49 protein-coding genes (1 of these 49 only partly in view) are annotated in these 56904 nt (G+C 71.3%); 25 read left to right on the top strand and 24 right to left on the bottom strand.

Features of this window, described 5'->3' with window-relative positions; translation table 11 throughout:
• Positions 1 to 1657 carry the 3' portion of a SpoIIE family protein phosphatase gene (locus tag AB0I18_RS11835; RefSeq protein ID WP_363105274.1) on the top strand. It extends 1337 nt beyond the left edge of the window, so only the last 1657 of its 2994 coding nucleotides appear in the window; its start codon lies beyond the left edge, outside the window; the stop codon is at positions 1655 to 1657.
• A 36-nt stretch (positions 1658 to 1693) separates the two neighbouring features.
• Here the strand turns inward: AB0I18_RS11835 and AB0I18_RS11830 are convergent, their stop codons facing one another.
• A complete protein-coding gene (locus AB0I18_RS11830) occupies positions 1694 to 2596 on the bottom strand; it encodes a hypothetical protein (protein ID WP_363105273.1) in 903 nt (300 codons plus the stop codon).
• 198 nt (positions 2597 to 2794) lie between these two features.
• On the opposite strand from AB0I18_RS11830, the gene lon reads away from it, so the two are divergent.
• Positions 2795 to 5221: an endopeptidase La gene (gene lon / locus AB0I18_RS11825; protein WP_363105272.1), complete on the top strand. Its 2427-nt coding sequence runs from the start codon at positions 2795 to 2797 to the stop codon at positions 5219 to 5221.
• Positions 5222 to 5385: 164 nt separating this feature from the next.
• Positions 5386 to 5934, top strand: a complete 549-nt coding sequence (locus tag AB0I18_RS11820; RefSeq protein ID WP_363105271.1) for a MarR family transcriptional regulator — start codon at positions 5386 to 5388, stop codon at positions 5932 to 5934.
• A 111-nt stretch (positions 5935 to 6045) separates the two neighbouring features.
• On the opposite strand, the gene AB0I18_RS11815 is transcribed toward AB0I18_RS11820, so the two are convergent.
• Positions 6046 to 6831, bottom strand: a complete 786-nt coding sequence (locus AB0I18_RS11815) for a hypothetical protein (RefSeq protein ID WP_363105270.1) — start codon at positions 6829 to 6831, stop codon at positions 6046 to 6048.
• A gap of 356 nt (positions 6832 to 7187) precedes the next feature.
• Between AB0I18_RS11815 and AB0I18_RS11810 the strand changes: the two genes are divergently transcribed.
• From AB0I18_RS11810 to AB0I18_RS11790, 5 genes are all read left to right on the top strand, one after another.
• A complete protein-coding gene (locus AB0I18_RS11810; RefSeq protein ID WP_363105269.1) occupies positions 7188 to 10937 on the top strand; it encodes a nitrate- and nitrite sensing domain-containing protein in 3750 nt (1249 codons plus the stop codon).
• The gene (locus tag AB0I18_RS11805; RefSeq protein WP_363105267.1) at positions 10934 to 11437 is read left to right on the top strand and encodes a roadblock/LC7 domain-containing protein; all 504 of its coding nucleotides are present in this window, start codon (positions 10934 to 10936) and stop codon (positions 11435 to 11437) included. Before AB0I18_RS11810 ends, AB0I18_RS11805 begins: the two co-directional genes overlap by 4 nt.
• A complete protein-coding gene (locus AB0I18_RS11800; protein ID WP_363105266.1) occupies positions 11434 to 11844 on the top strand; it encodes a DUF742 domain-containing protein in 411 nt (136 codons plus the stop codon). The genes AB0I18_RS11805 and AB0I18_RS11800 overlap by 4 nt, the downstream gene beginning before the upstream one ends.
• Positions 11825 to 12478 carry an ATP/GTP-binding protein gene (locus AB0I18_RS11795; protein WP_363105265.1) on the top strand — a complete coding sequence of 218 codons (654 nt, stop codon included), beginning with the start codon at positions 11825 to 11827 and terminating at the stop codon, positions 12476 to 12478. Before AB0I18_RS11800 ends, AB0I18_RS11795 begins: the two co-directional genes overlap by 20 nt.
• 76 nt (positions 12479 to 12554) lie before the next feature.
• Positions 12555 to 13808 carry a styrene monooxygenase/indole monooxygenase family protein gene (locus tag AB0I18_RS11790; protein WP_363105264.1) on the top strand — a complete coding sequence of 418 codons (1254 nt, stop codon included), beginning with the start codon at positions 12555 to 12557 and terminating at the stop codon, positions 13806 to 13808.
• On the opposite strand, the gene AB0I18_RS11785 is transcribed toward AB0I18_RS11790, so the two are convergent.
• The gene (locus AB0I18_RS11785; RefSeq protein WP_363105263.1) at positions 13809 to 14651 is read right to left on the bottom strand and encodes an NAD(P)H-binding protein; all 843 of its coding nucleotides are present in this window, start codon (positions 14649 to 14651) and stop codon (positions 13809 to 13811) included.
• Positions 14652 to 14745: 94 nt separating this feature from the next.
• Between AB0I18_RS11785 and AB0I18_RS11780 the strand changes: the two genes are divergently transcribed.
• A complete protein-coding gene (locus tag AB0I18_RS11780; RefSeq protein ID WP_363105262.1) occupies positions 14746 to 15159 on the top strand; it encodes a helix-turn-helix domain-containing protein in 414 nt (137 codons plus the stop codon).
• Between the two features lie 20 nt (positions 15160 to 15179).
• Here AB0I18_RS11780 and AB0I18_RS11775 read toward each other — a convergent pair whose 3' ends face one another.
• The 3 genes from AB0I18_RS11775 to AB0I18_RS11765 all read right to left on the bottom strand — a co-directional run bounded on the left by AB0I18_RS11775 (position 15180) and on the right by AB0I18_RS11765 (position 17569).
• Positions 15180 to 16364, bottom strand: coding sequence for an NlpC/P60 family protein (locus tag AB0I18_RS11775; RefSeq protein WP_363105261.1), 1185 nt, complete (start codon positions 16362 to 16364; stop codon positions 15180 to 15182).
• 106 nt (positions 16365 to 16470) lie between these two features.
• A complete protein-coding gene (locus AB0I18_RS11770; RefSeq protein WP_363105260.1) occupies positions 16471 to 16833 on the bottom strand; it encodes a hypothetical protein in 363 nt (120 codons plus the stop codon).
• 10 nt (positions 16834 to 16843) lie between these two features.
• Entirely contained in the window at positions 16844 to 17569 is a 726-nt protein-coding gene (locus AB0I18_RS11765) for a helix-turn-helix domain-containing protein (RefSeq protein WP_363105259.1), read from the bottom strand.
• Between the two features lie 319 nt (positions 17570 to 17888).
• Here AB0I18_RS11765 and AB0I18_RS11760 point away from each other — a divergent pair, with 319 nt between their 5' ends.
• Positions 17889 to 19394 carry a M1 family metallopeptidase gene (locus AB0I18_RS11760; RefSeq protein WP_363105258.1) on the top strand — a complete coding sequence of 502 codons (1506 nt, stop codon included), beginning with the start codon at positions 17889 to 17891 and terminating at the stop codon, positions 19392 to 19394.
• Here AB0I18_RS11760 and AB0I18_RS11755 read toward each other — a convergent pair.
• Complete coding sequence (locus tag AB0I18_RS11755) at positions 19340 to 20389, bottom strand: LysR family transcriptional regulator (protein WP_363105257.1); 1050 nt, start codon at positions 20387 to 20389, stop codon at positions 19340 to 19342. The two genes, AB0I18_RS11760 and AB0I18_RS11755, sit on opposite strands and share 55 nt — an antisense overlap.
• 155 nt (positions 20390 to 20544) lie before the next feature.
• Here AB0I18_RS11755 and AB0I18_RS11750 point away from each other — a divergent pair, with 155 nt between their 5' ends.
• Positions 20545 to 23733, top strand: a complete 3189-nt coding sequence (locus tag AB0I18_RS11750; RefSeq protein WP_363105256.1) for an XRE family transcriptional regulator — start codon at positions 20545 to 20547, stop codon at positions 23731 to 23733.
• A 72-nt stretch (positions 23734 to 23805) separates the two neighbouring features.
• Here the strand turns inward: AB0I18_RS11750 and AB0I18_RS11745 are convergent, their stop codons facing one another.
• Positions 23806 to 24741, bottom strand: coding sequence for a diiron oxygenase (locus AB0I18_RS11745; RefSeq protein WP_363105255.1), 936 nt, complete (start codon positions 24739 to 24741; stop codon positions 23806 to 23808).
• A 168-nt stretch (positions 24742 to 24909) separates the two neighbouring features.
• Between AB0I18_RS11745 and AB0I18_RS11740 the strand changes: the two genes are divergently transcribed.
• A complete protein-coding gene (locus AB0I18_RS11740; protein ID WP_363105254.1) occupies positions 24910 to 26034 on the top strand; it encodes a ferritin-like domain-containing protein in 1125 nt (374 codons plus the stop codon).
• A gap of 44 nt (positions 26035 to 26078) precedes the next feature.
• On the opposite strand, the gene AB0I18_RS11735 is transcribed toward AB0I18_RS11740, so the two are convergent.
• Positions 26079 to 26600 (bottom strand): DUF3291 domain-containing protein, encoded by a 522-nt coding sequence (locus tag AB0I18_RS11735; protein ID WP_363105253.1) that lies wholly within the window; start codon positions 26598 to 26600, stop codon positions 26079 to 26081.
• Positions 26601 to 26775: 175 nt separating this feature from the next.
• On the opposite strand from AB0I18_RS11735, the gene AB0I18_RS11730 reads away from it, so the two are divergent.
• Positions 26776 to 28758 carry a nitrate- and nitrite sensing domain-containing protein gene (locus AB0I18_RS11730; RefSeq protein WP_363105252.1) on the top strand — a complete coding sequence of 661 codons (1983 nt, stop codon included), beginning with the start codon at positions 26776 to 26778 and terminating at the stop codon, positions 28756 to 28758.
• On the opposite strand, the gene AB0I18_RS11725 is transcribed toward AB0I18_RS11730, so the two are convergent.
• From AB0I18_RS11725 to AB0I18_RS11700, 6 genes are all read right to left on the bottom strand, one after another.
• Complete coding sequence (locus tag AB0I18_RS11725) at positions 28738 to 30243, bottom strand: penicillin-binding transpeptidase domain-containing protein (protein ID WP_363105251.1); 1506 nt, start codon at positions 30241 to 30243, stop codon at positions 28738 to 28740. The two genes, AB0I18_RS11730 and AB0I18_RS11725, sit on opposite strands and share 21 nt — an antisense overlap.
• On the bottom strand, positions 30240 to 31628 hold the full coding sequence (locus tag AB0I18_RS11720; protein WP_363105250.1) for an FtsW/RodA/SpoVE family cell cycle protein: 1389 nt from the start codon (positions 31626 to 31628) through the stop codon (positions 30240 to 30242). Before AB0I18_RS11720 ends, AB0I18_RS11725 begins: the two co-directional genes overlap by 4 nt.
• Positions 31629 to 31699: 71 nt before the next feature.
• Positions 31700 to 32077, bottom strand: coding sequence for an SH3 domain-containing protein (locus AB0I18_RS11715; RefSeq protein ID WP_363105249.1), 378 nt, complete (start codon positions 32075 to 32077; stop codon positions 31700 to 31702).
• Positions 32078 to 32293: 216 nt separating this feature from the next.
• Positions 32294 to 33643, bottom strand: a complete 1350-nt coding sequence (locus AB0I18_RS11710) for an ATP-binding protein (RefSeq protein WP_363105248.1) — start codon at positions 33641 to 33643, stop codon at positions 32294 to 32296.
• Positions 33640 to 34446 (bottom strand): hypothetical protein, encoded by an 807-nt coding sequence (locus AB0I18_RS11705; RefSeq protein ID WP_363105335.1) that lies wholly within the window; start codon positions 34444 to 34446, stop codon positions 33640 to 33642. The genes AB0I18_RS11710 and AB0I18_RS11705 overlap by 4 nt, the downstream gene beginning before the upstream one ends.
• A gap of 136 nt (positions 34447 to 34582) precedes the next feature.
• Complete coding sequence (locus AB0I18_RS11700; protein ID WP_363105334.1) at positions 34583 to 35062, bottom strand: protein phosphatase; 480 nt, start codon at positions 35060 to 35062, stop codon at positions 34583 to 34585.
• A gap of 118 nt (positions 35063 to 35180) precedes the next feature.
• Here AB0I18_RS11700 and AB0I18_RS11695 point away from each other — a divergent pair, with 118 nt between their 5' ends.
• A complete protein-coding gene (locus AB0I18_RS11695) occupies positions 35181 to 35984 on the top strand; it encodes a nuclease-related domain-containing protein (RefSeq protein ID WP_363105247.1) in 804 nt (267 codons plus the stop codon).
• A gap of 454 nt (positions 35985 to 36438) precedes the next feature.
• Here the strand turns inward: AB0I18_RS11695 and ligD are convergent, their stop codons facing one another.
• Positions 36439 to 37320: a non-homologous end-joining DNA ligase gene (gene ligD / locus AB0I18_RS11690; RefSeq protein ID WP_363105246.1), complete on the bottom strand. Its 882-nt coding sequence runs from the start codon at positions 37318 to 37320 to the stop codon at positions 36439 to 36441.
• A 41-nt stretch (positions 37321 to 37361) separates the two neighbouring features.
• On the opposite strand from ligD, the gene AB0I18_RS11685 reads away from it, so the two are divergent.
• On the top strand, positions 37362 to 38369 hold the full coding sequence (locus AB0I18_RS11685) for a Ku protein (RefSeq protein WP_363105245.1): 1008 nt from the start codon (positions 37362 to 37364) through the stop codon (positions 38367 to 38369).
• Positions 38370 to 38835: 466 nt separating this feature from the next.
• On the opposite strand, the gene AB0I18_RS11680 is transcribed toward AB0I18_RS11685, so the two are convergent.
• Both AB0I18_RS11680 and AB0I18_RS11675 read right to left on the bottom strand, forming a co-directional pair.
• A complete protein-coding gene (locus AB0I18_RS11680) occupies positions 38836 to 39354 on the bottom strand; it encodes an NUDIX domain-containing protein (RefSeq protein ID WP_363105244.1) in 519 nt (172 codons plus the stop codon).
• 35 nt (positions 39355 to 39389) lie between these two features.
• The gene (locus AB0I18_RS11675; RefSeq protein ID WP_363105243.1) at positions 39390 to 40283 is read right to left on the bottom strand and encodes a DMT family transporter; all 894 of its coding nucleotides are present in this window, start codon (positions 40281 to 40283) and stop codon (positions 39390 to 39392) included.
• A gap of 157 nt (positions 40284 to 40440) precedes the next feature.
• Between AB0I18_RS11675 and AB0I18_RS11670 the strand changes: the two genes are divergently transcribed.
• From AB0I18_RS11670 to AB0I18_RS11650, 5 genes are all read left to right on the top strand, one after another.
• Positions 40441 to 42096, top strand: coding sequence for an FAD-binding dehydrogenase (locus AB0I18_RS11670; protein WP_363105242.1), 1656 nt, complete (start codon positions 40441 to 40443; stop codon positions 42094 to 42096).
• 191 nt (positions 42097 to 42287) lie between these two features.
• Positions 42288 to 43238 carry a hypothetical protein gene (locus AB0I18_RS11665; protein ID WP_363105241.1) on the top strand — a complete coding sequence of 317 codons (951 nt, stop codon included), beginning with the start codon at positions 42288 to 42290 and terminating at the stop codon, positions 43236 to 43238.
• 42 nt (positions 43239 to 43280) lie between these two features.
• Entirely contained in the window at positions 43281 to 44864 is a 1584-nt protein-coding gene (locus AB0I18_RS11660) for an APC family permease (protein ID WP_363105240.1), read from the top strand.
• 180 nt (positions 44865 to 45044) lie between these two features.
• On the top strand, positions 45045 to 45707 hold the full coding sequence (locus tag AB0I18_RS11655; RefSeq protein ID WP_363105333.1) for a molybdopterin-dependent oxidoreductase: 663 nt from the start codon (positions 45045 to 45047) through the stop codon (positions 45705 to 45707).
• On the top strand, positions 45694 to 46362 hold the full coding sequence (locus tag AB0I18_RS11650) for a cytochrome b/b6 domain-containing protein (protein ID WP_363105239.1): 669 nt from the start codon (positions 45694 to 45696) through the stop codon (positions 46360 to 46362). Before AB0I18_RS11655 ends, AB0I18_RS11650 begins: the two co-directional genes overlap by 14 nt.
• Before the next feature lie 63 nt (positions 46363 to 46425).
• Here AB0I18_RS11650 and bla read toward each other — a convergent pair whose 3' ends face one another.
• The 5 genes from bla to AB0I18_RS11625 all read right to left on the bottom strand — a co-directional run bounded on the left by bla (position 46426) and on the right by AB0I18_RS11625 (position 51411).
• Positions 46426 to 47331 carry a class A beta-lactamase gene (bla, locus tag AB0I18_RS11645; RefSeq protein ID WP_363105238.1) on the bottom strand — a complete coding sequence of 302 codons (906 nt, stop codon included), beginning with the start codon at positions 47329 to 47331 and terminating at the stop codon, positions 46426 to 46428.
• Positions 47332 to 47555: 224 nt separating this feature from the next.
• Positions 47556 to 48638: an L-idonate 5-dehydrogenase gene (locus AB0I18_RS11640; RefSeq protein ID WP_363105237.1), complete on the bottom strand. Its 1083-nt coding sequence runs from the start codon at positions 48636 to 48638 to the stop codon at positions 47556 to 47558.
• A gap of 13 nt (positions 48639 to 48651) precedes the next feature.
• Positions 48652 to 49410: an SDR family oxidoreductase gene (locus AB0I18_RS11635; RefSeq protein ID WP_363105236.1), complete on the bottom strand. Its 759-nt coding sequence runs from the start codon at positions 49408 to 49410 to the stop codon at positions 48652 to 48654.
• 35 nt (positions 49411 to 49445) lie between these two features.
• Positions 49446 to 50843, bottom strand: a complete 1398-nt coding sequence (locus AB0I18_RS11630) for a gluconate:H+ symporter (protein WP_363105235.1) — start codon at positions 50841 to 50843, stop codon at positions 49446 to 49448.
• A gap of 58 nt (positions 50844 to 50901) precedes the next feature.
• The gene (locus AB0I18_RS11625; RefSeq protein ID WP_363105234.1) at positions 50902 to 51411 is read right to left on the bottom strand and encodes a gluconokinase; all 510 of its coding nucleotides are present in this window, start codon (positions 51409 to 51411) and stop codon (positions 50902 to 50904) included.
• A 149-nt stretch (positions 51412 to 51560) separates the two neighbouring features.
• On the opposite strand from AB0I18_RS11625, the gene AB0I18_RS11620 reads away from it, so the two are divergent.
• Positions 51561 to 52262, top strand: a complete 702-nt coding sequence (locus AB0I18_RS11620) for a FadR/GntR family transcriptional regulator (RefSeq protein ID WP_363105233.1) — start codon at positions 51561 to 51563, stop codon at positions 52260 to 52262.
• Positions 52263 to 52324: 62 nt separating this feature from the next.
• Here the strand turns inward: AB0I18_RS11620 and AB0I18_RS11615 are convergent, their stop codons facing one another.
• Positions 52325 to 52747, bottom strand: a complete 423-nt coding sequence (locus AB0I18_RS11615; RefSeq protein WP_363105232.1) for a YchJ family metal-binding protein — start codon at positions 52745 to 52747, stop codon at positions 52325 to 52327.
• Positions 52748 to 53119: 372 nt separating this feature from the next.
• On the opposite strand from AB0I18_RS11615, the gene AB0I18_RS11610 reads away from it, so the two are divergent.
• The 4 genes from AB0I18_RS11610 to AB0I18_RS11595 form a co-directional block, all read left to right on the top strand.
• Positions 53120 to 54985: a phage tail sheath C-terminal domain-containing protein gene (locus AB0I18_RS11610; RefSeq protein ID WP_363105231.1), complete on the top strand. Its 1866-nt coding sequence runs from the start codon at positions 53120 to 53122 to the stop codon at positions 54983 to 54985.
• A gap of 34 nt (positions 54986 to 55019) precedes the next feature.
• Complete coding sequence (locus tag AB0I18_RS11605; protein WP_363105230.1) at positions 55020 to 55544, top strand: phage tail protein; 525 nt, start codon at positions 55020 to 55022, stop codon at positions 55542 to 55544.
• Positions 55545 to 55610: 66 nt separating this feature from the next.
• Positions 55611 to 56354 (top strand): hypothetical protein, encoded by a 744-nt coding sequence (locus tag AB0I18_RS11600; RefSeq protein WP_363105229.1) that lies wholly within the window; start codon positions 55611 to 55613, stop codon positions 56352 to 56354.
• On the top strand, positions 56347 to 56904 hold a 558-nt coding region (locus AB0I18_RS11595; protein WP_363105228.1), incomplete at its 3' end, for a hypothetical protein. The genes AB0I18_RS11600 and AB0I18_RS11595, both read left to right, overlap by 8 nt.

Raw genomic sequence — 56904 nt, 5'->3', positions numbered from 1 at the left:
CGTCCGGATAGGCACCGCCCTCGACGTGACCCGCACGGCCGAGGAACTGGCCGAGGTGTCGGTGCCCCGGTTCGCCGACTTCGTCGCCGTCGATCTGCCGGACTCCGTCCTGCGAGGCGACGAGCCGGAGTCGGTCGGCGCCGACACAGGCCTGCGCCGGGTCGCGCTGGGCGCCGTCCGTGAGGGGCCGCATCTGGACGGACTGCACGGCGTCGGGGACCCCGTCCGGTACATCCCGGCCACGCCGCAGGCCCGCTGCCTGGAGACCGGGCGACCCGTACTCGAACCGGTGCTCGCCGACGCCGGCGGCTGGATCGCCCAGGACCCGGCGGGTGCCGAGCGGGCCCTCGCCGCGGGGATCCACTCGCTGATCGCGGTGCCGCTGCGGGCCCGCGGGGTGACCCTCGGCGTCGTGAGCTTCTACCGCTCGGACAAGCCCGTCCCCTTCGAGGACGACGACCTGTCGCTGGCCCAGGAACTGGTCGGCCGCGCGGCGATCTGCATAGACAACGCCCGCCTGTTCACCCGCGAGCACAACACCGCCCTGGCCCTGCAGCGCAGCCTGCTGCCCCGGGGCCGGCCCGAGCAGAACGCCGTCGACGTCGCGTACCGCTACCTGCCCGCGCACGCGGGTGTCGGCGGCGACTGGTTCGACGTCATCCCGCTGTCCGGCGCCCGGGTGGCGCTGGTGGTCGGCGACGTGGTCGGCCACGGACTGCACGCCGCCGCCACGATGGGCCGGCTGCGGACCGCCGTCCACAACTTCTGCTCCCTCGACCTGCCCCCCGACGACCTCCTCACCCACCTCGACGACCTGGTCGGGCGGCTCGACGGGGGCGAGGGCTGGGAGGCGGGCGACGGCACCGGACTCGACGCCGGGGTCATCGGCGCCACCTGCCTGTACGCGGTCTACGACCCGGTGTCCCGGCGCTGCACCCTCACCCGCGCCGGCCACCCGCAGCCCGCGCTCGTACGCCCCGACGGCACCGTGGAGTTCCTCGATGTGCCCTCGGGGCCACCGCTCGGGGTCGGCGGCATGCCGTTCGAAACCGTCGAGCTGGAGCTCCCGGAAGGCAGCCAGCTGGTGCTCTTCACCGATGGTCTGGTCGAGGACCGGCTCAGCGACATCGACGACGGGCTCGAAAGGCTCCGCGGCGTCCTCGCCTCGGCCGGCCGGCCACCGGAGGAGACCTGCGAAGCGGTACTCGACGCCCTGCTGCCGGCTCGCCGGGTCCGCCCGAGGGACGACATCGCCCTGCTCGTCGCCCGCACCCGTGCCCTGGGCCCCGGACAGGTCGCGCAGTGGGAGCTGCCCAGCGACCCGGCGGTCGTCGCCCGCGCCCGCGCCGAGGTCACCAGGCAACTGGCCGCATGGGACCTGGACGACCTGGCCTTCACCACCGAACTGGTCGCCAGCGAACTGGTCACCAACGCCATCCGGCACGCGACAGGACCCGTCCAGCTCCGGCTGCTCCGCGACCGGGCGCTGATCTGCGAGGTCTCCGACGGCAGCAGCACCTCACCCCGGCTGCGCCGCGCCAGAACGGAGGACGAGGGCGGGCGCGGGCTCTTCCTCGTCGCCCAGCTGACCGAGCGCTGGGGGACCCGCTACACCAGCACCGGGAAGATCATCTGGACCGAGCAGGCCCTGCCGTAGCCGTAGCCGTCGCCCGTCGTCCCGTAGTTCCGTCTGTCACGTCCAGGTCGGTGACAGGGAGCCCGGAGGAGCCGCGTAAGGCACGGGCCGGCCCGTGAACGCGTCGAGGACCATACGGTCGTCGAGCGGGCGGTCCAGCTTCACCGTCACCTTCTTGAAGCGCAGGTCCATCGTGCAGGGTCCGTCGGAGACGCCGCGGATCCAGCCGGAGAACACCACGTTGTCCTCGCCCTCCAGGACGTCCACGGCAGGGCCGTCGTCGCAGGACCCGTGCTCGGCACGGACGGTGAGAGTCCGGCCGTCCTTCGCCACGGTGACCAGTCCGGCGAGCGGCGACAGCTCGGCCGAGGCCTTGTCCCGCGGCAGGGCCTTGATCGGCGACCGGGCGAGTTTCGAGGGGGCGACCGCGGCGCGCTTGAGCGGAGTGTCGTATCCCTTCACGGTGAAGTGCCAGGCGGGGACCTTCGCCATGCCGCGGCTGGTGAACATGGCCATGTCGCCGAGCCGGGCGCCGGTCACGGTGAGACGCGGACCGCTGTTCCCGCCCCGCGCGAGCTTCTCGTACGCCGCCTGCGCGGAGGCGACCGAAACGGGCAGCGAGTCGCCGTCGCGCCAACGGACCTGCCCCTTCTTCAGCGCCTCGTCGGGCAGCGAGCCGCGCAGCTCGAAGTTCTGGGTCGTGTACGCGCGCTTGTCGGCCTCGTTGCGGAAGGCGCCATCGGGCAGCTGGACCGCCTCACCCATCGGGAAGTAGCCCTCCCGCCACAGCCGCGCCGCGTCCGAGCCCTCCCAGGCGTCGGCGACCTGCTGAGCGCGGTCGCCACCGCCCGCGCCGGTCAGGGTCTCACTGCCGCATCCGGTGACCCCCACGACGAACAGGCCGAGCGCGACAACGAGCCCGGCCGGCCTGACCGGCCTGGTCCGTTTGACGATTCGCATGATGCCCCCAAGGAAGACAGCAAGGCAGACAACGGTGTCCGGATCCGACACCGCACCTATGACGCCCGGCCCGGGTGATGCGTTCGCTCGCCGACCAAGACTGATCGCTGACAGCGAACGCCGCCCTCCCCCGGGAACAATCGGAGGCTCATGTGCATTGAGTCGGCATAACTCAACTTGACTGCCTAAGGGGAGATCATGGCTTTGACGTCCGCACCGCTCACCCTGCCCGTGCTGCCGCTCGACGACGAGGTCGTGCTGCCCGGAATGGTGGTGCCCCTGGACCTCAACGATTCCGATGTACGGGCCGCGGTGGAGGCCGCCCAGGCCGCCGCACGTTCCAGCGGTTCCAGTGGAGGAAGCAAGCCGAAGGTGCTGCTTGTTCCACGGATCGACGGGACGTACGCGAACACGGGCGTGCTCGGCACGGTCGAGCAGGTGGGACGCCTCGCCGACGGTGACCCGGGCGCCCTGATCCGCGGCCGCGGCCGGGTGAGCATCGGCGCCGGTACGACCGGCCCCGGCGCCGCCCTGTGGGTGGAGGGGATCGCGGTCGAGGAGACCGTGCCGGACCCGCTGCCCGGCTCCGTGACCGAGCTGGTCAAGGAGTACAAGGCGCTGGCCACCGACTGGCTGAAGAAGCGCGCCGCCTGGCAGGTCGTGGACCGCGTCCAGGCGATCGACGACGTGTCCGCGCTCGCCGACAATTCCGGCTACTCGCCGTTCCTGTCGACCGCTCAGAAGGTCGAGCTCCTGGAGACCGCCGACCCGGTGGCCCGGCTGAAGCTCGCCACCGAGCAGCTGCGCGAGCACCTCGCCGAGCAGGACGTCGCCGAGTCCATCGCCAAGGACGTGCAGGAAGGCGTGGACAAGCAGCAGCGCGAGTTCCTGCTGCGGCGGCAGCTGGACGCCGTGCGCAAGGAACTGCGTGAGATCAACGGCGAGGGCGGCGAGGACGAGGGCGACGACTACCGCTCCCGCGTCGAGGCCGCCGACCTGCCGGAGAAGGTCCGCGAGGCCGCGCTCAAGGAGGTCGAGAAGCTGGAGCGGTCGAGCGACCAGTCGCCCGAGGGCTCCTGGATCCGGACCTGGCTCGACACCGTGCTCGAACTGCCGTGGAGCGAGCGCACCGAGGACGAGTACGACATCCAGGGCGCGAAGTCGATCCTGGACGCCGAGCACGCCGGTCTGGAGGACGTGAAGGAGCGGATCACCGAGTACCTGGCGGTGCGCAAGCGGCGCAACGACCGAGGGCTCGGGATCGTCGGAGGCCGCCGCGGCGGCGCCGTGCTCGCGCTCGTCGGCCCGCCCGGCGTCGGCAAGACCTCGCTCGGCGAGTCCGTCGCGCACGCCATGGGCCGCAAGTTCGTCCGCGTCGCCCTCGGCGGCGTACGGGACGAGGCGGAGATCCGCGGCCACCGGCGTACGTACGTCGGCGCGCTGCCCGGCCGGATCGTCCGGGCCATCAAGGAGGCCGGGTCCATGAACCCGGTGGTCCTCCTTGACGAGATCGACAAGGTGGGCTCGGACTTCCGGGGCGACCCGGCGGCGGCCCTCCTCGAAGTCCTCGACCCGGCGCAGAACCACACCTTCCGGGACCACTACCTGGAGGTCGAACTCGACCTGAGCGACGTGGTGTTCCTGGCCACGGCCAACGTCCTCGAAGCCATCCCGGAGGCGCTGCTCGACCGTATGGAACTGGTGCGCCTCGACGGCTACACGGAGGACGAGAAGGTCGTCATCGCGCGGGACCACCTGCTGCCGCGTCAGCTGGAGCGGGCCGGCCTCGAAACCGAGGAAGTCACCCTGGACGAGAGCGCGTTGCGCAAGCTCGCCGGCGAGTACACCCGGGAGGCGGGTGTACGAAACCTGGAGCGGGGCATCGCGCGACTGCTCCGCAAGATCGCGGCGCAGCACGAACTCGGCGAGCGGAAGCTGCCGTTCACGGTCGGCGAGGACGATCTGCGCGGGCTGATCGGACGGCCGCACCACGTGCCCGAGTCCGCCCAGGACCCGGCCGAGCGGCGTACGGCGGTGCCGGGTGTCGCCACCGGGCTCGCGGTCACCGGCGCGGGCGGCGACGTGCTCTTCGTCGAGGCCTCGCTGGCCGACCCGGAGACCGGCGCGGCGGGTCTGACCCTCACGGGGCAGCTCGGCGACGTCATGAAGGAGTCGGCGCAGATCGCGCTGAGCTTCCTCCGCTCGCACGGCGCCGAACTGGAACTGCCCGTCGCCGACCTGAAGGACCGGGGCGTGCACATCCACTTCCCGGCGGGCGCGGTCCCGAAGGACGGCCCGAGCGCGGGCGTCACGATGACGACGGCCCTGGCGTCGCTGCTGTCCGGCCGGCTGGTCCGTACGGATGTGGCCATGACCGGTGAGGTCTCCCTCACGGGACGGGTGCTGCCGATCGGCGGCGTCAAGCAGAAGCTGCTTGCCGCCCACCGGGCCGGGGTCACGACCGTCGTGATCCCGAAGCGCAACGAGCCCGACCTGGACGACGTCCCGGCCGAGGTCCTGGAGAAGCTCGACGTCCACGCGGTCACGGACGTCCGGCAGGTGCTGGAGCTGGCGCTGTCCCCGGCGACGAACGGTGCGGTTCCGGAGGTTCCGGTGGCGGCGTGACGGGCGCCACCGGTGCAGGAAGGCCCGGGTCCCTCTTCGCGAGGGGCCCGGGCCTTCCGCGTACGGAGGCGTCAGTCGGCGGCCGACCGCGGATGCGAAATACTGGCCCAGCTGCGGCAATGGCGGTTTTGGGCGAAGACTTTCGGGATCGGGACGACCGGATCATGGGTGCTGACGTGCACGAGGACGGACACGGGGACGGAAACGAGGACGGAAACGGCGAGGAGCACCGGGCGGAATCCGGCCTGCCGGGCATTGGTGTGGACCAGGACGGTGTTGACCAGGAGTTCCTGGCGCTGGAACGCGAGTTGACGGTCCTTCTGCGGCGTGCCCGGGCCTCCTCCGGCGAGATGGTCCGCGAGGTCCATCCCGACCTGGAGTCCTCCGCGTACGGCCTCCTCGTGCGGCTGGAGGAGTGCGGTCGTCAGCGTGCCACCGAACTCGCCGCGTACATCGGTATCGGCAAGGCCACGATGTCGCGGCAGCTGCGGGCGCTGGAGGCGCTCGGGCTTGTCGCCCGTGAGCCCGACCCCGCGGACGGGAGGGCGTGGCTCGTTCATCTCACGGAGGAGGGGCGGGTGCGGTTCCGTCGTGTGCGGGGTGCGCGGCGGGCGCGGTACGTAAGGGAGTTGGCGGGGTGGGATCGGGCGGAGGTGGCTGAATTGGCTCGGTTGCTGCACCGGTTGAACCGGGGGGTTGAACGCTCCTCGTAGGTGCTCCGCGTTGGTGCTCCGCTTGGGGGTGGGTTTTTTGGCTGCGGGGCGGTGGGGGCTGGTCGCGCAGTTCCCCGCGCCCCTTTGGGGCGCGCCGTTGGCGGCCCCTGCCTACAGCTCCACGTATGCCACCGTCGCGTCGTCGTGCCGCTTGCTTCGGCCCAGGAACACCCCGTCCGTGTCGGCCAGTTCCAGGGCCCGTACTCGGTCGATCAGGGACTGGGCGCCCTCCTTGCGGATGAGGGTGAGGAGGGCTGTCCAGTCGCCCTCCTGGAACTTTTCCACCCAGCGGGTCGCGCCGTCCGTCAGGGCGGTCAGGGTGCGGACGTCGGTGCGCGGGAGTACCCCTGCCACCGCGCGGGCCGCCACCGAGGGGTCCGCCGCCGCTGTGAAGAAGCCGCCCTCCTTGTTGCGGAGGGTCGCGTCGGTGACGGCGTGGGTGGTCAGGGCGGCGCGGGGGACGCGGGAGAGGCGGTCGTCGAGGAGCGGGGTGACCGTGCCGGTGGGGGATTCGACGAGGAGGACCGAGTCCGAGAGGACCAGGTACTCGACGGACTCCGGCGACCAGCGGGCCAGGACCACTGTTGCCTGTGGGGTGCGTGGGTGAGAAAGGTCACAGGTGGTTCGATGGGCGTCGGCGGTACGCGCGATGGCGTGCCCCAGTACCTCACTGAGTGTCAAATCTCTTCGCGAAACGGACAGTTCACCCAGTGCGCCGCCGAGCCGGGCCGTGAACCACGGGACGGAATGCAGACAGCCGGCATCGGTGGCCGGGGGTGTCACGCCGTCCAGGACGACGAGCGAACCGCCCTGTCCGGAGGCCGGAAGTCCGACCGATGCGTAGTCCTCGTCGGGGCGGGCAGGGTCACCGGGTACCGAGATCAGTTCCGTGCGCATCCGGCCAGTCTGCACGAGGCCTTCACAAGCTCCGCCAAAGGCTGGCAACCACTGCCCAATTGGCCTTGACTAGCAGGTCAGGCGCCTGGTTTGGGATGGAATGATCAACTCCGGTGAAGCGTGGCGGCGCATCTTGCCACCGGTCGCCGTGGACGTCCAACCGGCCCTCCGCGCAAGGGTGTCGCATGCGCCACAGGAACTTGCCGGGCCGCTCCCCGGCGATGTTCACTCCTTCGTGTGGCGGGTCAGGCGATGCGCGACCACTGCCCACCGGCACTGGGAGGGTCGGGAGCCGTACCGGGACGACACTCGAGTTGACGAATCGTCACCCGGGCCCATCGGGACACGAGTCAAGAATGCGAGCACCGGTGCAGATGATGCGGCCTCGGCGCAAAGGCAGGCAGTCGGCCTCGGGTGAGGCCTCCGGGCGCACGCCGAACTCATCGGCCGCGCAGGACACTCCCGACCCCGCGGGCCGCGGCCGCCCCGCTCATGTACGGAGCCGGCTGATCATCGCCGTCGCCGTCGTGGCCGCCGCGATCGCCGGAGCCGGCGCCCCGTCCGTGATCGCCGCCTCCGGTGAGCTGAACGACTCCCAGAACCTGGTGACGCTCGCCGAGCGCACCCAGGACGCGCTGGCCCTCGCGCATTCGCTGGCCGACGAACGCGACGAGGTCACCTCCTACCTCGCGGCCGGCCGGCCCGACGGCGAGGGCCCTTCGGAGCGGCGCAGCGCCCGGGTCGACCGGCAGGTCGAGGAGCTCCGGGCGGAGGCCGTCGAGGCCGAGGCCCCCGCGGCGTTCCGCAAGTCCCTCGACAGCATCGCCACCGTGCGCAGAGCGGCGCTCACCGGAGAGAGCAGTGCTCTCGAAGCGCATCGGTCGTACTCCGCCGTCCTCGCCGAACTCCACGGCCTCGCCGAGGAGCTGGCCGAGCAGATCCCGCCCCGCGCGGGCGCCGGCGCGCACGCCCTCGCCGACCTCGACACCGCCGTCCAGCAGGCCGCCGCCGCCCGCGGTCTGCTCCTCGCGGCCCTGAACGTGCCCACCTCCACCCGGACGACCACGGACCCCATCACCGGGCTGCCCGTCACGACCACCACGTCGTCCGCCGCCCAGACCAGGCAGCGCGACGCGCTCAGTGCCGCCGCGCAGCAGGCCAACGTCCGTGAGCAGGCGGCCCTCGCCGACTTCCACGGCGCCGCGCCGAAGACCGACCGCGCCTCGTACGACTCCACGGTGACCGGCCCGGACGTCACCTCCGCCGAGAAGTACCTCACCGACCTCGCCGACCAGCCCACCCTCTCGGACGGCGAACTCGGCACCGGCACCAAGAAGCTGGACGCGGCGCTGTCCGCCCGTGTCGAGCTGATGCGCGGCGTCGAGGCGTCCCTCAACACCCAACGGGCCAAGGAACTCGCCCAGTTGCGCGACGACGACGTCACCGCGCTGGAGATCCGTATCGCGCTCCTCGGCGCCCTGATGCTGCTCGCCGTCGGCGTCTCCACGGCCATGGCCCGTACGCTGACCCGCCCGCTGGCCGTCCTGCGCCTCGGTTCGGCCCGCCTCGCCGCCGAACCGGCCACCGTGGAACCGGTCAAGTTCACCGGCCGCAACGACGAGTTCGCCCAGGTCGTACGGTCAGTCAACGCGCTGCACGCGCACGCCCGCGCGCTCCAGGAGCGGCTGACGACCCTGGAGGGCGACCGCAAGCACCTCATCGGCCAGCGCCAGAAGATGGCCGACGAACGCGACCACTTCCGCACCGAACTCGCCGAGGCCACCGCCCACTTGGAGCGGGTCCGGGACAGCGTCCAGGGCACCTTCGTCAATCTCGCCCTGCGCACCCTCGGTCTCGTCGAGCGGCAACTCGGCGTCATCGAGGGCCTCGAAGAGCGCGAGCAGGACCCCGAGCGGCTCGCCACGCTCTTCCGGCTCGACCACTTCGCCACCGTCATGCGCCGCCACAGCGAGAACCTGCTGGTCCTCGCGGGCGCCGAGCACGGCCACCAGCACCCAGGACCGGTCCCGCTCGTCGACGTCGTACGGGCCGCCGTCAGCGAGATCGAGCGGTACGAGCGGGTACGGATCGCCGCGCTGCCGCCGCACGCGCACCTCGCCGGGTTCGCGGCGGACGACGTCAGCCATCTGCTGGCCGAACTCCTGGAGAACGCCTCGTCGTTCTCGCCGCCGGACATCCCCGTCGAGGTCTCCGGCTGGCTCCTGGAGAGCGGCGAGGTCATGCTCTCCGTCCAGGACGAGGGCATCGGCATGACCGGCGACCGGCTCGGCCAGCTCAACGCCCGCCTCGCGGACTTCGACGCCGAGGGCGGGTTCGAGCAGGAGAGCGGCGAGGGGCTCGGGCTCGGCCTGTACGTGGTGGCCCGGCTCGCCCACCGGCACGGCCTGCGGGTGCAGTTGCGGGAGCAGAAGCAGGGCGGCATCACGGCGGTCGTCGTCCTGCCCAAGGCGCTGCTCGCCGCCGCGCCGTCCGTCGCCGTCCCCTCGGCGACCACCGCCGGCCCGGCCGGGAGCGCCTCCACGATGTCCCTCCCGGGAGCGAACGCGGAGGTCAACTCCAATGTCCTGCCCAGCCGTTCGGGCCGGGACCCGCTGATCGCCGCGGCGGAGAACTCACTGCGGGACACGGGCGCCGCCGGCCAGGGCTCCCCAGCGGAGGAGACCGCCCGTGCGGACGCCGGCGCGGAGGAACTCGTACGCGAGGAGCCCGTACGCGAAGAGTCCACGCGCGAAGCGGCCGCCGCCGACCGGCCCGCAGGCCAGGAGCCCGCAAGCGAGCAGGGCGTGCGCGGGGAGTCCGCAGACCGGGAGGCCGGGGCTACGGACTCCGTACGCCGGGAGTTCGACCCTTCGGATCCGGCACGCGAGGAGCCTGTACGTCGAGAGTTTGGGGCCGCGGATTCCGTACGCGGGGACGCTGGGGCCTCGGATCCCGCACGTCGGGAGGCCGAGGACGCGGATGCCGTACGTCGGGAGGCCGAGGACGCGGATGCTGTACGTCGGGGGTTCGGGGCGGCGGATTCCGTACGCGGAGAGGCTGGGGCCACGGATCCCGCACGTCGGGAGGCCGAGGACGCGGATGCCGTACGTCGGGGGTTCGAGGCCGCGGATTCCGTACGCGGGGAGGCTGGGGCCACGGATCCCGTACGTCGGGAGGCCGAGGACGCGGATCCCGTACGTCGGGGGTTCGGGGCCGCGGATTCCGTACGCGGGGAGGCTGGGGCCTCGGATCCCGTACGTCGGGAGGCCGAGGACGCGGATCCCGTACGTGGGGGGTTCGGCGCCACGGATCCTGTGCGCGAGGACTCCGTAGGCCGGGGGTTCGGTGTTACGGATCTCGTGGGCCGGGAGGCCGACGAGACGGAGATCGTGGGCGGGGAGTCCGGGCCGCCGCACGCCGAGACCACCGAGCACTTTGGGACGGCCGAGTTCTTCGAGCCCGCCGAACTTCCCGAGGCTGCGGAGCCGTTGGAGTTCTCGGAGACCGCCGAGGCTTCCGGCAGTTCCGACAGCTTCCGGGGCTCACAGTCCTCCCAGGCCTTCACGCCCTCTGATACCGCGCACAGCTCCGGGTCCTACGAGCCCTCCGGGCTTTTCGAGTTCTCCGGGGTCTCCGGGCCTTCCGAGAGCTCCGAGCCCTCCGAGGCGGCCCCAGGGCCCGAGACGACCATGGAGCTCATCCCGCCGCCGCCCCCGGCCGAAGAGGCCTCCGGCGTCGGGATCCCCGCCCAGGCCACCACCGAGCCACAGCAGGCTCACGACCCGTACGCCATCGGCCCCGACGCCCATGAACGGGTCTCCGACAGGCGCGGTCACGACGGGCCGCAGGAGTCCGAGCAGGTCACCGACAAGGGTCTGCCCAAGCGGACCCCCAAGATCTCCGCGCCCCCGCCGGCCGCGAGGCCGCGTGCGGGAGCCGTCGACGCCGAGGCGCTGCGCCGCAGGCTCGGCGGATTCCACCGGGGCGCGAACGACGGTCGCCGCGATGTCGAAGCGGAGATCGCCGAACAGACGTCGGAGCTGAAGAAGCCCGCCGTACATGCCGTAGAAACCCAGGGGGACACAGTCGAGGAGGCAAGCAGTTGACCGCGCCGAGTACCTACGGGCTGAGCAACGAGGCCCGTAATCTGCACTGGCTGCTGACGAACCTCGTCGAGGAGGTGCCGGGACTCCTGTCGGTCGCGGTGGTCTCCTCCGACGGCCTGCTGCTGCTCTCCTCCGACCCTGGGAGAAACGCTCAGGCAGCACGGGAGAACAGGGAGAAACCCAAAGGGCCCCGAGGCTCCGCGGCGGACCTGGCGACCATCGTGTCGGGCATCGGCAGCCTGGCCCTCGGCGCCGCCAAGCTGATGGACGGCGGCGGCGTCAAGCAGACGATGATCGCGATGGACGACGGCGGCCTCTTCGTCATGTCGATCAGCGACGGCTCGCTGCTCGGCGTGCACGCCACCCCGGACTGCGACATGAGCGTCGTCGCTTACCACATGGCGCTCTTCGTGGGCCGCGCCGGCCACGTCCTGACCCCCGCGGTCCGCAGCGAGCTGCGCCAGTCGATCGAGGCCCACCCGATGGAGGGCGTCAAGTGAGCGACCTGAGCGGCACGCCCAAGCTTCCGGTCCGCGGCTCGGACCGCAAACCCTCCCGCGTACGCCCCTACTCGCTGACCGGCGGCCGTACGCGCTTCGGGCACGTCCTGCTCGTCGAGACGTTCGTGGCGGCGCTCGAAGCCCCGGAGGAGCGGCGGGAGTTGGAGAACGGCTCGCTCTCGACCCGGGTGATGCCGGAGATGCGGGCCATCGTCGAACTCTGCCGCCGGATGCGGACGGTGGCCGAGATCGCCGCCCTGCTGAGGATGCCGCTCGGTGTGGTCCGGGTGCTCATCAGCGACCTGGCGGACCAGGGAAAGATCCGTGTGTACGGAACAGGGCACGGCCCGGGGCAGCCGGACCGCGCTCTGCTGGAAAGGGTGCTGAGTGGACTCCGTCGTCTCTGACGCCTCCCGCGTCTCCGATGGCTTTCGTTTCCCCGAACTCGTCGAACTCGACGAGGAGTTGAAGGCCTGGCAGAAGGACCGGACGCGGGCCCCCATCGCCACGAAGATCGTGGTGGCGGGCGGCTTCGGGGTGGGCAAGACCACCCTGGTCACCGCCGTCTCGGAGATCACGCCCCTCCAGACGGAGGCGCTGATGACCCAGGCGAGCGAGGACGTCGACGATCTCAGTTCGACGCCCGAGAAGCTGACCACCACCGTGGCCATGGACTTCGGCCGCATCACGCTCGACGACGACCTGGTGCTGTACCTCTTCGGCACGCCGGGGCAGCAGCGGTTCTGGTTCATGTGGGACGACCTGGTGCGCGGCGCGATCGGCGCGGTGGTCCTCGCCGACACCCGGCGCCTGAAGGACTGCTTCCCGGCGCTCGACTACTTCGAGAGCTGCGGAATACCGTACGTCGTCGCGGTCAACCACTTCGACGGCAGCGAGCGGTTCGAACCGGAGGACGTGCGGGAGGCCCTCACGGTGCCCGCACGCATACCTGTCATGATCATGGACGCGCGCCGCCGGATCCCGGTCGTCGAGACCCTCCTCGCCCTGGTCGGGCACGCGCTCGAAGTCAGCCCCGAATAGCGACGTACAGGTCGCACAGGTCGTACAGGTCGCCCAGGTCACTCAGGTCGTCCAGGTCATAGGAGACACCACCCGCATGCGGAAGATACTCGTCGTCGGAGCCGGACAGTCCGGACTCCAGCTCGCCCTCGGACTCCAGTCGAACGGGTACGAGGTCACCCTGATGTCGAACCGGACGGCGGACGAGATCCGCGCCGGCCGGGTCATGTCGACGCAGTGCATGTTCCACACGGGGCTGCAGCACGAGCGTGATCTCCAGCTGAACTTCTGGGAGTCCCAGGCCCCGAAGATCGAAGGACTCGGAGTCTCGGTCGCCGCCCCCGGCTCGCACGACCCGGGCCCCACGCAGCGGGCGATCGACTGGGTGGGCAGGCTCGACGGGTACGCGCAGTCGGTCGACCAGCGCGTGAAGATGGCCGGCTGGATGGAGACGTTCGCGCAGCGCGGCGGCCAGTTGGTGATACACGGTGCGGCGGTCTCCGACCTCGACTTCTTCGCGCGTACGTACGACCTGGTGCTGATCTCGGCCGGCAAGGGCGAGTTGGTCTCGATGTTCGGCCGTGACGCCGCCCGCTCCCCGTACACGGCGCCGCAGCGCGCCCTGGCCGTCGCGTACGTCCACGGCCTGGGCCCGCGCCCCGAGCACCCCGACTACGACGCGGTCCGCTGCAACCTGGTCCCGGGCGTGGGCGAACTCTTCGTCATGCCCACCCTCACCACCTCCGGGCGCGCGGACATCCTCTTCCTGGAGGGCATACCCGGCGGCCCGCTGGACGTCTTCCAGGGCGTCAAGGACCCGGCCGAGCACCTCTCCCTGACCCTGGAACTCATGGAGCGGTTCACGCCGTGGGAGTACGCGCGGGCCACGAAGGTCGAACTGACCGACGCGAACGGCACGTTGTCCGGGCGCTATACGCCGACCGTCCGCAATCCCGTCGGACGCCTCCCCGGCGGCGGCCTGGTCCTGGGCGTCGCCGACGTGGTCGTGGCGAACGACCCGATCACCGGCCAGGGCTCCAACTCGGCGTCCAAGTGCGCCGCTTCGTATCTCGACTCGATCGTCTCGCACGGCGACCGGCCCTTCGACGAGGCCTGGATGCGGCAGACGTTCGACCGCTACTGGGACACCGCCCAGCACGTCACGAAGTGGACGAACGCCATGCTGGGCGCCCCGCCCGAGAACGTCCTGAACCTGATCGGCGCGGCAGGCCAACTCCCGCCGGTGGCCGACCGTTTCGCCAACGGCTTCAACGACCCGGCGGACTTCGAGAACTTCTTCTACGAGCCCGAGAAGACGGACGCGTACCTGGCGTCGGTGACGGGGGCCTGACTACGCGTCAGCGGCGGCGACAGCGTCAGTGACGGCGCCGGCTGCCGCCAGCGGTGAGCTGGGTGCGCGGCCCAGCAGTCGGCGCAGGTCGCCACCGGTGCGGGCCATGAATCCGGCGGCGATGGCGGAGTAGGTGCCGACCAGCATCGGCACCTGGAACGGCTCGGCGCCGGAGGCGGCGATGCGCGCGCGGGCCCGGGCGAGCGTCTCCGGGGCGTAGGTGACATGGGGGCCGTGTGCCTGTGCCAGATCGGTGCCGCCGACGGCCCGCTCGCCGACGAGTTCGTAGACGCGGCCCGCATGGGCGGGGGCCTCCACCGCCACCCGCGCCGCCGCGTCGGCCAGATCAGCGCGCGCGACCGCGGCCAGCCTGCCCTCGCCGAGCGGGGCCGTGATCCGCCCGTCGGGCGACGGCGTTGCGAGCCAGGCCAGCAACTCCGCGTAGAGGCCGTTGCGCAGGATCGTCCAGTCCAGCCCGCTCTCCCGGAGCCGCCGCTCGGTCCAGCGGTGCGGCAGGGCGTACGGGAGGTGGTCGCCGTCGGCGGTCAGGCTGGTGTAGACGACATGGCCCACGCCCGCCGTCTCCGCGGCGTCGAGGGCGGCACCGTGCCGGGCCATGACGGTGTCGTCCTCGCCGTAGCCCGCGGAGATCATCAACAGCACGTCGACACCCTCGAAACCCTCGGCCAGGGTGTCGGGCTCGTCGAAGTCGATGCGGCGCACGGGCAACCGGCCCCCGGCCCGTGGGAGTTCGCGCGTGCCGAGGACGACGTCGTCGCGGTCGGCCAGCCGCTCGGCGACAAGCGTGCCCAGGGCGCCGGCGGCACCGGTGACCAGAATCATCAGGGGTCTCCTCGGATAGGTTCACAGGTAGGTTCTCTTCGGTAACCGGGACCATCCTGCGGTTTCGCACCGGAGCGCGTAAGGAGGCACTTTGATGTCCGTGGGGCACACAGAGGTAACCACCGAACCCGTCGTCAGCTGCGGGGACGAGCACGAGGACTGCGGGATCCGCGACGTGCTCGACCGGATCGGGGACAAGTGGTCGGTCCTGGTCGTGGTCGAACTGGCCCAGGGCGTACGCCGCTTCCGGCAACTGCAGCGCGCCGTCCCCGGCATCTCGCAGCGGATGCTGACGCTCACGGTGCGCCGACTGGAACGGGACGGGCTGGTCGCCCGGACCGTGTACCCGACGGTGCCCCCGCAGGTCGAGTACGAACTCACAGCGAGCGGCCACAGCCTCACCCACCTGGTCAAGGCCCTCGCCAACTGGTCGGCGGAACACCGCGACTCGATCGCGAGGGCACGCCACGCATGGGACGCCGAACACCCCGACTCCGGAATCCGCTGAGCGGACGGGCCCCGCGCCCGCTACGGGGCGCGGTACTCGGTCGGCGCGTAACCCTCGTCCGATCCGTCCGTGGCACCCCGGGGCAGCTTCGGCGGCGTGTACCGCCGCAGGGGCTCCCCGCCGGGGTCCGGCCGTACGGCCCCCAGGACCGGATTGGCCGCGATCGGCGACACCTTGACCCTCGCGCCCGGCCGGGGCGCCTGCACGACCATCCCGTCACCCAGGTACATCGCCACATGCGTGGCCTCGGGGAAGTAGACGACCAGGTCTCCGGGCCGCAGTTCGCTCAGCGCGACGCGGTCGAGCTCGGCCCACTGCTCCTGGCTGGTACGGGGAATGGGCCGCCCCGCCCGCTGCCACGCCTGGGACGTCAGGCCCGAGCAGTCGTACGTGTCCGGGCCCTCGGCGCCCCATTCGTACGGCTTGCCGATCTGCTCCACGGCGTACCGCAGCGCCGCATCCCCTTCCCGGGTGGGCGGGCGCGCGCTGCTGAGCGCGCCCGACGCCATGAACTCGTCCTGAGCCTCGGCCACCCCCGACCTCTCCAGTTCCGCCACCTGGGCGATCTGCTCGGCGGTCAGGGAGGCGAGCAGCTCCTCGACGTCCTTCAGCCGCTTCCGTACGGCGTCCCGGTCCTTCTTCTGCCGTTCGGCCAGGGTTAGTTGGTCATCGAGGGCCCGGCGGGCCGCGCGCGCCAGCTCGTCCTTCGCCCTCTCCTTGCCGACGAGCCGGTCGACGGTCTCGGCACGCTCCAGCGCGACCTGCCGGATCACCTGCCCCTGATCGAGCGCGTGCTGCGGATCGCGGGCGAGCAGCAACCGTACGTACGAGGAGATCTCGCTGCGGCCCTGGTACTGCTGCCGGGCGAGCCGCCCCGCGGCACCCCGGCTGTCGTGCAGCGAGAGCCGGGCCGTGGCGAGCCGTCCGTCGAGCTTCGCGACCTCGGTCCGCTGCCGCCGCAGCTTCTCGTCGGTCGCGTTGTACGTCTCGGTGGCCTCCTCGGCCTCCCGGTACAGCCGCTGAAGATCCGTCAGCAACTCGGCGACGGACCGCTCACCGGGCTCGGGCGCGGCCCTGTCGCCCGGCTCGGGCACGGAGGTCTCGGCAGGTCCGGGCACAGCCGCCGTCGCGGCCGGTAGCGGCGCGAGGGCGGCACCGGTCGCGATCGCCGCCGTACAGAGCAGCCGCAGAAGCCTTCCTGACACGTCATCACCTCCGGTGCGGGGCGGCCCTTCCGCTCCTCCGCACCGTGAGCATCAGTCGCGCGCGCGGACTCCGCGCGCGGACCGTGGGCGGTTCGGCCCAACGAGGTCACTCGTCGGAGTCGTCCGGCTTGCCGCCCGGCGTGGTGTCTGGCGTGGTGTCCGGTTTGACGCCGGGCGCGGTGTCCGGCCTGGCGTCAGGCTTGGCGTCCGGCTTGGACCACGGCCACTTCAGCTTGCCGCCGCTCTGCCCTGTGGGGTCGTACTCGTACTTCCACCCCTGGTGAAGGCTCAGCCGCCGGCTCACACTCGCCTGTACGCGCCGGTAGACGAGAACGGTCGGCGGCCCGCCGGCGCTGTCCGGCACCGGAACCCGGTACACCTTCGGCGGATGCCCGGTCGGACCGAGCAGAACCGGCAGCACACGGCCGTCCAGGGGACCGCCCTCGAAGGGGGTGTCTTCGCTCTTCACGGAGCCAGTGTCACAGCAGGTGGGCCGCGTCGCCCACCACGGGCAGCACCCGACGCGCGAAGGTGCCCAGCGGCCCGTCCGAGGCCTCCATCGCGAGCGCGGCCCGTACGACGCCCGCGGTCTGCTCGTCCCGGCCCGCGGTCGTCACCAGACAGGCCACGAACTGCTCGACGAGCCAGTCCCGCAACTCGTCCAGCGGCGGTTCCTTCTCCTCGTCCAGCCAGATCAGGGAGGCGGCCTCGACGGCCGTGATCCACATCCGGACGGTCATCCGCAGCCGGGGCCCGGGCCCCTCGACGTCCAGATGGTTCAGGATGTGCTCGGCGGCGGCCCGCCGCACGCCGTCCACGATGGCCGTGGTGCGGGACGTCTCGACGACGCTGCCGCCCTGCAGCAACGCGCTGAATCCGGCGTCGTGTTCGTTCACGAAGGCGAGGTAGCGATCCAGGGCGTTGGAGAGCCGCCGGGTGAGCGGGCCCTGCGGAGGCTCGGCGAAACACTGCTCCAGTTCCTCCGCGGCGGACCTCAGGGCCGCCTCGTACAACTGCTGCTTGCCGCCCGGGAAGTACCGGTACACGAGGGGACGTGAGACGCCCGCCGCCTCCGCCACGTCCTCCAGCGAGACGTCCTCCGGCGCCCGTGCCGCGAACAGCGACAGCGCCGCGTCCAGCAGCTGACTCCGCCGCTCCTCGACACCGAGCCGCCGGTACGCACGTGTGGGAGCCTCCGAGGTCATGTTCCGCAGCGTAACCTTTCCCGCTCCCGCCGCCCCTACCCGTCTCCGTACCCGGGGCTACGGCTGCGGGAACTCTCGATTACTTCCGCTAATTCACGCATTAGCGGACGGGGGTTGATCGATCCTCGGTCGTTCAGCAGAGTCGTGGGTGAACGAGGAATTCCGCGGCACACCGAAAAGCCGGGTGCCCGCGGAATCCGAACGATTAGCGGGCCTTATGCCTGCATTAGCAGACCGGCATTGTTCCTCATTTCGTGCGGGGCAAGAATCGACGGCGGAGTTCAGCCTCCCGTTCTGTCGTCCAGCTGGAAGGTCCTCGATGAGAACAGCCGTAAAGCCCCGTCGTGCCCTGCGCCTCGTCGTCGCCGCGGCGATCAGCGTGACCGCCGCGCTCACCGCTCCGGCGGTCAGCGCCGCGTCGGGTGCCGGCGCCGAGTCAGTCCCGGTCCCCGGTGCGCCCGGGCTCGGGGACCCGCTCTTCCCGCTCGACGGCAACGGCGGCTACACGGTCGACCGTTATGCCCTCGACTTCGACTGGCAGGCACCGAAGACACCGTTCGAGGCGAAGGCCACCATACGGGCCACCGCCACCCAGGAACTGTCCCGGTTCAACCTGGACTTCGCGGGCAACACCCTGCACAGCGTCACCGTGAACGGCACCCCGGCCGAAGCCGTCCGCGAGGGCGACGAATTGGTCGTCACTCCCTGGCTCCCACTTCCGCGTAGGCAGCCTTTCACCGTCACGGTCACCTACACCGCCGATCCCACGCAGATACGTCATCGCGACGATGCGATCGAGGACTACGGCTGGATTCCCACGCCGAGCGGCACCGTTCTCTATCCGCAGCCCAACGGCGCGAAGATGATTTTCCCGTCCAACGACCACCCCAGCCAGCGCGCTCCCGTCACCTTCCGCATCACCGCGCCCGCGGGACTGACCGCGGTGGCGAACGGCAAGCTCGTCTCGCGTGAGGCGCGCCCCGGGGACCGGGTGCGCTGGACGTACGACTCCGAACAGCCGGTCTCCACCCAGCTGGTGCAGATGGCCGTCGGGGAGCTCACGGCTGTCGACCGGCCGACCACCAGCGGCGTCCCCATCCGCGACTACGTCCCGGACGAGCTCGTGGACCAGGCCGACGCGTATCTCAAGCTCACCCCGAAACACCTCACGTGGCTCGAACAGCGCCTCGGCGCCTACCCGTTCAAGAACTACGGAGTGCTGGTCGGGGACACCGACCTCGCGGTCGCGCTTGAGACCCAGACGCTCTCGCTGGTCCCCAAGGCCGACCTGCTCGGCACCGAGGTCGACGCCGAGCGCACCCTCGTCCACGAGCTGGTCCACCAGTGGTTCGGTGACAGCGTGGCCCTGCGCACCTGGTCGGACCTGTGGCTCAGCGAGGGCCACGCCCGCTTCTACGAGCGGCTCTACTCCGAGGAGCACGGCGGCGCCAGTTTCGAGGACGCCATGAAGACCGCGTACACGAACCACAATCTGTGGCGCCGCGACTTCGGCGCCCCGGCCGAGCCCACCGAACCCAACCTGTTCAAGCGGATGCGCTACGACGGCTCGGCACTCGTGCTCTACGCGCTGCGCGAGAAGGTCGGCGCCGAGACCTTCGAGAAGATCGACCGGGCCTGGGTCACGCGGTACCGCGGCAAGACCGCGAGCACCCAGGACTTCGTCGACCTGGCGTCCGCGGTCTCGGGCGAGGACCTGGAGTCCTTCCTGGACCCCTGGCTGTACGGGCCCACGACGCCGCCCATGCCGAATCACCCCGACTGGGTGGCCACCCCGGTACCCCCGGTACCTCCGGCGAGGGGCTGACCCCGCCGCCCGACTCGCGCGGCGACGCGCGCACGCCGCGTCGCCGCCGCACGGTCCGCGGTGGTCGCGCGGACGGCGGACTCGACGAAGGCACGGACGGTCGCGGTCTCGCGCGTGGCCGGCCAGACCGGGACCACCACCATGGGCGGCATGTCGAGTACGGGGACGACGGCGAGGCCGGGAAAGGGCACCCGGTCAAGGAGGTTGGCGACCGTCAGGTGCAGGCCGCGGCCGCGTGCCACCAGGGCGAGGACGTCCTCCACGGGCAGATCCGGGGTGCCCGTCAGGCGGCTCATGTCCTCGTCGGTGTGGCGCAGGGCCTTGCCGGAGCCGGTGCGCGTGGGCAGCCACCGTTCGCGCATCCGGGCGCCCACCGTGTCGGGCAGCCGCAGCAACTCGTAGGGCGTGAGGTCGTCCAGGGTGATCGCCGCGCGCCGGGCCAGCGGATGCGCCGACGGGACCAGCACCCCGCGGGGGACCGCGGCGAGCACCGGACCGACGACGAGACCGGGGGCCTCGACCGCGCTGCTGTCCCCGCCCGGCGACCACCACAGCGCCAGATCGACGTCGCTCCCTTCCGCGAGCGGCTCCATCCTCCCGCCGGTCCGGTACACGAGGCTGTTGACGAACACCTCGCAGTGCGGATGACCTTCGCTGAAGGCCGACACCAGCCGTTCGGTGAACTGCCCGCCCATCGTCCACTGGTAGCCGATCCGCAGCCGGTCGCCCACCTGCCGGGCCACGGCACGGCACTCCCGCAAGGTGGTCGTCAGCCGGTCGTAGCCGTCCGCGGCGCCGGTGCGGAACCGCTCACCGAGCGGCGTCAGACGCACCCGCCGGCTGCTGCGCTCGAACAGCGCGCCGCCCACCTCGCGTTCCAGTGCCTTGATGATCTGGCTGACGCGCCCCTGGGACACGTTCAGACGCTCGGCGGCGCGCCCGAAGTGCAGCGCCCGGGCCACTTCCAGGAACGTCTCCACATCACGCAGTTCCATCTGCTCTCCCCCGTATCACCCAAGCAGTCGGCCCCAGATGTACAGGCCGGCCGTTGTTCGGAATCGGCCGAGTGGTCCAGAACAAACGGATACCGAACAATGGGGTCTTGCTCCGGACGCAGGGTCCGGCCGGTACATCGGGGGAGGCCGCGGCGATGCCTCGTGGAGAGCGCCCGCTCGATGCGGGGGACCCGCGGATACTGAAGTTCGCCGCGGAGTTGCGGCGGCTGCGGCAGCGGGCCGGCCGTCCGACGTACCGTCAACTGGCGGAGCGGGCGCACTACTCGGTGACGACGCTGTCCGGCGCGGCGTCGGGGAAGGGGCTGCCGACGCTGGCGGTGACCCTGGCGTATGTGCGGGCCTGCGACGGGGACGAGGCGCAGTGGGAGCGGGTGTGGCACGAGCTGGCGGCCGAGGTCGGTGCGGACGGTCCGATGCCGGGCGCGGACGCGGACCGGCCCGAGGGCCCGGCGCCCTACGTCGGCCTCGCGGCCTACCAGGCGAGTGACACCGAGTGGTTCTTCGGCCGTGAGCGGCTGGTGGACGAGCTGGTACGACGTCTGCGCGGGCAGCGCCTGTTGATGGTGATCGGGGCCTCGGGATCGGGCAAGTCGTCGCTGCTGCGCGCGGGTCTGGTGCCCCGGCTGCCGGCGGGCGCGGCGGCGGTGGTGTTCACCCCGGGCGCCCGTCCGATGGAGGAGTGCGCGGTACGGCTCGGGGCCGCGGCGGACCTCACACCGGGACGCCTGTATCAGGAGCTGATGGACGACCCCGCGAACCTCGGGCGGGTCGTCCGGCAGATCGGCGCCCGCTCGGACGCGGCTGCCGATGACGGGGTCGACGGCGACGGGGCCGCCAGGGCAGACAGGGCCGACGGCGAAGTCGTCCTGGTCGTCGACCAGTTCGAGGAGCTCTTCACGCACTGCGCCGCCGGGGAACGCGATCACTTCATCAACGTGCTGCTCACGGCGGCGACCGCCGACGGCAGCCGCTGTCGGGTCGTACTCGGTGTGCGGGCGGACTTCTACGCGCACTGCACGCGCCATCCCGGCCTGGTGGCGGCGATGCGCGACGCGCAGGTACCGGTGGGGCCCATGGGTCTTGAGGAACTGCGGCGGGCGGTGGTCCAGCCCGCCGTACGCGCCGGCCTGACGGTGGAAGGCGCCCTCCTGGCGACGCTCGCGGCCCAGGCGCTAGGGCAGGCCGGTGTGCTGCCGCTGCTGTCCCACGCGCTGCTGGAGACCTGGCGGCGCCGGCGCGGGAACGCGCTGACGCTGGAGGCGTACCGGGCGACGGGCGGTCTGGAGGGTGCGCTGGCCCGTACTGCGGAGCGGTTCTACACGGAGCTGAGCGACGAGCGGCGGGAGCTGGCCCGGCAGGTGTTCATCCGGCTGACGGCCCTCGGCGAGGGAACAGAGGACACCAGACGCCGCGTGCCGCTCCGCGAGGTGGGCCGGTTGGGCTCTGGCTCTGGTCTCGGCACCGGTTCTGGTCTCAGAGCTGAGCGCTCCGCTGGAAGGACGGTGATTAACCTGCGGGCCGGTGGGGGCTGGTCGCGCAGTTCCCCGCGCCCCTTGCGGGGCGCGGCACCGCACCGGACTTCGCCGGACCCGCTCAGCCCCGACCCCGGCCCCGGCCTCGACCCCGGCCCCGGCTCCGGCCTCGACCCCGGCCCGGACCCCGGCTCCGGTTCCCGAACCGGCCAGGACATGGCCGGGGATGTCGGGGTCGTGCTGGAGAGTGCCGCCCGGACGCGGTTGGTGACGCTGGACAAGGATCGGGTGGAGCTGACGCACGAGGCGTTGATCCGCTGCTGGCCCCGGCTGCACGGCTGGCTCACCGAGGACCGGGAGCGGCTGCGTGTCCTGCGTCAGCTCACCGAGGCCGCCCGGACGTGGGAGGCGCTCGGGAGGGACCCGGACGCGCTGTTCAGGGGTGTCCGGCTGGCCATGGCGCGCGAGGCCGGCGACCAGGTGCTGTCCGGCGAGGAGCGGGCGTTCCTCGACGCCAGTGCCGCCGCCGAGCATGCCGAGTCGGCCCGGGGGCGGCGACGCGCGCGCCGGATGCGCCGGCTGACCGCGCTCCTTGCGGTGCTGCTGTCCGTGGCCGTCGCCGCGGCGGGGCTGGCGCTGCACGCGCGGGACGAGCTGACACGGGAGCGGAACGAGGTACTGGCGCGGGAGGTCGCGCTGGAGGCCGTCGCGCTGCGGCAGACCCGGCCGGCGCTGGCGACGCAGCTGGGCGTGGCCGCGGACCGCCTCAGCTCCAGCGCCACCACCCGTGACGCGCTGCTCGGTGTCACCGCGGCTTCCCTCCTGGGCCACGAGCAGGCGGTCAGCGCGCTCGCCCTCCGGCCGGACGGTCGGCTGCTCGCCACGGCCGGCTACGACTACACGGTACGGCTGTGGGACCTGGCCGATCCGTTCCGTCCCGTCGAGGTGGCCGAGTTCCAGGGCGGCCCCGACATCATGACCGCGGTGGCGTTCAGCCCGGACGGGCGCCGGCTCGCCACCGGCGGACGCGACCGGACCGTACGGCTGTGGGACGTCTCCCGCCCCCGGCGCCCGGCCCCGGTCCGCGTCCTGACCGGGCACACCGACATCGTGTTCTCCGTCGCCTTCAGCCCCGACGGGCGCACGCTGGCGTCGGGGAGCTACGACCACACCGTGCGCCTGTGGGACATGACGTCCCCGTCCGCCGCGCGCGGACCGGCGGTGCTGCGCGGCCACCGGCTCAATGTCAAGCCGATCGCGTTCAGTCCGGACGGGCGCGTGCTCGCCTCCGGCAGCGACGACCGCACCGTCCGCCTGTGGGACGTGACAAGACCGCGCCGCCCCAGCCGACTGGGCGTGCTGGCCGGGCACCGCGACTTCGTCGACGCCGTGGCCTTCAGCCCCGACGGACGGACCCTCGCCTCCGGCAGCGACGACCGCTCGATCCGGCTCTGGAACATCGCCGATCCCCGCCGTCCCCGCCAGGGCGCCGTGCTCACCGGGCACACCGATGTGGTGTCCTCGGTGGCGTTCAGCCCGGACGGGCGCCTGCTCGCCTCCGGCAGCACGGATCGCACCGCACGGCTGTGGGACGTCACGGCGACGGCCCCGCCGCGCCCGCGCTCGGAACTCACCGGCCATCTGGGCGCGGTCAACGCGGTGGCCTTCCGCCCCGGCGAGGGCACCCCGGTGCTCGTCACGGGCAGCTCGGACCACACCGCCCAGGTCTGGCGAACCGACTGGTCCACGGCCCGGAAGGCGGCCTGCGAACGCGCCCGCCCGACGATCACCACCGCCGAGTGGAGCCGCCGACTCCCCGGAATCCCGTACAGCCCACCGTGCGACCACTGACTCGCCCCGCCGACGCGGACCTGCTGGCTCGGCCCCGCCGACGCGGACCCGTCGACGCCGACGGCCGGTCGCTCAGGCCAGCAGCCCCGACGACCTCCAGAGCCGCCGCCCGGCACCCCGCAGCACCCCGATGTCGTCCAGGAAGTCCGTCAGCCGTTTCGCGCCCGTCTGCATGACCTCACGTCGATGCCCGCTCGCCTTCACCTGCGCCAGGGCCTCGCGCTTGTCGAGGCCGACGTTCACGTACACCTCGGGATTGACGAAGGCGACCGAGAAGACCCGCGCGAACTCACCGGAGCTGACCCGGGTGAACTCCTGCGACCAGCGTGGCGCGGTCACCATCTGGCGCCGCAACTCCTCCCGCGCGTACCGGACATGGCGCGCCTCCTCCACCACATGGATCCGGGTGACGCCCCGGATCAACGGCTGGACCCGCTCGTCCGGGAACGTCAGCCGCTGCATCCAGTCGAGCACCTCCTCACCGAGCAGCGTGGCCGTGAAGGAACCGGGCGTCGTCGAGACGGTCTTGAAGAAGCGCCCGAGGTTCTGGTGGGCCCGGCTCACCGGGTAGTACGGCGTCCCGCCCCGGCTGATGAGCCGGGCGAACATCTTCGAATGCCGGCACTCGTCCTCGATTTCGGTCAGCGCGTAGCGCACGTGCGCGCTCGTCGCCGCCTTGTCGTAGACGTGCCGCACCAGCAGCTGCATCAGGATCAGCTCGAACCAGATCCCGAGCGAGGCGAGCGCCGCCGCCTCGTGCTGGGACAGCAGGATCCGCTGCTCCTCGCTCATCCGCTTCCACAGCGGAGTGCCGTACAGCGACACCAGCTCCGGCGGCCAGAACCACTTGCCCTCCTCGAAGGGCGCGTCCCAGTCCAGCTCCTTGTCCGGGTCGAAGGAGTGCTTCGCGGAAGAGTTGAGCAGCCGCTCGGCGACCTGCTCCCGGTCCTTCAGCAGACCGAGCGCGTCGCGCAGCCCATCGAGTCCGTCTTCCGTCACGGTCGTCATGGCTGTGCCCACCTCGTCGTACGGGAAGTCATCGGAAGTCTTCGGGAAGTCAGGGGAAGTTCGGCGTTACCGGCGGTCACGTCTTATGAGACTGCTTGTCAGCAAGCCCGTCAATCCCTCCCGCGCAACTTGTTGACCGTCCGTCTACTACGTGTGAACCTGCGACACATGCCGACCTACGACCTGTACGCCAAGGACCCCGGAGGCCCCCTCTGGCAGGTGCCCGCGAAGGGCGCGGCGCGGTTCAGCTGGGAGTACGACGAAGGACGCGACCGGCTGCTCGCCCTCTACCAGAAGGGCAAGGACAAGCAGTGGGACGGCCAGAAACGGATCGACTGGGACCTGGAGGTGGACCCGCACGATCCGCTCGGCACCCCCGACGAGTCGATGTCGATCTACGGCACGCCCTACTGGGCGAAGATGACCGACCGGGACAAGGGCGAGCTGCGCAAGCACTTCACCTCCTGGCAGTTCAGCCAGTTCCTGCACGGCGAGCAGGGGGCCATGGTCTGCGCGGCCCGCATCGTCGAGTCCGTCCCCGACCTGGACGCGAAGCTCTACTCGGCGACCCAGACGATGGACGAGGCCCGCCACGCGGAGATCTACGCCCGCTTCCTCCACGAGAAGATCGGGCTGCTCTACCCGGTCAACGACAACCTCCAGGCGCTCCTCGGCGACACCCTCCGCGACTCCCGCTGGGACATGCCGTACCTCGGTATGCAGGTCCTCATCGAGGGACTGGCCCTGGCCGCCTTCGGCATGATCAGGGACACCACGGACAAGCCCCTCCCCAAACAGATCCTCGCGTACGTGATGCAGGACGAGGCCCGCCACGTGGCCTTCGGCCGCATGGCGCTGCGCGACTACTACAAGCAGCTCTCCGACGCCGAACTGCGCGAACGCGAGGAGTTCGTCATCGACGGCTGCTACCTGATGCGCGACCGGCTGCGCGGCGTCGAGGTCCTGGAGAACTTCGGCATCCCGAAGGCGGAGGCCGAGGAGTACAGCGAACAGTCCGAATTCCTCGCCCTGTTCCGCCAGTTGCTGTTCTCCCGCATCGTCCCCTGCGTGAAGGACATCGGCCTGTGGGGCAAACGCCTCCAGCAGGCCTACGTCGACATGGGCGTCTTCGACATGGGCAACTCCAACCTCGACCAGCTGATGGCCCAGGACGAGGAGATCGCCGAAAAGCTGGACGCGGAACGCTTCGCGGAGGAGGAGAAGGAGCGGGTCGCGGAGGTGGCGGCGGCGATCGAGGCGGGCGGCGCGGGTGGCGCGAGCGGGGCGGCCTGAGACGAGCTCACGACCCGCTGGACCGGCCGCCCCGCGTCTCGGGCCTAGACAGGGCACTCCACATCGACGGCAGCCGAAGTCCCCTCGGAGAGCGGCGCCGGGAACGCCTCCCCCGGCGGGAACGGCGTCCGCAGAGTGAACGCGTACGCCGTGGCGCCGTGGGCCCGCAGATGCAGCAGCCGCTCCTCCGCCTCCGCGACGGTCGGCCGGTGTCCGGCCGGCACCCACCACATGGTCGTCATCGCCTCCCGCAACCGCTCGAACCATTCGTGGCGGCGGGCCAGGAGCTCGCGGTGCTGCCCCTGGTACATGAACGCGGTGAGGGCGTTGGTGTCCCGCCACACCGTCAGGTTGATGATCAGCCAGTCGTCGCCGAAGACGGCTACGTCCGTCGCGTCGCCGGAGTCGCCCTGCAGCCGCCAGACGAAACCGTCCGCGGTGTCGGCGACCGCGTTGACCGGGTCGAGGGCATCGACGAAGTCCTTCAACTGCGGTGAGTCCAAAGGGGCTTTGAGGCGGGCGATGTTCACCTGGGCGAGTTCGTACGCGGCTGCGTGCTGAGTCATGACCGAACGTTAGGTCGGTCGGCGGGCGAACGGCACCCCCCGTCTCACGGAATGAGCACCGCGTCGCTTATGTACCTCCTCACAACGGGCCCCTGCGCCGAGTGAGAACCTGTGAACCGGCGTCTTACGGAGTGGACATCGGACCCTGACCGGCCCGCCCCTAGCCTCGCCGGGCATGACGGGGAACCGATTCCACCGACCTGACCAGTCCGCCCGCCTTCCCGGCCGCTTGCCGGGCTGGGGTTCCATCCGCGGCCGGATGGCCGTCGTGCTCGCCGTGCCGACCTGCCTGCTGCTCGCCCTGACCGGGCTCGGCGTCGCCGACCGGGCCGAGGACTGGTCCGCGGCTCAGGAGACCGAGGCCCAGGTGGGAGTCCTGCTGCGGGTGCAGGATCTCGTACGGGAGGTACAGCGTGAACGCGGCCTGACCAACGGGCTGTTGGGCGGTGCCGAGGAGTACCAGGAAGACGTGCAGAAGCAGCGGCTGCGCACGGACGACGCCCAGGAGGAACTGGGTGCCGCGCTCTCGGACGGGAGCGGAGAGCTGTCCGGCACCGCCGCCTCCGCCCTCGGCGCGGCCCAGCGCCCGCTCGTCGACCTCGTCGCCACCCGTACCCACGTCGACACCGGCACCGCCGACCGCGCCGACACCCTGCGCTTCTACACCAAGGCCGTCACCGCGCTGATCGACGCCGAGTCGGCCGGCATGCCCGACGGCGACCGCCGTATCGCCGAGGGGGTGCAGGCACTCCAGGCGCTGGCCCGCGCCACCGAGGCCGTCGCGCTCGAACGCGGGTCGCTGAACGGCGTGTTCGCGGCGGGCCGCTTCCGGGCCGACGAGTACCTCGACTTCACCGAGATCCGGGCGGCCCGGCTGGCCGCGCTCGGTCAGTTCGGCCAACTCGCCGCCCCCGCCCAGCAGTCCGCGCTCAACGCCGCCTTCAAGACCGCCGCCGCCCGCCGCGCAACCGGCTACGAGCGGCAGGCCGAGGAGGGCGCGGACGGCTCGGCGGTCCAGGTAGCCCCCGCCCGCTGGTGGGCCGACATGACGACGCTCGTCGACGACCTGCACGGCGTGCAGCGGACCGTGGGCGACGGTGTACGCGCCCGTGCGGAGGAGACCGGGAGCTCCGCCACCTGGCAACTCGGCGGCTTCCTCGGCCTCGGCGCGCTGATCCTCGCCGTGGCCGCCGCGCTGGCCGTGCTCTCCGCCCGTTCCATCACCCGACCGCTGGGCGCGCTCGCCGACGAGGCCGACGCGGTCGCGGGCAACCGCCTGCCCGCCGCGGTCCGGCGCATCCAGGAGGCCGACCCCGACACCCCGGTCAACGCAGCCGAGCCTGCCAGGCCCCAAGTGCCGGGCAGCGCACGGGAGATCGGCCGGCTCGCCGCCGCTCTGCGCAACGTCGAGCGCACCGCCGTGGACCTCGCCGCCGAACAGACCGTCCTGCGCCGCAACAGCACCGAGTCGCTGGCCAGCCTGGGCCGCCGCAACCAGGCACTCCTGGGCCGCCAGCTCGGTCTGATCACCCGGCTGGAGCGGCAGGAGCTCGACCCGGACGCCCTCGCCGAGCTCTTCGAACTCGACCACCTGGCCACCCGGATGCGGCGCAACGCCGAGTCGCTGCTCGTCCTCGCCGGCGAGGAGGCACCGGCCCGCTCCTGGCCCGGCACGGTCACGGTGACCGAGGTGGTCCAGTCGGCCGTCGCCGAGGTCGAGCAGTACCAGCGCGTCGCCGTCATCGGTGTCGAGTACTGCCGCGTCCGCGGCCACGCCGTCACCGAGCTCTCCCATCTGCTCGCCGAACTCGTCGAAAACGCCCTGGTGTTCAGCCCGCCCAAGCAGCAGGTCGAGATCCACGGCTGGCGGGACGCGGGCGAGTACTGCCTGGCCGTCGTTGACCGGGGCATCGGCATGACCGCCGAACGGCTCGCGGAGGCCAACGCCCTGCTGTCCGGCCGGGGTTCGTCCCTGCTCGCCGCGCCCACCAGGTTCCTCGGCCACCACGTGGTGGGCACCCTCGCGACCCGGCTCGGCGCCCATGTCGAGCTGCGGCACACCGAGGGCTCGGGCGTCACGGCGTACATCGCGCTGCCCGGCACGCTCGTCCAGCAGCCGGAGCCGACCGCCCCGCCGTCAACCGCCGTGGTCGGATGAGGAGTTGAGTGACGAGGGGCTGGACGGCGAAAGGCGGAGCACGGCCGCCATCACCGACCTGGCGACGGGAGCCGCGTCCCCGCCCCCGCTGATGTCGCCCCGGTCGGCCGCCGCGTCCTCGACGACCACCGCGACGGCCACCGCCGGTGCCACGCCGTCGTCCGCCTGGGCCCAGGAGATGAACCAGGCGTACGGCGTACCGGAGTTGGCGATGCCGTGCTGGGCGGTGCCGGACTTGCCGCCGACCGTGGCGCCCGGGATGGCGGCGTTCGTCCCGGTGCCCTCCGCCACCACGTCCGTCATCAACTCCCGCAGCCGCACGGCGGTGGCGGGGTTCATGGCCTGGCGCAGGGTCCGCTGCCCGGTGGTCGACACCGTGTCGCCGTCGTCCGTGGTGCGCCGCTCCACCAGATGGGGCGTACGCACCGAGCCGTTGTTCGCGACGGCCGCCGCGACCATCGCCATCTGCAGGGGCGTGGCCCGGGTGTTGTACTGGCCGATGGCGGAGAGCGCGAGCTGCGCCGGGTCCGACCGGGTGTCGAAGGTGCTGGGGGAGACCGGGAACGGGATCGCCAACCCCCCGTCGTTGAAGCCGAATTCGGCCGCCTCGGCCCGCATGCGGCTGAGCCCCACGTCCACGCCGAGCTTGCCGAAGACCGTGTTGCACGACCACTCGAAGGCATAGCGCAGCGACGCGTTCGCGCACCCCTCGACCTCGTTCGTCAGCCGGGCCGAACTGCCCGGCAGCCGGTACGGATCAGGAGACTTGGTGGGCGCGTCCACATCGCGCACCACACCCGCGTCGAGAGCGGCCGCCGCGGTGACCACCTTGAAGGTCGAACCGGGCGGATATGTCTGCCGCACCGCCCGGTTGAGCATCGGCCGGTCCGCGGCGCCGTTCAGCCGCGCCCACGCGTCCGCCACGGCCGAGTCCGTCCCGGAGAGCTCCCCGGGATCGTAGGAGGGGGTGGAGACCAGCGCCAGGATCCGCCCCGTGGACGGTTCGAGCGCGGCCACCGCACCCCGCCGGGCGCCGAGTCCTGCGTACGCCGCCTGCTGCGCGGCCGGGTCCAGGGTGGTGACGACGTCGCCGCCGGGATTCCGCGCCCGCGTGAGCTCGTTCCAGAGGGGGAACAGCGAGAGCATCGGATCGGTGCCCGCCAGCAGGCCGTCCTCGGCGTGCTCCAGCAGGTCCGTCCCGTACACCTGCGAGGCGAAGCCGGTGACGGGCGCGTACAACGGGCCGTTCCTGTACGTCCGTTCGTAGCGGAACCGCTCTCCCGAGTCCCGGGAGCCGGTGACCGCCCGGCCGCCGACGAGGATGTTCCCGCGCGGCTGGCCGTAACGGGCGATCGTGTGGCGCCGGTTGGCGGGATTCTCGTCGTACGAGCCGGCCTGGACGAGCTGGATCCGGGTGGCGTTCACGAGAAGGGCGACGAGGAGCAGGGCGCAAAGGGCGGCGGCCCTGCGGATGTACCGGGTCATGACGCGCCCTTCCCGTCGTACTGGCCCCCGTCGTGCCGACTCCCGTCGTACTGGCCCCGCGCCGAGTCGCTGAGCCGGATCAGCAGGGCGACGATGATCCAGTTGGTGACGACCGACGAACCGCCCTGCGCCAGGAACGGCATCGCCATCCCGGTCAGCGGGATCAGCCCTGTCACCCCGCCCGCGATCACGAAGACCTGGAGCGCCACGATCGAGGCGAGCCCGACGGCGAGCAGCCGGCCGAAGGGGTCGCGCAGGGCGAGGCCCGCCCGGTAGCCGCGCTCGACCAGCAGCCCGTACAGCAGGAAGATCGCGGAGAGCCCGGCGAGGCCCAGCTCCTCGCCCGCCGTCGCCAGGATGAAGTCCGACTTGGCGGCGAAGCCGATGAGGATGGAGTGGCCGAGGCCGAGCCCCGTACCGAGGAAGCCTCCGGCGGCGAACGCGAAGAGGGACTGGGCGAGTTGGTTCGGCCCCCGGCCCGCGTCGATCGACGCGAACGGGTGCAGCCAGTCCTCGACCCGGCTGTGCACGTGCGGCTCCAGCCAGCCGACGGCGAGGGCGCCGACCACCGCCAGCAGCAGACCGACCGCGATCCAGCCGGTGCGGCCGGTGGCGACGTACAGCAGGATCACGAACAGGCCGAAGAAGAGCAGCGAGGTGCCGAGGTCCCGCTCCAGGACCAGTACCAGAACGCTCAGCAGCCAGATCGCGACGATCGGACCGAGCACACGACCGGTGGGGAGCTGGAGCCGCCAGACGCGACGGCCCGTGTACGCGAGGGCGCTGCGGTTCGCCGCGAGATAGCCGGCGAAGAAGACCGCGAGCAGTACCTTCGCGAACTCGCTCGGCTGGATGGAGAATCCGGCGATCCGGATCCAGATCCGGGCGCCGTTCACCGCGGGGAAGAAGACCGGCAGGGCGAGCAGGACGAGCGCGGTGACGACGGACACGTACGCGTAGCGCTGGAGCACCCGGTGGTCGCGCAGGACCACCACGACCGTGATGAACAGGCCGACACCCAGTGTCGACCAGACGAGCTGCGTGGGGGCCGCGCGGTCGGCCGGGGTCTCCAGGTCGAGCCGGTAGATCAGCACCAGACCGAGGCCGTTGAGCAGCACGGCGATGGGCAGCAGCAACGGATCGGCGCACGGGGCCCGCAGCCGCACCGCGACATGCGCGAGGAGTGCGAGGACGCCGAGCCCGGCGCCGTAGCCGACGGCCCCGGGCGGGATCGCGCCCGTCCTTGCGAGGCCGACGTCGCAGTAGCCGTACACGGAGAGCAGAACGGCCACGACGATGAGGGTGAACTCGATGCCACGGCGCCGGGGGAGGCGTACAGCGGGAGCCGGCGGGTCCGCCTGCGCTGTCGTTCCGGGCCAGATCATGTCCGGAACGTAGCAAGTGCGGGCGTGATATCCCGTTATGTCATCCCGTGATGTCGCGGCGCCTCAGTACCTCAGCACCAGCGGGGTACCGGGCCGATGTTGTCGATGAAGCGGGCCGTGCCCCAGGCCCAGGTGCCGTCGGCGAGGAGGTACCAGAGGGAGTTGCCCTTGACGTTCTCGCCGGATGTCTTGCAGAAGATCTTGACGGTCGTGCCGTACGGCAAGAGGCCGAGGAACGTGCTGCCGCGGGTGGGCTTGTCGCGGAGGTTCAGTCCGCCGGGCGCGGTGACGACGCCCTTGTAGAACTTCGGGTGGTGGCCTTGGTGGTGGCCCCGGTCGTCGCCGGCGCCGGTGGCGCCACTGGCGAGGGCGGGGCTTGCGCCGGCGACGACGAGTGCGCCACCGGCGGCGGCTATGCCGAGGCGGACGAGAGCGGTACGCAGGGACATGGCGGGCTCCTCCAGAAACGGGGGCAGAGCTGGACTTATCGCCACACTAGGAGCGCGGTGTGGGGTGCGCCCTTCTCAATGGGCCATCAGAGACAAGCGCCCGCTCAGGCACACCCGCTCAGGCGCGCCCCAAAGGGGCGCGGGGAACGGCGCGACAAGCCACGACGGGCCCGCAGTCGGCAACGAACCCGCAGTCGCGAACTCTCATCCGCAGACCTACCGGAGGAACAGAGTCGCCACCGCACCCCCATCCGCCGCGTTAGCGAAGACGAGCCGCGCCCCCAACACCTCCGACTGCCCGAGCGCGATGGTCAGCCCGAGCCCATGCCCCTTGGAACCCCCTTCCGTACGGAACCGCTGCGGTCCGTGCTCCACGAGGTACTCCGGAAAGCCGTCGCCGTGGTCCCGGACCGTGACGACGGGCCCGTCGACCGTCAGCACCACCGGCGCCCGCCCGTGCCGGTGCGCGTTGGCCACGAGATTGCCGAGCACCCGCTCAAGGCGGCGCCCGTCGGTCTCCACGACCGCGTCCCGTACACCCCGGACCTCCGTGTCCGTGCCCGACGCCCGGACCACCCGCTCGGCCAGCGGTACGAGCCGTACGGCGTCCAGATCGAGCCGCTCGCTGCGCGCGTCGAGGCGGGAGATCTCCAGCAGGTCCTCGGTGAGCGTGCGCAGGGCCGCCACCCGGTCCCGGACCAGCTCGGTCGGGCGGCCCGGCGGCAGCAGCTCGGCCGCCGCGTGCAGTCCCGTCAGCGGCGTCCGCAGCTCGTGCGCGACGTCCGCGGTGAAGCGCTGCTCGCTGAGCAGCTTGCTCTGCAGGCTCGACGCCATGGTGTCGAGGGCGCCGGCCATCGCGGCCACCTCGTCCTGCGGGCGCGTCGGGTCGGTCGCCCGCGGATCGTTCACCCGCGCGTCCAGATCACCCGCGCTGATCCGCCGCGCCACCTGTGCCGTGCCGTGCAGCCGCCGCGTCACGCGCGTCACCGCGAACGCGCCCACGAGCAGCGTCACCCCGATCGCCAGCGCCGAGGAGCCCAGGATCGCCCGGTCGAGGCCGTCGATCGTACGGGCCCCCTGCGCGTAGTCGACCCGTACGGCGAGCACGCGCCCGCCGCTCGCCGGTCCTGCCGCCCACATCGTCGGGCTCGGATCGTGGTCGCCGACCATCGTGCCGCGCTCCCCGGCCTCGGCGAGCGTACGCAGCTCCGTCGGCAGGCCCGCCAGACCGATGCCCGCGCCCGGCGGGAGGCGGTCGCCCGCCTCGAACGCAGCCGCCGCCCCGGTGAGCCGGTCGAGCGCGCGGTCGCGGGCCTCTCCGACGGTCTGGTTCGTCACCGCGGTGTGGACGAGTACGCCGAGGAGCGCGGTGAGTCCGCAGCACATCACCGTGATGAACGCGGCGGCCTTCCAGGCGAGGGCGGCGGTCCAGTGCCGCAGGCGCCGCAGGCGGGGCGGGAGGTCGGTACGGGCCGACCGGGACAGGCGGTCTGCCCGGGGCCGGAGCCCTGCTCGGAGTCGGCCGGCGGTCTGGGGCCGGTGGCCGGTTCGGGGCCGGCGTTTCATCGGGGGCTCGCGGCCGGGCTCCGGGGGGACGCGGCCGGGCTTGTGCCGGGTTCGGCTCCCACGCGCAGGATCTCGTCCTTGGTCGCGAGCATCGCCCGTTGGCGACGGTCCCAGGACCAGACCGTGCGGTACTCGTAGCCCGCCAGTTTCGACGGCGAGCGGATGATCACGTCACGGCCCGCGATCTCGACGCCGAGCGTGCTGTCGGTGGTCGCCATGACCTCGGTCAGCCGGTGGCCGACGAAGGTGTACGCGCGGACGGCCAGCTGGTCCTCGGGCATCCGCATGCCCAGCACCATGTCGTCCCGGCCGTCGCCGGTGAGATCGCGGTAGTAGGGCTGGAGCACCACCGGACATGCCCTGCCCCGCTCGCCCTTCGTCTCCGGCGTCTCCGGCGTCTCCGGCGTCTCCGTCGTCTTCTTCTCGTCCTTCCCGGCCTCCCCGTCCTTCTTGCCGCACTGCTCGATCTGCCGGGCCGTCTCCCAGTAGGGCGCCTTCACGCCGGTGTACTCGTCCGGGTGCGCGGCGATCTCCGCACGGATCACGTCGACCGGGTCGACCTTGCGGATGTCGTCGCCCGGCGCCGTGACGCCCTTGACCGTCTCGGTGTCCGCCTCGCCGTAGTCGAGGGCGGGCGAGGTGGCGGGCGGGACCTCCGGCCACAGCCGGGTCGGGCCCACGGCGGTGGCCGTCGGGCCAGAGCCGCGCAGGTCGCCCGGGTCGCCGCAGCCCGCCAGCGCCAGGGCGGCCAGGGGCAGCGTCAGCGCGGCGAGCAGGGCGCGGGCAGCGCTCGCGAGGCGGATGTGGATCACTGCGCTCCTGCGGTGTTGTGGGGGCGGCGACCGAGAGTGGCTGGTTTGGCCGGTTACCGATGCTCCCCACACACCTTATTCGCGTTATCCGGGCGGAAGTCCTTTTTGTTCGCGGGGCCGGAGCGGGCTACTCGGCCAGCTCCTCCAGCAGCCGGGCCGTGGCGAGGCCCGTCTGCAGGTACTCGACGAAGAGCTCGTTGTGCAGCGCCCACGGTGAGCGGCGGGAGCGGATCAGGCGGATCGCTTCGTCGGCGGTGTGGCCCGCGCCGATCAGGGTGTGGGCGATGACCAGTCCCGAGCGGTTGTAGCCGTGGTAGCAGCGGACCAGGACCCGGCGGTCCTCGTCGAGTGCCTCGCCCGCGGTCCGCGCGAGCCGCATCACGCCGGCCAGCTGGGTGCCGTCCAACGGCCCGTCGGGGATGGGCCACACGTGGTGTTCCACGCCCTCGTCGGGGCCGTGGCCCGGTAGTCGGAGCAGGGTCAGGACCAGGTCGAACTCGTCACGTACGACGGCGAATTCCAGTTCTCCCGACCGGCCCGTGTACTCGTGTCCGCCCATCCACAGGCCGGGCACGATCTCGCTCCACGGGCTGTCCGGGGCCGGCACATCGGGTTGCTTCCTGCGAGCCCGCAACGGCGCCTCCCCCTCCAACTGCTCCCAAAGGTAACCGGCTTCTTGCCCCTGGAGCACCCCGCCTGTTCCCATGGTCGTGGGGTGATGGTGCATGAGCGGACTGCGCGTTGTGCCGACCTGGCGGCACGGTCAGGAACGGCTCTACGTCTGTCTCACGGACGGCAGAAACGTCGCCTGGTACGACAGAGAGGCCGGCCGGGTCAACCTGCTCAGCGATGAGCGGCGGGAGGATGTGCTCGATGTGCTCGGGCCGTTCCTGAGCGGGTCGGTGACGGTGGGGCCGCCGCCGGTGCCGACTCCTGCGGAGCTGGTGCGGCTGTCTCTGCATCCCGACGACGACCTCGCGCCGAACCGGCCCGGGGAGGCGCTTCAGGTCGCGCTCGACCGCGAGCCCGGGGCGCCGCGGCGGCTGCGGCCCGATCCGCGGCGGCGGGCGCTGGAGGCTGAGCTGGCGGTCGGGGAGGCGTTGGACGGGCTGGAGGGGGTGGGGTGGCATGCGCTGCACTCGGTGTCGCTGCCCGGGGGTGACCGGGTTCATCACCTGGTGATCGGGCCGGGGGGTCTGTTCGCCGTCCATACCCTGTACGTCCGTAAGCAGCGCGTTGTCGTCGCCGATCCGATGGTTACGGTGGGGCGTGGGGAGCCGCGGCCCTTGTTGCGCCGGGTTCGGGGGGACGCGGATCGGGCGTCGTATGCGCTCACGGCTGAGGTTCGTCCTGTGCTGGTGTTGTACGGGGCCGCGGATGTGTCTGTGCCGGGGCCGTTGCGTGAGGTGCGGATTTTGTTGGACCGTGAGGTGGGTGGGCTTGCGGGGGCGGGGGGTGTGCTCAAGCCGGCGGATGTCGAGGCGTTGCATGCGGTGGCTCGGGACCGGCGGACGTGGTTGCGGGTGTGAGGGTGTGTTTGTCTGCGGGTTGGGTGGGGGCTGGTCGCGCAGTTCCTCGCGCCCCTGGGTGTGTGGGTGGTGGGGTCGGTGCCGCGACGGGGTATCCGATCGCCGCTCTGGGATATTCGGTCATGGCATGTTGCCGCGGCGATCGGACACCCCGACACGACCCCTCACGCCGGAAGGCCGAGTGCGGCTGGGTGGGGCTTGCGGTACAGACCCCGGCCGCTTTTTAGGGGCGCGGGGAACTGCGCACCCAGCCCCCACCGGCCCGCAGTGTGAACACCGTCCCAAGGCCCCCGGTCTTTGTCTTTTCAGGGGCGCGGGGAACTGCGCGACAAGCCACAGCCGACCCGCACCGTACGAACAACCCGACGGGGGTCTGGGGGCGGAGTCCCCCAGTTTCGGGAAGGGGTGGGGTTGGGGGAAGGGAAACCCGCCCGCCCCGCGAGGCCGGTTGAGGTTACGGCAGTGGCTTGGCCCGGGTGGTGCTGAACAGGGGCTTCAGCAGGTCGCCGTACAGCTGGAGACGGGGCGCGATGTCCTGGGCGTGGAACGCTAGTTGGGACGGGTCGATGCAGGACTCGACCTCCTCCCACGTCACCGGGGCGGAAACGGCGGGCCCGGCCCGGGCCCGGAGCGTGTACGGGGTCGCAGTGGTCTTGCGGGCAGCGTTCTGGCTGAAGTCTACGAAGACTTTCGTGGGGCGAAGGCTCCGGGTCATGCGGTGGGTGACCAGGTCGGGGAGCTCGGTCTGGGCCTCCACGGCGAGGGCCCTGGCGTAGGCGGTGACCGCGACGGAGGGCGTCGGTTCGAGCGGAGCAAGCAGGTGGAGTCCCTTGGAGCCGGAGGTCTTGGCGTAGGCGCTCAGACCGTCGGCGGACAGCCGCTCACGCAGCCATAGGGCAACCCGGCAGCATTCGACGATCGTGGCGGGCGAGCCGGGGTCCAGGTCGAAGACCAGACGGTCGGCCACGTCGGGGGCGTCCGCGCGCCACTGCGGGGTGTGGAACTCGCTGACCAGGTTCGCCGACCACATCAGGGACGGCAGATCCTGGATGAGGACCATGCGGGCGGGGCCCTCCGAACGGGGAACCTCGGTCGTACTGACCCACTCGGGTGTACCGGGCGGCACGTTCTTCGTGAAGAAGACCTGGCCGTCCGGGCCGTCGGGGTAGCGCAGGAAGGAGACCGGGCGGTCGCGGAGGTGGGGGAGGAGGGCCTCCGCCGTCGTCGCGTAGTAGTGCAGCAGCTCGCCCTTGGTGAAGCCCGTAGCCGGGTGGATGACCTTCTCCAGGTTGCTGAGCGTGATTCTTCGCCCCTCCACCTCCGTGATCGGCGTCATACGATGAGAATCCCACGTAATCAGAATAAATTGGCCGAAAGGTGTCGAACGTGAGATCCATCTGGAACGGCGCCATCTCCTTCGGCCTGGTCAGCATCCCGATCAAGCTGGTGAACGCCACCGAGAACCACTCGATCTCCTTCCGCCAGATCCACACCGAGGACGGCGGCCGGGTGCGCTACCGCAAGGTGTGTGAGCTGGAGGAGCGCGAGATTTCGGCTGCCGAGATCGGCAAGGGGTACGAGGACGCGGACGGCACGATCATCCCGATCACGGACGACGATCTGGCCCAGCTGCCCATCCCGACCGCCAAGACGATCGAGATCGTGGCCTTCGTGCCGGCCGACCGGATCGATCCGCTGCAGATGGACACGGCGTACTACCTGGCGGCGAACGGGGTCCCCGCCGCCAAGCCGTACACCCTCCTGCGGGAGGCGCTGAAGCGGAGCCAGAAGGTGGCCATCGCCAAGTTCGCGCTGCGGGGGCGGGAGCGGCTGGGGATGCTGCGGGTCGTCGAGGACGTCATCGCCATGCACGGGCTGCTGTGGCCGGACGAGATCCGTGCCGCCGGGAGTGTCGCTCCCGACGCGAGCGTCACCGTTCGCGACAAGGAGCTCGATCTCGCGGACGCCCTCATGGACACGCTCGGCGAGGTCGATCTCGCCGATCTCCACGACGACTATCGCGAGGCCGTCGAGGAACTCATCGCCGCCAAGGCCTCCGGCGAGCGGGTTCCGTCGGCGCCCGCCGCCGAGAGGTCCGCCGGCAAGGTCATCGATCTCATGTCCGCCTTGGAGAACAGTGTGCGGCAGGCGCGGGTGGCGCGGGGCGAGGAGTCGGCCGGCGGTGACGCCGAGGTCAAGCCGCTCCGCAAGTCGTCCCGGTCCGCGCCCAAGCAGGCTGCCGGCAAGAAGTCGGCGTCTGCGGCGAAGAAGTCGGTGGGGGTGGCGGGTAAGAAGACCGCGTCCAAAGCTGCCGGTAAGAAGACGGCCGCCGCGAAGAAGACGACCGCCAAGAAGGCGTCCCCCCAAAAGCGCACCTCAGCGTGACCCGTAACCCGGGCGAGGACCGGGTTTCCCTTCCCCCAACCCCACCCCTTCCCGAAACTGGGGACTCCGCCCCCAGACCCCCGTCGGGTTGTTTGTAGGGTGCGGGTCGGCCGTGGCTGGTCGCGCAGTTCCCCGCGCCCCTGAAAAGACAAAAGACGGGGGCCTTGGGACGGTGTGCACAGTGCGGGCCCGGTGGGGGCTGGGTGCGCAGTTCCCCGCGCCCCTAAAAACGAAAAGACAACGGCCGGGCGGGGTTTTGACCGGTGCTCCCACCGGGCCGCTGTCGGCCTCCGGCGTGAGGGGTCGTGTCGGGGTGTCCGATCGCCGCGGCAACGTGCCATGACTGGATATCCCAGAGCGGCGATCGGATATCCCGTCGCGGCACCGGCCCCACCACCCACCTCCCCAGGGGCGCGAGGAACTGCGCGACCAGCCCCCACCCAACCCGCAGACAAACAACCGAACCTCAGCCCAACCCCCGGTAAGCCCGCAGCCGCGAATACGCCGCCAACCCATCAGGCACCCACTCCCAAACCCCCAACCGCCTCCCCACCTCAGCCTCCGGCAGAAACCCGTACCAGTCGACCTCCTCCACCTGAGGATTCACCGGCACCTCACAGCGCACCTCGTACACAGCCGACCACCAGGTCCGCCCAGCGACCCCGTCGTCGTACAGGAACTTGAACAGGAAGTCGGGCCGAGGAAGCCCGGACACCCCCAACTCCTCCTCCGCCTCACGAAGAGCAGCCTCGTCGTACGTCTCACCCGCCCCCACCACCCCACCCACGAACATGTCGTACAGGGAAGGGAAAACCAGCTTGGTCGCAGTGCGGCGGTGCACAAACAGCCGCCCCTCCGCATCCCTGACCTGGATGAACGCGCACCGATGCCGCAACCCCCGGTCATACGCGTCCCCACGCCGCGCCTGCCCGACCACCTCGTCGTTCTCATCGACGATGTCGAGGATCTCGTCAGCAGAACTCATACGGCCATCAAACCAGCCCGTTGTCGACCAGCCCGTCACAGAGGCTGAAGATCCCGAACCCGTTCCGTACGAGCCACCCCACTCGGCATAGCAGGGTGCAGCCCAAGCAGCACAACCCCCACCACGATCCCGGCCAGCCCGGCCGCCTCCCACGCCATGGCCCCCGCATCGGCCCGCAACCGGTCCCCGAGGAACCCCACCCCACAGGCGATCCCGGCCAGCGGCTGCGCCGCGGTGAGCGCGGGCAGCGACATCCGCAGCGGCGCCGTCTCGAAGGCACTCTGCACCAGCAGCAGCCCGGTGATCCCGAGCACCACCACCCCGTACACCTGCCACCCGGTGACGAGGGCCGGCCACCCACCCTCCGAGAAACGCTGCCCGCTCACGCGAGTGAGAGCGTCCTGCACGCCGTACAGCAGCCCCGCCGCCACCCCCAGCAGCACAGGACCCGCACTCAGCCGCGACCGCTTCGCGTACGTGGTGAGCAGCAGCGCGAGCCCGAGCATGATCCCGATGATCAGCCAGTGCCGCACCGGGTCGGTGATGTCGTCGCCGCCCTCCGGCCGGCCGGCCACGATGAACGCCGTCACGCCGCCCGCGAGCAGCAGCAGCCCGCCCCACCCCTGTCGCCCCAGCGGCTGCCGGGTCTGGCGGCGGGAGAGCATCAGCGCGAAGAGGAGGTTGGTCGCGAGCAGCGGTTCGACGAGGGATATCTCGCCGTTCGACAGGGCGATCGCGCCCAGTGCCATCCCCACCACCATGAGCCCGATGCCGCCCAGCCAGCGCGGCACCCGCACCAGGTCGAGGAGCAGCCGGGGGGAGAGGAAGTCGCCCAGCGGGGCGTGCGCCGCCGCGTTCTGCTGGAGGACGAAGCCGAATCCCAGGCAGCAGGCCGCACTGACGGCGAGGACGAGAACCAGAACCGACACGCGGCGTACCTCGAGACTTACGGGGACGGGACAAGCGGGGTGCGGGTGTGGGTGTCGACCGACTGTAGCCCGACTACCGGGGACCCGGCAGTTGACTGGGTCACTTCGTTGCCCAAGGATCTGACCGACCAGTAACAATGCCGAGGAGGACCTGCTCATGGCGTACGACGCAGATGTGATCGTGATCGGGGCGGGTCTGGCCGGACTCGCGGCGACCGCGGAGCTCGTCGACGCGGGGCGCAAGGTGATCCTTCTCGACCAGGAGCCGGAGCAGTCGTTCGGCGGCCAGGCGCACTGGTCGTTCGGCGGACTGTTCTTCGTGGACTCGCCCGAGCAGCGCCGGATGCGCATCAAGGACAGTCACGCGCTGGCCCTCCAGGACTGGATGGGCACGGCGGCCTTCGACCGCCCCGAGGACCACTGGCCGCGCAAGTGGGCCGAGGCGTACGTGGACTTCGCGGCCGGCGAGAAGCGGCCCTGGCTGCACCAGCAGGGGGTGCGCTGGTTCCCCGTGGTGGGCTGGGCCGAGCGCGGCGGCTACGACGCCAACGGCCACGGCAACTCCGTACCCCGCTTCCACATCACCTGGGGTACGGGCCCGGGCCTGGTCGCACCCTTCGAGCGGCGCGTGCGCGAAGGCGTCGCCCGGGGGCTCGTACAGCTCAAGTTCCGCCACCGGGTCACCGGTCTGTCCCGCAGCGCGGGCACGGTCGACACCGTGACCGGCGAGGTCCTGGAGCCCTCGGGCATCCAGCGCGGCGAGGCCAGCAGCCGCACGGTCACCGGGGCCTTCGAACTCCGGGCCCAGGCCGTGATCGTCACGTCGGGCGGCATCGGCGGCGACCACGACCTCGTACGCGCCAACTGGCCGGAGCGCCTGGGCACCCCGCCGGAGCGGATGGTCTCCGGCGTGCCCGCGCACGTGGACGGCAAGATGCTCGCCATCGCGGAGGGCGCCGGCGGGCACCTGATCAACCGCGACCGCATGTGGCACTACACCGAGGGCATCCAGAACTGGAACCCGATCTGGGAGAACCACGGCATCCGCGTCCTGCCCGGCCCGTCCTCGCTCTGGCTGGACGCCCGCGGCAAGCGGCTGCCCGTCCCGCTGTTCCCCGGCTTCGACACGCTCGGCACGCTGGAACACATCATGACGACCGGGTACGACTACACGTGGTTCGTGCTCGACCAGAAGATCATCGGCAAGGAGTTCGCGCTCTCGGGGTCGGAGCAGAATCCCGACCTCACCGGGAAGTCCGTCAAGGGCGTCTTCCAGCGGGCCCGGGCCGATGTGCCGGGGCCGGTGAAGGCGTTCATGGACAACGGCGTCGACTTCGTCGTCGAGAAGGACCTGAGCGCACTCGTCCGCGGGATGAACGCGCTCACCAAGGAACCGCTCATCGACGAGGCCGCGCTGCGCCGCGAGATCACCGCGCGTGACCGGGAGATCGCCAACCCGTTCACCAAGGACCTCCAGGTGATGGCGGTGCGCGGGGCCCGCAACTACCTCGGCGACAAGCTGATCCGTACCGCCACGCCGCACCGCATCCTCGACCCCAAGGCCGGCCCGCTCATCGCCGTGCGCCTCAACATCCTCACCCGCAAGACGCTCGGCGGCCTGGAGACCGACCTCTCGTCCCGCGTGCTGACCGAGGGCGGCGACCCGCTGTCGGGGGTGTACGCGGCGGGAGAGGCGGCCGGGTTCGGCGGCGGCGGAGTGCACGGATACCGGTCCCTGGAGGGGACGTTCCTCGGGGGCTGCCTGTTCTCCGGGCGTACGGCGGGGCGGGCGGCGGCGAAGGCCGTGGGCTGATGCCCACCCGACTCCGGTGCTTCACAGGGTCACCCTCCGTGTCAACTCCGGGCCTGTGGTGAAAAGTTGAGGGGTGTAAGGATTCTGTCAGCTCTTGACGCGAACCATTGGCTCAGGGTTGTCTGTCCGTGATCAAACGCTGACAGAGTCAAACCGCTCACAAACCGCGTCGTGTGAGGAAGTTGCCCGCGGTGTCACCACCCCCGCCTCCCCTCGGCCGCGGCCGCAAGCGCGCGGCCCAGGTCTTCGACGCCGCTCTCGACGACGCCGAACTCGTCGCCGCCCGGGCCGCGTTGGCCCAGGGCCGGTGGACTGCCGTACGCGCCCTGCTGGTCGCCACCGGTGACGACTGGGACCGCCGCGGGCATCGGATGACCGTCCTCGCGGAGGAGGGCGGCACCCTCGCCTGGGTGCGCGACTGGCAACTCGCCGAACCCGAGTCCGGCGACGCCTCCGTCCTGCTCGCCCTCGCCACCGTGCGGCGCGCCCTGAACGGCAAGGCCAAGCCCGCCCGGGCCCGCGAGGCCTGCCGCGCCGCGGCCGCGCTGCTGCCCGCCGACCCCACGCCCTGGTTCGGCCTGCTGATGCTGGAGCGCGTACTCGGCGCCGAGGAGGAGGTGGTCCAGCTCTTCGACGAGGTGCGCCACCGGTACGCCGACCACCACCACGCCCACCACCTGATGGTCGCCCGGCTCGCGGAGCGCCGCCCGGAAGCCGGCCAGGACCCGCTGCACGAGGTCTACGACTTCGCGACCTGGTCCGCCGAACAGGCGCCCGCCGACTCGCCGTTGGCGATCCTCCCGGTCATCGCGCACGCCGAGCGCTACCGGGTCCTGGCCCGCGCCGGTATCGAGCCCACCGACCCGGTGGCCTCCGGGCACTGGGTGGGCCGCCGGGCGCGCCAGGTCATGAAGGCCGCCTTCGACTGGTGGCTGGAGTGGGAGCGCGACGACCACCCGCGCAGTCATGTGGACCTCAACTTCCTTGCCCACGCCAAGTTCTGTGAGGGCCGGGGCGCCGAAGCGGCCGCCCTGTTCCACCGCATCGGACCGTATGCGACCCCGGCGCCGTGGTCGTACCCCGACCGCGATCCGTCCACCGCTTTCCGTGCCGCGCGCGACAGCGTGCTGGGCACGGTCTGAAGACATCCCCGAGATCCGAACAGCCGAAAGGACAACCCCGCCATGACGACGGGCAGTTCGCATTCCTCAAGTGCGCCGAGCGCATCGAGTAAGCCGGGTACGAGCAGACCGGCCACCGCCGACGGCGGCATCAGCACCTTCAAGGGGCAGGATCGCGCCCTGCGCTCCGACCGGCTCGGCACGGGGGGCCTGCTGCTCTCCGTCCTCGCGGCGACCGCCCCGCTCATGGTGGTCGCGGGTGTCATGCCCACTACATTCGCGGTGATGGGCATCGTCGGCCAGCCGCTGCTCTTCGTCCTACTCGGCGTGGTGCTCGTCCTCTTCAGTGTCGGATACGCCGAGATGAGCCGCCACGTCCACAACGCGGGCGCCTTCTACGCGTACATCTCCCGCGGCCTCGGCGGCACCGCGGGTTCGGGCGCGGCGGCGGTCGCGCTGGTCGCCTACAACGCGCTCCAGGTGGGCATCTACGGCATCTTCGGCTTCGAGGTGTCCGGTCTCTTCGCCACCTATCTCGAAGTCGAACTCGCCTGGTGGATACCGGCGTTGGTGGCCGCGCTCGTCGTCGGCGCACTCGGCTGGCTGAAGATCGACGTGAACGCGCGGGTGCTCGGTGTGCTGCTGCTCATCGAGGTCGCGCTCGTCGTGATCTTCGACATCGCGGCCGTCGCCGACCCCGCCAAGGAGGGCCTGTCGCTGCACGCCTTCAACCCGGACACGCTCACGGGCGCGGGCCTCGGTACCGCGCTGTGCTTCTGCATCGCCGCCTTCCTCGGCTTCGAGCAGGCTCCCGTCTACGCCGAGGAGACCAGCCGCCCGCACATCCTGGTCCCGCGCGTGATGTTCCTCGCGATCGGCTTCGTCGCCGTCTTCTTCGCGCTCAGCTCCTGGGCGCTGACCGTCGCCGCCGGTCCTTCCCAGATCGTGGGCACCTCGCAGGAGCAGAGCGCCGGACTGATGTTCTTCCTCACCGAGTCGCGGCTCGGCGGGACGTTCACCGACGTCCTCCATGTGCTGTTCGTGACCGGCATGTTCGCGGCGCTGCTCAGCTTCCACAACGTCGTCGCGCGGTACGCCTTCGCCATGGGCCGCGAAGGGCTGCTGCCCGCCGCCTTCGGCCGGACCACGGGCGCGAGCGGCGCGCCCGGCACGGGATCGCTGCTCCAGACGGTCGTCGCGGTGGTGGTCGTGGCGGCCTTCGCCGTGGCCGACGACAAGCCGACCGGCGACCCGACCGCGCCGGTGCTGCACCTGTTCACGTGGATGGGCAACGTCGGGGCGCTCGGCGTGATCGTGCTGATGGCCACGGCCTCGCTCTCCGTCGTCGTCTTCTTCGCCCGCCGGGGCGCCGCGCGGGCCCAGGCCTGGCGCCTCGCGGCCTCCGTGATCTCCGGTGTCGCGCTGCTCGTGATCGCGGGCTACACCGTCAAGGACTTCGACGTCCTGGTGGGCGCGGGCCCCGGCTCCTCGCTCAGCTGGGTGCTGCCCGGCATCATCGCGCTGGCCGCCGTCCTGGGTCTCCTCCAGGGTGTGTTCCTGCGCGCCCGCAAGCCCGAGACGCATGCCAGGATCGGGCTCGGCAACGAGGCGTTCCAGCTGGACAAGGCGGCGGAGGCCGACGCCTGAGGCCCCTGTCTCTGAGAAGCACGTAAGAAGTGATTACGGAATGCTGACGGGCACCCTTGGCCCCTGGCTTACGCGGGCCAGGGGTGTTCGAATCAGTGGGTGAACTCGTATCAACCGTCAGCGGCAGCGGACCAGCCGGAAGAGGGCGGGACCCCGGTGGGGCGGCGGCTCGTCCTCGGGATGCTCGGGCTCGGTGCGCTCGGCGTGGCCGCCGCGCCCCCGCTCCAGCGCGGCCTGGAGTCCTTCCTCGGCAGCGCCGCGGACAAGGACCCCACCGGCCTGACCGGCCTCCTGCCCAACGGGGGCGGCTTCCGCTACTACTCGGTCACCTCGTCCGTCCCGCACAAGAACGAGGACACCTACCGCCTCACCGTGGACGGCCTGGTCGACCGCCCCACCACGTACAGCCTGTCCGACCTGCGCGCCCTGCCCCAGACGCGGATGGTGCGCGACGTCCAGTGCGTCACCGGCTGGCGGGTGCCCGACACGCCCTTCGAGGGGGTGCGCCTGTCCCGGCTGCTGGACGCCGCGGGGGTGCGCTCCTCGGCCGGTGCGGTGCGTTTCACCTGCTTCGACGGGGAGTACACGGAGAGCCTGACCCTGTCCCAGGCCCGCCGCGCCGACGTCCTCGTCGCCCTCCGCATGCAGGACAAGGACCTGAACCACTCCCACGGCGGCCCGGTCCGCCTCTACGTCGCCCCCATGTACTTCTACAAGTCCGCGAAGTGGCTCTCCGGCATCACGGTCACGAAGGACGTGCGGCCCGGCTACTGGGAGAACCGCGGCTACGACGTGGACGCGTGGGTGGGCCGCTCGAACGGACGTGACGATGACGCGACCTGAGACGGACACCGAGGACCCGCGTGCGGTGCAGCCCGGGGAGTCCGGGGAGCGCCTGGCGAGTGCGCTGCGAGTCCGGCGCTTCTCGCCCGCCGAGCGCTGGGTGCACCGGACGACGGCCCTGCTGATGGGGCTGTGCGTGCTGACCGCGGCCTGCCTCTACGTGCCCCAGCTCGCCGAACTCGTGGGCCGGCGCGCGCTGGTGGTCACGGTGCACGAGTGGACGGGGCTGCTGCTGCCGGTTCCCGTCCTGGCCGGTCTGGCCTCCCGTGCCTTCCGCAGGGACCTGCGGCTGCTCAACCGTTTCGGTCCGCACGACCGCGTGTGGCTGCGGTCGGCGCTGCGTCGCGACGCCCGCCCCGAGTCCCGGCCGGCCGGGAAGTTCAACGCCGGTCAGAAGACGTACGCGGCCTGGATCGCAGGCGCCGTCCTGGTCATGCTCGGCACGGGACTGCTGATGTGGTTCACCCACCTCGCCCCGCTGGTCTGGCGCACCAGCGCGACCTTCGTCCACGACTGGCTCGCCCTGACCATCGGCCTCGTCCTCGCGGGCCACATCGGCATGGCCATGGCCCGCCCGGAGTCCCGGCGCGGGCTCCGGACGGGCGAGGTCGACCGCGAGTGGGCGAAGCGCGAACATCCGCTCTGGCGCCCATAGCCTCCGGCGGCGGTACGGGGCTCGTACGAGGCTCAGCTCGTACGAGCCGAGACGTGTACGGGCCTATGCCAGCGCCGACGCCAGCAGTGCGGCGGTGTCGGCGACGAGCGGTTCGTCCATCGGGGCGGCGGGGTCGGACTTGGTGGTGAGGACGGCCAGTACGACGGGTGCCCCGTCCGGTGTCCAGGCGATGCCCACGTCGTTGGTCGTGCCGTACTTGCCCGTGCCCGTCTTGTCGCCGAGGGCCCAGTCCTGGGGAAGCCCCTTGCGGAAACGGGCCCCGCTGGTGGTGTTGGCGAGCAGCCACTCGGTCAGCTGCCGCCGGTCGCGCGGGGTGAGTGCGTCGCCGAGGACGAGCTTCCCGTACGTCCGCCCGATGACGCCGGGGCTGGTGAGGTCCGTCGTGCGCCAGGGTTCGGCGGAGTTCAGCGCGGGCTCCCAGCGGTCGAGGCGGGTCGTCCCGTCACCGACCGAGCGGCAGAAGCGGGTGACGGCGGTCGGGCCGCCGAGCTCGCGGAGCAGCAGGTTCGCGGCGCCGTTGTCGCTGTAGGCCACCGCGGCGTGGCAGAGCTCGGCGACGGTCATGCCGTTGGCGACGTTCTCCTCCTTGCCGGTGATCGAGCCGCCGCCCGCGTCCTCGACGTATTGCGCGGTGTACCGGATCCGCAGGTCCAGGAACTCGCCGTGCCGGTCGAGGTCCCTCAGCACGGCAGCGGCGGCGAGCGTCTTGAACACCGAGCACATCGGGAAGGTCTCGTCCGCGCGGTACCGCACGGTGCGGCCGGTGACCGTGTTGTGCCCGTATACGCCCAGGCGGGCGGAGTGGGCCCGCTCCAGTTCGCGCAGGGCCCGGGTGACGTCGTCCCCGGTCGCCGCGCGGGCCGACGGCGTCACGGTGGCGGCCAGCGCCGCCCCGGCCCCGAGGGCGAGTGCGGTGCGGCGGCTCCTGGGGATTCCTAAGCTTTCCAAGGTCGTTCTCTCCTCCGAGCGAAGATCAGTACGCATAGTGGCAGACTCACCGGGGAGCTTCTGCGGTTCCCGACTGCGGGCCGGTGGGGGTTGCCCGCGCAGTTCCCCGCGCCCCTAAAAGACGGGGCTGCGCCCCTGGTCTTTTGTCTGTAGGGGCGCGGGGAACTGCGCGACCAGCCACAACGGACCCGCACCCGGCAAACCACCGCCACCGCCCCGAACCGTCAGCCGTCCTCTCCGAAGTCCAGCAGGACCTTGCAGGACTCCGAGCGATCGGCAGCCAGAGCGAACGCCGACTCGGCCTCGCCAAGAGGAATCACCGAGCTCACCAACAGGTCGAACCGTGGCTCTCCAGCGAGCAGCGCCAATGCGTCGTCGAACTCCCCGTCGAAGCGAAAGGCACCCCGCAGCTCGATCTCCCGGCTGACCACAAGGTTCCCGGCGAAGGAACTCTGCCCAGGCGGCAGCATGCCGAGCTGGACCACGACCCCACCACGCCGCACGAGCCGCAGACACGTGTCGAGCCCGGCGGCGACCCCGGACGCCTCGATGGCCGTATCCACCTCGGAGGGCCACGCGGGAGAAGCGGGATCGTCCGCGCGCACGACATGGTCGGCGCCCGCGGCCACCGCGTACTCCAGAGCCCGCGGCAACAGATCCGTCACCGTCACCCGCGCCGCGCCCGCCGCCTTCGCCGCCGCGACGACGAGACAGCCGATGGGCCCGGCACCGGTGACGAGGACATGCTTCCCGGCGACGTCACCGGCTCGCCGCACCGCGTGCAGCGCGACCGACAGCGGCTCGGCCAACGCGGCTCGCCGCAGCGGCAGTCCGGCGGGTACGGCCCGCAACTGCTCTACCGGCACGACGACTTGGGCCGCGAACCCGCCCTGGACGTGTGGCATACGCGCCGCGCTGCCGAGGTAGCGGGTGTCGCGGCACACGTTCCGCCGCCCGGCCGCGCACTCCGGACACACCCCGCACGGGGTCGCCGGGTGCACGGCAACGGCCGTACCGGGCGCGGGAAGACCGGGTGCGGGGAGACCGGATGCAGGCAGATCCGGCGCGGGACGACCGTCGCCGGCCCCGGCGCCGTACGACATCACCGTCCCCACGACCTCGTGGCCGAGGACCATCGGCTCGCGGAGCCGGAAGTCGCCGACCCCGCCGTGCCGCCAGTAATGCAGGTCGGAGCCGCACACACCGCCGTACCGCACGGCGACGAGCGCCTCGCCGGGGCCGGGGGAAGGGGCCGGGAGTTCGTCGACCCGCAGGTCGTCCTGGCCGTGAATCACGCAACCGAGCATCGGGGAGCCCCTTTCACAGGACGCTGGTCATGCCGCCGTCGACGTACAGCACCTGTCCGCTGACGAAGTCCGCCGCGGGGGAGGCGAGGAACAGCACCCCGCCGACCAGGTCCTCGGTGCGCCCCCAGCGCCCGGCCGGTGTCCGCCGCCGTACCCAGGCGCTGAACTCGGGGTCGTCGACGAGGGGTTGGGTCAGCTCGGTCTCGATGTAACCGGGGCCGAGCCCGTTGACCTGAACCCCGTTCGGTCCCCAGTCGGCGCACATGCCCTTGGTGAGCATCTTCAGCGCGCCCTTGGTGGCGGCGTACGGGGCTATCCCGGGCCGGGCCACCTCGCTCTGCAGGGAGCAGATGTTGACGATCTTGCCGTGGCCGCGTGCGGTCATGCCCCGGGCGGCTTCCCGGCCCACGAGAAACGCGCTGGTGAGGTTGGTGTTGAGAATGCGGTGCCAGTCGGCGTCGGCGAACTCCAGCAGGGCAGCCCGCAGTTGCATCCCGGCGTTGTTGACGAGGATGTCCAGCGGACCCACCCGCTCTTCGACGTCCGCTATTCCGGCGGCCACTGACGGACCGTCAGTGACGTCGAAGGCGGCCGTGTGGATGTCGCCCGGCAGTTCCGCCGCGGCCTTGGTGAGCCGGTCGGGGTCGCGGCCGTTGAGGACCACGGTGCAGCCGGCCTCCGCCAGTCCCCGGGCCAGCGCGAGGCCGATGCCCCGGCTGGACCCGGTGACCAGCGCCGTACGGCCGCTGATGTCGAAGAGAGGGTGAGTCATCGCCGTACTCCTGGGTTACGAACTGGATCAGCGGGCTAGATCACAAGGGACAGCAGGAGGACCAGGCCTCCGGCGACCACGGAGATGATGGTCTCCATGACCGACCAGGTCTTGATCGTCTGCCCGACGTTCAGGCCGAAGTACTCCTTGACCAGCCAGAACCCGGCGTCGTTCACATGGCTGAAGAACAGCGAGCCCGCGCCGATCGCCAGGACGAGCAGCGAGGCGTGCGTGGTCGACATGTCGGCCGCGAGCGGGGCGACGAGACCGGCCGCCGAGATGGTGGCGACGGTCGCCGAACCGGTCGCGAGCCGGATCGCCACCGCGATCAGCCAGGCGAGCAGCAGTGCGGGGATCGACCAGTCCTCGGAGATGTCCAGGATCATCTGGCCCACCCCGGAGTCGATCAGCGTCTGCTTGAAGCCGCCGCCCGCGCCGACGATGAGCAGGATGCCCGCGATCGGGGCGAGGGACTTCTCGACGGTCGAGGAGAGCCGGTCCTTGGTGAACCCGGCCGCCCGGCCGAGGGTGAAGATGCCGACCAGCACGGCCGCGAGCAGCGCGATCAGCGGGGAGCCGATCACGTCGAAGACGCGCTGCACCATGTTCTCGGGGTCGTCGATGATGATGTCGACCAGAGCCTTGGAGAGCATCAGGACGACGGGCAGCAGCACGGTGCCGATGGTGACGCCGAAGCCGGGCCGCTTCTCCAGGTCCTCGGAGGCGCGCTGGGGGATCATCTTCTCCGGCGCCGGCACGTCGACCCAGCGGGCCGCGTACCTGGAGAAGATCGGGCCCGCGATGATCACCGTCGGAATGGCGACGAGTACGCCGAGCGCGAGGGTCACACCGAGGTTGGCCTTGACCGCGTCGATCGCGACCAGCGGGCCGGGGTGCGGCGGGATCAGCCCGTGCATCACGGACAGACCGGCGAGCGCCGGGATGCCGATCCGCATCAGGGAGTAGTTGCCGCGCTTGGCCACCATCAGGACGACCGGGATCAGCAGCACGATGCCGACCTCGAAGAACAGCGGCAGACCGATCACCGAGGCGATCAGGACCATCGCCCACGGCATCGCACGGCCGCCCGCCTTCGCGAGGATCGTGTCGACGATCTGGTCGGCGCCGCCCGAGTCCGCGAGCAGCTTGCCGAGTATCGCGCCGAGCGCGATCAGGACGCCCACACCGGCGACGGTCGAACCGAGACCGGCCGAGAAGCTGGTGATGGCCTTGTCGAGCGGGGCCCCGGCGAAGGCGCCGAGGGCGAGTGACCCGATGGTCAGCGCGAGGAAGGCATGGAGCTTGAACTTGGTGATGAGCAGGACGATGACGGCGATGCCCGCCAGGACGGCGATGCCCAGCTGCGCATGGCCCGCCGAGGTGATCGGCTCGACGGGATCCGCTGCCAGCATCTCGACGCTGAGTCTGGTCACGGTGCTTTTCCTTGCAGGGAGGGGGAGGGGGAGGTGAAGCGTGGGGGGTGTGTTCGAGTTACGCGGGGAGGCCGCTCAGGGCGGACACGGCCCGCTCGGTGATCTCCTCGGGGCTGCCGGAGACGTCCACGGCGACACCCGCCTCGTCCGCCTGGAGCGGCTGGAGGGTGGCGAACTGGGAGTCCAGGAGCGCCGTCGGCATGAAGTGGCCCTGACGGTGCCCCATCCGGTCCTCGATGAGCTTGCGGTCACCGGTGAGGTGGACGAAGACGACACCGGGAGCGGCTGCCCTGAGCCGGTCGCGGTAATCGCGCTTCAGCGCGGAGCAGCTGACCACCCCGCCGAGTCCGGCCCGCCCGTGTGCCCAGGCGCCGATGGCGTCGAGCCAGGGCCGGCGGTCCTCGTCGGTCAGCGGAGTCCCGGCCGTCATCTTGGCGATGTTGGCCGCGGGGTGGAAGTCGTCGCCCTCGGCATACGGAACGTCGAGACGGTTCGCGAGCAGGGGGCCGACGGTCGTCTTGCCCGTGCCTGCCACGCCCATGATCACGACGACGTGAGGGGTACTCATTGCTGCCTCGCTGTCTTCTTCGACATCGGATGAAGGTCAGGTGCCGTATCCGTCACGACACTGAAACCCATAGGTCTGATGAATTCAAGAGTCTGTGACACATAAGTCTGACTTTTTGTTCCCGCCGCTTGCCTCGTAGGCTGAACCTCATGAGCACACCGGGGCGAGGGCTGCACGGCCATGTACTGGAGAGCCTCGGTCCGGCGATCACGGCCGGCGAGTACCCGCCGGGCAGCGTGCTGCGCACCGACGAGCTGGCCCAGCGTTTCGAGGTGTCACGCTCGGTGATGCGCGAGGCGGTCCGGGTCCTGGAGTCGATGCACCTGGTCGAGTCCCGGCGCCGGGTCGGTGTGACCGTCCGTCCCGCGAACGAGTGGAATGTCTACGATCCACAGGTCATCCGGTGGCGTCTGGCGGGCTCCGACCGGTCGCGCCAGCTGCGTTCGCTGACCGTGCTGCGGTCCGCCGTCGAACCGGTCGCCGCGGGCCTGGCAGCCCAGCACGCCACGGCCGGGCAGTGCGCCGAACTCACCGAGTGCGCCCTGGGCATGGTGGCCAATTCGCGCGGCCACAAGCTGGAGGGGTACCTCGTGCACGACATCGCCTTCCACCGGATCATCCTGAACGCGTCCGGCAACGAGATGTTCGCCCGCCTCGGTGACGTGGTCGCCGAGGTCCTCGCGGGCCGCACCCACCACGAGGTCATGTTCGAGGACCCCGACCCGGCCGCCGTCACCCTGCACGTCCAGGTCGCGGAGGCGGTACGCGAGGGCGACGCGGCCCGCGCCGAGGAACTGACCCGCGAGATCGCGGTGGGCGCGCTCCAGGAGCTGGACATACTCGCACCCTGAACGGCCGTACCGGGGTTGCCCGTTGAGCCGTACAGAGCGTGCCCGCCGATTCGGTGCGGGGACTACTCGCTGACGTCCCCGTCGATGTACACCCACGCCCCGTCGACCCGCTCGAAACGGCTGCGCTCGTGCAGCGAGCCCCCGGCGTAGGACGCCCGGAACGTGACGGTCCCGGTGCTGTGGAAGGCCGACCCGTCGTCCTTGGCGAGGATCTCCAGACCGGTCCACCGCGTCCCCGGATCGAATGCGATCCGCTCCGGCCGGGTCCTGGGATGCCAGGTCCGCAGCAGATACCCCTCGTCGCACTTCACGAAGGCGCAATACCGCGACCGCATCAGCGCCTCTGCGGTCGGTGCCGCGCTCGCACCCCGATGAAACCGGCCACAGCACTGTTCGTAGTTCTCCGCAAGACCGCAAGGGCAGAAGGGCTTGTGGCCTGGGGCGGAAGGGCGAAGGCGGCGGGGATGTGCGGCGCGTCGGGACATACCCTCCATTCTCCTGCAACATCACCCGTGGGGAATCTGTGAATCAGCTGATCCGACACGCGTACATCGTGTGCGAGCTGTGCGGGGTGCCCTCCATGGAACCTCCCCCACGGGTGGCGTGAACACGCCTTGCTCCGTCAACTCCCGACCCCCCAACGTGTATTGAGCACTTGAGCATCAGGAGTCACAAGCGTGCGCTTGACCCCGGACGGCCGTCCGTACGGGGCACTGACGGGGGAAACTGATGCGGTACCGCGGACGGGCACGCTGCTGCGTGTCCGGATCTTCACCCGCGCGCACCGCCCAACACGTCTCCCTCTGCCGCCTCTTGGTGCCTTTCACCCGGTGCCTGAGAACGGATTAGGAGGGGGAATGCCGATGAGCGCGGTGAACACTGCCAGGCCGACGTATCCCGGCGTCTACGTCGAGGAACTTCCCAGCAGCACCCGAACCATCTCGACCGTCACCACCTCGGTGACCGCCTTCGTGGGACACACCCGGCGCGGACCGCTGAACGAACCGGTGCGCGTCACGAGCTTCACCGAGTTCGAGCGCCGCTTCGGCGGCCTGAGCTCGCAGAGCGCCGTCGGCTACGCCGTGCACCAGTTCTTCGGCAACGGCGGCACCGTCGCCGTGATCGTCCGCGTCGCCAAGGCGGGCAGCGGCAAGGCCGCCTGCGTCACCCTGGAGTCCACCGAGGGCCACAGCGAGTCCGCCGTCCTCGAAGTGCACGCCAAGGAACCCGGCGTATGGGGCAACGGACTGCGCGTCGCCGTCGACTACGACACGCCCAGGCCCGGCGACACCTTCAACGTGCGCGTGTACGACGCCAAGGGCGAGGCCCGCGAGAGCTTCACCGGCCTGTCCATGGACACCTCGCACGGCCGGCACGCGCCGACCGTGATCAACGCGGGATCGCGACTCATCCGCGTCGAGGCCGTCGGCGAGGGCCGCCCGGACCCGTCCGGCACGGTCTCCAAGCCGTTCGGGCACGAACTGCCCGACCTGGCCGTCGACCTGACCGTCAAGATCGGCGAGGTCGAGCGCGAGTTCACGCTGTACGACCCCGACTCGGACGGCGAGGCCCCGAGCGGCGTCGCCGAGCTGGCCCTGCTCCTGGAGCGCAAGCTGCGGGCGTTGCCCGACGCGCCGGGCAAGCACGCCTTCGCGGGCGCCGAGGTCACCGCCTTCGGCAAGCGCCTCCAGGTGGTGGCGGGCTCCACCGACCCCGAGGACGTCGTCCGCTTCCTCGGCGAGTGCGCCAACGACCTGGGCCTGGAGGCCTCGGTCAACCCGCCGGTCTTCCCGCTGGAGGGCGGCGAGGACGGCGAGGCGCCGGGACCGCGAGACCTGATCGGCGGCGAGGCCGACAAGACCGGCATCCAGGCGCTGCGCGGTGTCGCGGACGTCAACCTGCTCGTCCTGCCCGAGCTGGCCTCGTACGAGTCGACCGAGGACATGATCACCGTCGTCTCGGCGGCCCAGCGGCTCTGCCAGGAGCGGCGGATCTTCCTCCTCGTCGACGCGCCCGGCACTTGGGTCAGCGTGGACACGGCCCGGGCCGGACTCGCGTCCTTCGACGCCGTGCGCGGCAACCACGCGGGCCTGTACTTCCCGCACCTCCAGCTGACCGACCCGCTCACCGGGCGGCTGCGCTCCTTCCCGCCGTCCGGCGCGGTCGCCGGCGTCTTCGCGCGCACCGACTCCGAACGCGGCGTCTGGAAGGCACCGGCCGGCACCGAGGCACGGCTCACCGGCGTGCACTCGCTCACGGTCAACCTGACCGACCGCGAGACCGGGCTGCTCAACCCGCTCGGCGTCAACTGCCTGCGCACCATGCCGATGGTGGGCCCGCTGGTCTGGGGCGCCCGCACGCTTGAGGGCTCCGACGCGCTCGACAGCGAGTGGAAGTACGTCCCCGTGCGACGCCTCGCGCTGCACGTGGAGGAGAGCCTCCAACGCGGGCTGCAGTGGGTCGTGTTCGAGCCCAACAACGAGAACCTGTGGCAGCAGATCCGCCTCGGCGCCTCCTCGTACCTGCACAACCTCTTCCGTCAGGGCGCCTTCAAGGGCGGCACACCGCGCGAGGCGTACTTCGTCAAGTGCGACCACGACACCACGACGGACGAGGACATCGCGAACGGCGTCGTCAACGTCCTGGTCGGCATCGCACCGGTCAGGCCCGCCGAGTTCGTGATCGTCAGGATCCAGCAGACGTCCGGGCAGTTCGAGCTCTAGGGAATCTGGCGCAAGGGAATCTTGAGGAAATCCGATGGCTGAGTTCACTGTCAACGCCCAGCGTTTCGACCCGTACAAGAACTTCAAGTTCCTCGTCCTGTGGGACGGCCGTACGGTCGCGGGCATCAGCAAGATCAGTCCGCTGAAGCGGACCACCGAGGTCGTCAAGCACCGGCACGGCGGCGACCCCAGCTCCCCGCGCAAGTCGCCGGGGCGCTCGGAGTTCGAGGGCATCACGCTGGAGCGCGGGGTCACCCACGACCCCGAGTTCGACCGCTGGGCCAACAAGGTCTGGCAGGTCGGCGCGGGCCTCGGCTCCGAGGTCTCGCTCGCCGACTTCCGCAAGGACATCGTGATCCAGGTCCTCAACGAGGCCGGTCAGGTGGCCGTCTCGCACAAGCTCTACCGGACCTGGCCGAGCGAGTACCAGGTCCTCGGCGAGCTGGACGCCAACGCCAACGCGATCGCGATCCAGTCGCTGAAGCTGGAGTGCGAGGGCTGGGAGCGGGACTACGAGGTGCCCGAGCCGGAGGAACCCTCGTTCCTCAATCCCGCCTGAACCGAGGCGAGTTGAACGACAGATGGGCTGCGGGGGCAGCGGGGCGTGTACGGAACGGGGGCAAGCATGGCGATCACTCGGGCGACCGCACTTCTGGACACCTGGGAGGCCGGGCTCGCCCAGGCTCCTGCCGGGCGCGCCCTGCTGCTGCACGGCGTCGCCCGCCCGGACACCGGCGGCGAGACACTGTCCGCGCTGCCGGTGGGCGAGCGGGAGGCGGATCTCTTCGCGCTGCGCCGGGCCCTGTTCGGCGAGCGCATGCAGGTGCGCCTCGCCTGTGCCGCCTGCGGCGCGGACATGGAATTCGACCTGGACGCCGGGGAGTTCGCCCGGTCACTGGGTCCTCCCGCCGACTCCGTGGTGCGGGTCGCCGCGGACGGCTGGGAGATCGAGTTCCGGGTGCCGGGCGTCGCCGACCTGACGGCGGCGGCCCGGCACCCGGACGCCCGGCGGGCGCTGCTCGCCCGGTGCGTCGTCTCGGCGGTACGCGACGGAGCGGCCGTCCCCGCCGGTGACGGGCTGCCCGACGCACTGCCCGAGGCCGTGCAGCGCCGCCTCGCCGAGGCGGCGCAGGCGGCCGACCCGGGCGCCGACGTCACGCTCAACGTCAGCTGCCCCGAGTGCGCCGCGGCCACCCGCGCCGAGCTCGACATCGCCTCCTACCTCTGGACCGAACTGGACGCCTGGGCACGGGACGTGCTCCTCGACGTCCATCTGCTCGCCACCGCGTACGGCTGGAGCGAGCCGGAGATCCTGGCGCTCAGCCCATTGCGGCGCCGCTACTACCTGGAGCTGTGTGCGGATGTCTGACTCCTCCGGCGGGCGCCCCGCGGAAGACCGGGAGTCCGGGGCGCCCGACTTCTTCGACCGGCTGCTCGCCCGGCACGCGCCGGCCGCCGCGCCGCGCCCCGGCGTGGTGCGCGTACAGCCGCGACTCGCCGGGCCCTTCGAGCGGGTCGAGGCGGTCCGGTCCGGCACGCCGGAGCAGGACACGACCGGTCCGCTGTGGCCCGCCACCGCCCAACCCCCGTCCCCGGAAGGGGACTTGGCGCGCCCGGCGGTACGCGAGGTCCAGTTCCGTACGGAACGTGAGCGGACCGTCGTACGGTCCGAGCGGGCGCCCGCCGGGGAACCCGCTGCCCGCCCCGCCTCCCGGGACCTGCCCGAGGTGCCGCTGCTCCGCCCCGCCGCGCCGGTGGCGCCGGGCCCGCGACCTGCTCCCGACGCCGTACGGCGGACGGCCGGGCGGGGCGACGCGGCGCGGCCCACCGCCCCGAGCGCGACGTCCGTGCCCACCCTCCTGGGTACGGACGCCGCTTCCCCCGCCGCCGTGTCCGCGGCGCTGCGCCCCAGCACCGCG

Source organism: Streptomyces sp. NPDC050704 (assembly GCF_040654355.1).
In the GTDB taxonomy this organism is placed as follows: domain Bacteria; phylum Actinomycetota; class Actinomycetes; order Streptomycetales; family Streptomycetaceae; genus Streptomyces.
This window is presented reverse-complemented; position numbering and strand designations above follow the sequence as displayed.

What these genes read in the sequence shown, in the direction of transcription:
- AB0I18_RS11830 (WP_363105273.1), bottom strand. Translation starts at nt 2,596, where the DNA reads ATGCGAATCGTCAAACGGACCAGGCCGGTCAGGCCGGCCGGGCTCGTT.
- lon (WP_363105272.1), top strand. Translation starts at nt 2,795, where the DNA reads ATGGCTTTGACGTCCGCACCGCTCACCCTGCCCGTGCTGCCGCTCGAC.
- AB0I18_RS11820 (WP_363105271.1), top strand. Translation starts at nt 5,386, where the DNA reads ATGGGTGCTGACGTGCACGAGGACGGACACGGGGACGGAAACGAGGAC.
- AB0I18_RS11815 (WP_363105270.1), bottom strand. Translation starts at nt 6,831, where the DNA reads ATGCGCACGGAACTGATCTCGGTACCCGGTGACCCTGCCCGCCCCGAC.
- AB0I18_RS11810 (WP_363105269.1), top strand. Translation starts at nt 7,188, where the DNA reads ATGCGAGCACCGGTGCAGATGATGCGGCCTCGGCGCAAAGGCAGGCAG.
- AB0I18_RS11790 (WP_363105264.1), top strand. Translation starts at nt 12,555, where the DNA reads ATGCGGAAGATACTCGTCGTCGGAGCCGGACAGTCCGGACTCCAGCTC.
- AB0I18_RS11785 (WP_363105263.1), bottom strand. Translation starts at nt 14,651, where the DNA reads ATGATTCTGGTCACCGGTGCCGCCGGCGCCCTGGGCACGCTTGTCGCC.
- AB0I18_RS11780 (WP_363105262.1), top strand. Translation starts at nt 14,746, where the DNA reads ATGTCCGTGGGGCACACAGAGGTAACCACCGAACCCGTCGTCAGCTGC.
- AB0I18_RS11765 (WP_363105259.1), bottom strand. Translation starts at nt 17,569, where the DNA reads ATGACCTCGGAGGCTCCCACACGTGCGTACCGGCGGCTCGGTGTCGAG.
- AB0I18_RS11760 (WP_363105258.1), top strand. Translation starts at nt 17,889, where the DNA reads ATGAGAACAGCCGTAAAGCCCCGTCGTGCCCTGCGCCTCGTCGTCGCC.
- AB0I18_RS11755 (WP_363105257.1), bottom strand. Translation starts at nt 20,389, where the DNA reads ATGGAACTGCGTGATGTGGAGACGTTCCTGGAAGTGGCCCGGGCGCTG.
- AB0I18_RS11750 (WP_363105256.1), top strand. Translation starts at nt 20,545, where the DNA reads ATGCCTCGTGGAGAGCGCCCGCTCGATGCGGGGGACCCGCGGATACTG.
- AB0I18_RS11745 (WP_363105255.1), bottom strand. Translation starts at nt 24,741, where the DNA reads ATGACGACCGTGACGGAAGACGGACTCGATGGGCTGCGCGACGCGCTC.
- AB0I18_RS11740 (WP_363105254.1), top strand. Translation starts at nt 24,910, where the DNA reads ATGCCGACCTACGACCTGTACGCCAAGGACCCCGGAGGCCCCCTCTGG.
- AB0I18_RS11735 (WP_363105253.1), bottom strand. Translation starts at nt 26,600, where the DNA reads ATGACTCAGCACGCAGCCGCGTACGAACTCGCCCAGGTGAACATCGCC.
- AB0I18_RS11730 (WP_363105252.1), top strand. Translation starts at nt 26,776, where the DNA reads ATGACGGGGAACCGATTCCACCGACCTGACCAGTCCGCCCGCCTTCCC.
- AB0I18_RS11725 (WP_363105251.1), bottom strand. Translation starts at nt 30,243, where the DNA reads ATGACCCGGTACATCCGCAGGGCCGCCGCCCTTTGCGCCCTGCTCCTC.
- AB0I18_RS11720 (WP_363105250.1), bottom strand. Translation starts at nt 31,628, where the DNA reads ATGATCTGGCCCGGAACGACAGCGCAGGCGGACCCGCCGGCTCCCGCT.
- AB0I18_RS11715 (WP_363105249.1), bottom strand. Translation starts at nt 32,077, where the DNA reads ATGTCCCTGCGTACCGCTCTCGTCCGCCTCGGCATAGCCGCCGCCGGT.
- AB0I18_RS11710 (WP_363105248.1), bottom strand. Translation starts at nt 33,643, where the DNA reads ATGAAACGCCGGCCCCGAACCGGCCACCGGCCCCAGACCGCCGGCCGA.
- AB0I18_RS11695 (WP_363105247.1), top strand. Translation starts at nt 35,181, where the DNA reads ATGAGCGGACTGCGCGTTGTGCCGACCTGGCGGCACGGTCAGGAACGG.
- ligD (WP_363105246.1), bottom strand. Translation starts at nt 37,320, where the DNA reads ATGACGCCGATCACGGAGGTGGAGGGGCGAAGAATCACGCTCAGCAAC.
- AB0I18_RS11680 (WP_363105244.1), bottom strand. Translation starts at nt 39,354, where the DNA reads ATGAGTTCTGCTGACGAGATCCTCGACATCGTCGATGAGAACGACGAG.
- AB0I18_RS11670 (WP_363105242.1), top strand. Translation starts at nt 40,441, where the DNA reads ATGGCGTACGACGCAGATGTGATCGTGATCGGGGCGGGTCTGGCCGGA.
- AB0I18_RS11660 (WP_363105240.1), top strand. Translation starts at nt 43,281, where the DNA reads ATGACGACGGGCAGTTCGCATTCCTCAAGTGCGCCGAGCGCATCGAGT.
- AB0I18_RS11655 (WP_363105333.1), top strand. Translation starts at nt 45,045, where the DNA reads ATGCTCGGGCTCGGTGCGCTCGGCGTGGCCGCCGCGCCCCCGCTCCAG.
- AB0I18_RS11650 (WP_363105239.1), top strand. Translation starts at nt 45,694, where the DNA reads ATGACGCGACCTGAGACGGACACCGAGGACCCGCGTGCGGTGCAGCCC.
- AB0I18_RS11640 (WP_363105237.1), bottom strand. Translation starts at nt 48,638, where the DNA reads ATGCTCGGTTGCGTGATTCACGGCCAGGACGACCTGCGGGTCGACGAA.
- AB0I18_RS11635 (WP_363105236.1), bottom strand. Translation starts at nt 49,410, where the DNA reads ATGACTCACCCTCTCTTCGACATCAGCGGCCGTACGGCGCTGGTCACC.
- AB0I18_RS11625 (WP_363105234.1), bottom strand. Translation starts at nt 51,411, where the DNA reads ATGAGTACCCCTCACGTCGTCGTGATCATGGGCGTGGCAGGCACGGGC.
- AB0I18_RS11620 (WP_363105233.1), top strand. Translation starts at nt 51,561, where the DNA reads ATGAGCACACCGGGGCGAGGGCTGCACGGCCATGTACTGGAGAGCCTC.
- AB0I18_RS11615 (WP_363105232.1), bottom strand. Translation starts at nt 52,747, where the DNA reads ATGTCCCGACGCGCCGCACATCCCCGCCGCCTTCGCCCTTCCGCCCCA.
- AB0I18_RS11610 (WP_363105231.1), top strand. Translation starts at nt 53,120, where the DNA reads ATGCCGATGAGCGCGGTGAACACTGCCAGGCCGACGTATCCCGGCGTC.
- AB0I18_RS11605 (WP_363105230.1), top strand. Translation starts at nt 55,020, where the DNA reads ATGGCTGAGTTCACTGTCAACGCCCAGCGTTTCGACCCGTACAAGAAC.
- AB0I18_RS11600 (WP_363105229.1), top strand. Translation starts at nt 55,611, where the DNA reads ATGGCGATCACTCGGGCGACCGCACTTCTGGACACCTGGGAGGCCGGG.